Annotated in this window: 53 protein-coding genes and 1 pseudogene (1 of these 54 running past the window's edge); 33 read left to right on the forward strand and 21 right to left on the reverse strand. The window is 60.9% G+C overall.

Translation table 11 applies throughout. The annotated features are described in order from the left end of the window. The gene (locus tag N7E70_RS30415) at positions 1-324 is read left to right on the forward strand and encodes a transcriptional repressor TraM (protein WP_263008355.1); all 324 of its coding nucleotides are present in this window, start codon (positions 1-3) and stop codon (positions 322-324) included. Between the two features lie 14 nt (positions 325-338). Here N7E70_RS30415 and traR read toward each other — a convergent pair whose 3' ends face one another. Together traR and N7E70_RS30425 are read right to left on the reverse strand one after the other, a co-directional pair. Beyond that, on the reverse strand, positions 339-1,043 hold the full coding sequence (gene traR / locus N7E70_RS30420; protein ID WP_263008356.1) for an autoinducer-binding transcriptional regulator TraR: 705 nt from the start codon (positions 1,041-1,043) through the stop codon (positions 339-341). A gap of 125 nt (positions 1,044-1,168) precedes the next feature. After that, positions 1,169-1,336 (reverse strand): hypothetical protein, encoded by a 168-nt coding sequence (locus N7E70_RS30425; RefSeq protein WP_263008357.1) that lies wholly within the window; start codon positions 1,334-1,336, stop codon positions 1,169-1,171. A gap of 217 nt (positions 1,337-1,553) precedes the next feature. Between N7E70_RS30425 and N7E70_RS30430 the strand changes: the two genes are divergently transcribed. From N7E70_RS30430 to N7E70_RS30445, 4 genes are all read left to right on the forward strand, one after another. Next, positions 1,554-3,167 (forward strand): RcgA family putative transporter, encoded by a 1,614-nt coding sequence (locus N7E70_RS30430; RefSeq protein ID WP_263008358.1) that lies wholly within the window; start codon positions 1,554-1,556, stop codon positions 3,165-3,167. Continuing rightward, positions 3,157-4,182 (forward strand): alpha/beta hydrolase family protein, encoded by a 1,026-nt coding sequence (locus N7E70_RS30435; RefSeq protein ID WP_263008359.1) that lies wholly within the window; start codon positions 3,157-3,159, stop codon positions 4,180-4,182. The genes N7E70_RS30430 and N7E70_RS30435 overlap by 11 nt, the downstream gene beginning before the upstream one ends. 472 nt (positions 4,183-4,654) lie before the next feature. Continuing rightward, positions 4,655-9,658, forward strand: coding sequence for an AAA domain-containing protein (locus N7E70_RS30440; protein ID WP_263008360.1), 5,004 nt, complete (start codon positions 4,655-4,657; stop codon positions 9,656-9,658). Beyond that, positions 9,645-11,084 carry a hypothetical protein gene (locus N7E70_RS30445; RefSeq protein WP_263008361.1) on the forward strand — a complete coding sequence of 480 codons (1,440 nt, stop codon included), beginning with the start codon at positions 9,645-9,647 and terminating at the stop codon, positions 11,082-11,084. The genes N7E70_RS30440 and N7E70_RS30445 overlap by 14 nt, the downstream gene beginning before the upstream one ends. A gap of 414 nt (positions 11,085-11,498) precedes the next feature. Here the strand turns inward: N7E70_RS30445 and trbI are convergent, their stop codons facing one another. From trbI to trbB, 11 genes are read right to left on the reverse strand one after another with little or no spacing between them, the layout of a single operon-like run. Continuing rightward, positions 11,499-12,803, reverse strand: a complete 1,305-nt coding sequence (gene trbI / locus N7E70_RS30450) for an IncP-type conjugal transfer protein TrbI (RefSeq protein ID WP_263008362.1) — start codon at positions 12,801-12,803, stop codon at positions 11,499-11,501. An 11-nt stretch (positions 12,804-12,814) separates the two neighbouring features. Further along, on the reverse strand, positions 12,815-13,267 hold the full coding sequence (gene trbH / locus N7E70_RS30455; RefSeq protein WP_263008363.1) for a conjugal transfer protein TrbH: 453 nt from the start codon (positions 13,265-13,267) through the stop codon (positions 12,815-12,817). Positions 13,268-13,270: 3 nt separating this feature from the next. After that, positions 13,271-14,110 (reverse strand): P-type conjugative transfer protein TrbG, encoded by an 840-nt coding sequence (gene trbG, locus N7E70_RS30460; protein WP_263008426.1) that lies wholly within the window; start codon positions 14,108-14,110, stop codon positions 13,271-13,273. A gap of 17 nt (positions 14,111-14,127) precedes the next feature. Beyond that, positions 14,128-14,790, reverse strand: coding sequence for a conjugal transfer protein TrbF (locus N7E70_RS30465; RefSeq protein ID WP_263008364.1), 663 nt, complete (start codon positions 14,788-14,790; stop codon positions 14,128-14,130). 18 nt (positions 14,791-14,808) lie between these two features. Next, positions 14,809-15,996: a P-type conjugative transfer protein TrbL gene (trbL, locus tag N7E70_RS30470; RefSeq protein ID WP_263008365.1), complete on the reverse strand. Its 1,188-nt coding sequence runs from the start codon at positions 15,994-15,996 to the stop codon at positions 14,809-14,811. Further along, on the reverse strand, positions 15,990-16,199 hold the full coding sequence (trbK, locus tag N7E70_RS30475; RefSeq protein WP_263008366.1) for an entry exclusion protein TrbK: 210 nt from the start codon (positions 16,197-16,199) through the stop codon (positions 15,990-15,992). Before trbK ends, trbL begins: the two co-directional genes overlap by 7 nt. After that, positions 16,196-16,996, reverse strand: a complete 801-nt coding sequence (gene trbJ, locus N7E70_RS30480) for a P-type conjugative transfer protein TrbJ (RefSeq protein ID WP_263008367.1) — start codon at positions 16,994-16,996, stop codon at positions 16,196-16,198. The genes trbK and trbJ overlap by 4 nt, the downstream gene beginning before the upstream one ends. Next, positions 16,968-19,424 carry a conjugal transfer protein TrbE gene (locus N7E70_RS30485; RefSeq protein ID WP_263008368.1) on the reverse strand — a complete coding sequence of 819 codons (2,457 nt, stop codon included), beginning with the start codon at positions 19,422-19,424 and terminating at the stop codon, positions 16,968-16,970. Before N7E70_RS30485 ends, trbJ begins: the two co-directional genes overlap by 29 nt. A gap of 10 nt (positions 19,425-19,434) precedes the next feature. Further along, positions 19,435-19,746, reverse strand: coding sequence for a conjugal transfer protein TrbD (locus tag N7E70_RS30490; RefSeq protein WP_263008369.1), 312 nt, complete (start codon positions 19,744-19,746; stop codon positions 19,435-19,437). Continuing rightward, positions 19,739-20,110 (reverse strand): TrbC/VirB2 family protein, encoded by a 372-nt coding sequence (locus tag N7E70_RS30495; protein WP_263008370.1) that lies wholly within the window; start codon positions 20,108-20,110, stop codon positions 19,739-19,741. The genes N7E70_RS30490 and N7E70_RS30495 overlap by 8 nt, the downstream gene beginning before the upstream one ends. Beyond that, on the reverse strand, positions 20,100-21,068 hold the full coding sequence (gene trbB, locus N7E70_RS30500; RefSeq protein ID WP_263008371.1) for a P-type conjugative transfer ATPase TrbB: 969 nt from the start codon (positions 21,066-21,068) through the stop codon (positions 20,100-20,102). Before trbB ends, N7E70_RS30495 begins: the two co-directional genes overlap by 11 nt. A gap of 550 nt (positions 21,069-21,618) precedes the next feature. Here trbB and repA point away from each other — a divergent pair. From repA to repC, 3 genes are all read left to right on the forward strand, one after another. Beyond that, positions 21,619-22,803 carry a plasmid partitioning protein RepA gene (gene repA / locus N7E70_RS30505; protein WP_263008427.1) on the forward strand — a complete coding sequence of 395 codons (1,185 nt, stop codon included), beginning with the start codon at positions 21,619-21,621 and terminating at the stop codon, positions 22,801-22,803. 78 nt (positions 22,804-22,881) lie between these two features. Further along, positions 22,882-23,880, forward strand: coding sequence for a plasmid partitioning protein RepB (repB, locus tag N7E70_RS30510; RefSeq protein ID WP_263008372.1), 999 nt, complete (start codon positions 22,882-22,884; stop codon positions 23,878-23,880). A gap of 170 nt (positions 23,881-24,050) precedes the next feature. After that, complete coding sequence (gene repC / locus N7E70_RS30515; protein WP_263008373.1) at positions 24,051-25,394, forward strand: plasmid replication protein RepC; 1,344 nt, start codon at positions 24,051-24,053, stop codon at positions 25,392-25,394. A 202-nt stretch (positions 25,395-25,596) separates the two neighbouring features. Here repC and N7E70_RS30520 read toward each other — a convergent pair whose 3' ends face one another. Continuing rightward, on the reverse strand, positions 25,597-26,526 hold the full coding sequence (locus N7E70_RS30520) for a recombinase family protein (protein WP_263008374.1): 930 nt from the start codon (positions 26,524-26,526) through the stop codon (positions 25,597-25,599). 130 nt (positions 26,527-26,656) lie between these two features. Then, on the reverse strand, positions 26,657-27,964 hold the full coding sequence (locus tag N7E70_RS30525; protein ID WP_263008375.1) for a site-specific integrase: 1,308 nt from the start codon (positions 27,962-27,964) through the stop codon (positions 26,657-26,659). A 195-nt stretch (positions 27,965-28,159) separates the two neighbouring features. Between N7E70_RS30525 and N7E70_RS30530 the strand changes: the two genes are divergently transcribed. The 5 genes from N7E70_RS30530 to N7E70_RS30550 all read left to right on the forward strand — a co-directional run bounded on the left by N7E70_RS30530 (position 28,160) and on the right by N7E70_RS30550 (position 32,121). Next, positions 28,160-29,104 carry a DUF1403 family protein gene (locus N7E70_RS30530; protein WP_263008376.1) on the forward strand — a complete coding sequence of 315 codons (945 nt, stop codon included), beginning with the start codon at positions 28,160-28,162 and terminating at the stop codon, positions 29,102-29,104. Positions 29,105-29,108: 4 nt separating this feature from the next. Then, positions 29,109-29,828, forward strand: coding sequence for an SMC-Scp complex subunit ScpB (scpB, locus tag N7E70_RS30535; RefSeq protein ID WP_263008377.1), 720 nt, complete (start codon positions 29,109-29,111; stop codon positions 29,826-29,828). A 194-nt stretch (positions 29,829-30,022) separates the two neighbouring features. Continuing rightward, positions 30,023-30,712 carry an NAD(P)/FAD-dependent oxidoreductase gene (locus tag N7E70_RS30540; RefSeq protein ID WP_263008378.1) on the forward strand — a complete coding sequence of 230 codons (690 nt, stop codon included), beginning with the start codon at positions 30,023-30,025 and terminating at the stop codon, positions 30,710-30,712. 11 nt (positions 30,713-30,723) lie between these two features. Further along, positions 30,724-31,461, forward strand: a complete 738-nt coding sequence (locus N7E70_RS30545; protein ID WP_263008379.1) for an aspartate/glutamate racemase family protein — start codon at positions 30,724-30,726, stop codon at positions 31,459-31,461. Between the two features lie 12 nt (positions 31,462-31,473). After that, positions 31,474-32,121, forward strand: a complete 648-nt coding sequence (locus N7E70_RS30550) for a GntR family transcriptional regulator (RefSeq protein WP_263008380.1) — start codon at positions 31,474-31,476, stop codon at positions 32,119-32,121. A 527-nt stretch (positions 32,122-32,648) separates the two neighbouring features. Here N7E70_RS30550 and N7E70_RS30555 read toward each other — a convergent pair. After that, positions 32,649-33,177: pseudogene (locus N7E70_RS30555) on the reverse strand (UvrD-helicase domain-containing protein); the annotation flags it as partial. A gap of 17 nt (positions 33,178-33,194) precedes the next feature. Between N7E70_RS30555 and N7E70_RS30560 the strand changes: the two are divergent. Together N7E70_RS30560 and N7E70_RS31015 are read left to right on the forward strand one after the other, a co-directional pair. Then, positions 33,195-33,905 (forward strand): PfkB family carbohydrate kinase, encoded by a 711-nt coding sequence (locus N7E70_RS30560; protein WP_263008381.1) that lies wholly within the window; start codon positions 33,195-33,197, stop codon positions 33,903-33,905. A 54-nt stretch (positions 33,906-33,959) separates the two neighbouring features. Next, on the forward strand, positions 33,960-34,283 hold the full coding sequence (locus N7E70_RS31015) for an FCD domain-containing protein (RefSeq protein ID WP_436125455.1): 324 nt from the start codon (positions 33,960-33,962) through the stop codon (positions 34,281-34,283). A 13-nt stretch (positions 34,284-34,296) separates the two neighbouring features. On the opposite strand, the gene N7E70_RS30565 is transcribed toward N7E70_RS31015, so the two are convergent. Beyond that, positions 34,297-35,169 carry a MurR/RpiR family transcriptional regulator gene (locus N7E70_RS30565; RefSeq protein ID WP_263008382.1) on the reverse strand — a complete coding sequence of 291 codons (873 nt, stop codon included), beginning with the start codon at positions 35,167-35,169 and terminating at the stop codon, positions 34,297-34,299. A gap of 158 nt (positions 35,170-35,327) precedes the next feature. On the opposite strand from N7E70_RS30565, the gene N7E70_RS30570 reads away from it, so the two are divergent. The 4 genes from N7E70_RS30570 to N7E70_RS30585 are packed head-to-tail and all read left to right on the forward strand — an operon-like array spanning position 35,328 to position 40,078. Beyond that, a complete protein-coding gene (locus tag N7E70_RS30570; protein ID WP_263008383.1) occupies positions 35,328-36,095 on the forward strand; it encodes an N-formylglutamate amidohydrolase in 768 nt (255 codons plus the stop codon). A 45-nt stretch (positions 36,096-36,140) separates the two neighbouring features. Then, positions 36,141-37,508, forward strand: coding sequence for a glutamine synthetase family protein (locus tag N7E70_RS30575; RefSeq protein ID WP_263008384.1), 1,368 nt, complete (start codon positions 36,141-36,143; stop codon positions 37,506-37,508). 42 nt (positions 37,509-37,550) lie between these two features. After that, positions 37,551-38,936 carry an aldehyde dehydrogenase family protein gene (locus tag N7E70_RS30580; protein WP_263008385.1) on the forward strand — a complete coding sequence of 462 codons (1,386 nt, stop codon included), beginning with the start codon at positions 37,551-37,553 and terminating at the stop codon, positions 38,934-38,936. After that, positions 38,933-40,078: an iron-containing alcohol dehydrogenase gene (locus N7E70_RS30585; RefSeq protein ID WP_263008386.1), complete on the forward strand. Its 1,146-nt coding sequence runs from the start codon at positions 38,933-38,935 to the stop codon at positions 40,076-40,078. The genes N7E70_RS30580 and N7E70_RS30585 overlap by 4 nt, the downstream gene beginning before the upstream one ends. 121 nt (positions 40,079-40,199) lie before the next feature. On the opposite strand, the gene bhcR is transcribed toward N7E70_RS30585, so the two are convergent. Next, complete coding sequence (bhcR, locus tag N7E70_RS30590; RefSeq protein WP_263008387.1) at positions 40,200-41,012, reverse strand: HTH-type transcriptional regulator BhcR; 813 nt, start codon at positions 41,010-41,012, stop codon at positions 40,200-40,202. A gap of 180 nt (positions 41,013-41,192) precedes the next feature. Between bhcR and bhcA the strand changes: the two genes are divergently transcribed. Genes bhcA through bhcD form a run of 4 tightly spaced genes read left to right on the forward strand, consistent with a single transcriptional unit; the run spans position 41,193 to position 45,531 of the window. Continuing rightward, entirely contained in the window at positions 41,193-42,383 is a 1,191-nt protein-coding gene (bhcA, locus tag N7E70_RS30595) for an L-aspartate--glyoxylate aminotransferase BhcA (protein WP_263008388.1), read from the forward strand. Positions 42,384-42,397: 14 nt separating this feature from the next. Then, positions 42,398-43,345, forward strand: coding sequence for a beta-hydroxyaspartate dehydratase BhcB (gene bhcB / locus N7E70_RS30600; RefSeq protein ID WP_263008389.1), 948 nt, complete (start codon positions 42,398-42,400; stop codon positions 43,343-43,345). Between the two features lie 11 nt (positions 43,346-43,356). Continuing rightward, on the forward strand, positions 43,357-44,520 hold the full coding sequence (bhcC, locus tag N7E70_RS30605; RefSeq protein ID WP_263008390.1) for a 3-hydroxy-D-aspartate aldolase BhcC: 1,164 nt from the start codon (positions 43,357-43,359) through the stop codon (positions 44,518-44,520). Positions 44,521-44,565: 45 nt separating this feature from the next. Then, positions 44,566-45,531, forward strand: coding sequence for an iminosuccinate reductase BhcD (gene bhcD, locus N7E70_RS30610; RefSeq protein ID WP_263008391.1), 966 nt, complete (start codon positions 44,566-44,568; stop codon positions 45,529-45,531). Here the strand turns inward: bhcD and N7E70_RS30615 are convergent, their stop codons facing one another. Beyond that, positions 45,532-46,281 carry a FadR/GntR family transcriptional regulator gene (locus N7E70_RS30615; protein ID WP_263008392.1) on the reverse strand — a complete coding sequence of 250 codons (750 nt, stop codon included), beginning with the start codon at positions 46,279-46,281 and terminating at the stop codon, positions 45,532-45,534. Positions 46,282-46,399: 118 nt separating this feature from the next. On the opposite strand from N7E70_RS30615, the gene N7E70_RS30620 reads away from it, so the two are divergent. The 6 genes from N7E70_RS30620 (at position 46,400) to N7E70_RS30645 (ending at position 53,248) form a co-directional block, all read left to right on the forward strand. Next, positions 46,400-47,716, forward strand: a complete 1,317-nt coding sequence (locus N7E70_RS30620; protein ID WP_263008393.1) for an NAD(P)/FAD-dependent oxidoreductase — start codon at positions 46,400-46,402, stop codon at positions 47,714-47,716. A gap of 149 nt (positions 47,717-47,865) precedes the next feature. Then, on the forward strand, positions 47,866-48,906 hold the full coding sequence (locus tag N7E70_RS30625; RefSeq protein ID WP_263008394.1) for an ABC transporter substrate-binding protein: 1,041 nt from the start codon (positions 47,866-47,868) through the stop codon (positions 48,904-48,906). A 45-nt stretch (positions 48,907-48,951) separates the two neighbouring features. Beyond that, positions 48,952-50,037 (forward strand): ABC transporter ATP-binding protein, encoded by a 1,086-nt coding sequence (locus tag N7E70_RS30630; protein ID WP_263008395.1) that lies wholly within the window; start codon positions 48,952-48,954, stop codon positions 50,035-50,037. Continuing rightward, a complete protein-coding gene (locus N7E70_RS30635) occupies positions 50,034-50,891 on the forward strand; it encodes an ABC transporter permease (protein WP_263008396.1) in 858 nt (285 codons plus the stop codon). The genes N7E70_RS30630 and N7E70_RS30635 overlap by 4 nt, the downstream gene beginning before the upstream one ends. Further along, positions 50,875-51,693 (forward strand): ABC transporter permease, encoded by an 819-nt coding sequence (locus tag N7E70_RS30640; protein ID WP_263008397.1) that lies wholly within the window; start codon positions 50,875-50,877, stop codon positions 51,691-51,693. Before N7E70_RS30635 ends, N7E70_RS30640 begins: the two co-directional genes overlap by 17 nt. A 16-nt stretch (positions 51,694-51,709) precedes the next feature. Beyond that, positions 51,710-53,248, forward strand: coding sequence for an FAD-dependent oxidoreductase (locus N7E70_RS30645; protein WP_263008398.1), 1,539 nt, complete (start codon positions 51,710-51,712; stop codon positions 53,246-53,248). 232 nt (positions 53,249-53,480) lie between these two features. Here the strand turns inward: N7E70_RS30645 and N7E70_RS30650 are convergent, their stop codons facing one another. Further along, positions 53,481-54,329: an IS3 family transposase gene (locus N7E70_RS30650; protein ID WP_331461961.1), complete on the reverse strand. Its 849-nt coding sequence runs from the start codon at positions 54,327-54,329 to the stop codon at positions 53,481-53,483. Then, a complete protein-coding gene (locus N7E70_RS30655) occupies positions 54,278-54,628 on the reverse strand; it encodes a transposase (RefSeq protein WP_095809480.1) in 351 nt (116 codons plus the stop codon). Before N7E70_RS30655 ends, N7E70_RS30650 begins: the two co-directional genes overlap by 52 nt. On the opposite strand from N7E70_RS30655, the gene N7E70_RS30660 reads away from it, so the two are divergent. From N7E70_RS30660 to N7E70_RS30675, 4 genes are all read left to right on the forward strand, one after another. Then, positions 54,622-55,194, forward strand: a complete 573-nt coding sequence (locus N7E70_RS30660; RefSeq protein WP_263008399.1) for an acetoacetate decarboxylase family protein — start codon at positions 54,622-54,624, stop codon at positions 55,192-55,194. The genes N7E70_RS30655 and N7E70_RS30660 overlap by 7 nt on opposite strands. A 71-nt stretch (positions 55,195-55,265) precedes the next feature. After that, positions 55,266-56,987 carry a ubiquinone-dependent pyruvate dehydrogenase gene (poxB, locus tag N7E70_RS30665; RefSeq protein WP_263008400.1) on the forward strand — a complete coding sequence of 574 codons (1,722 nt, stop codon included), beginning with the start codon at positions 55,266-55,268 and terminating at the stop codon, positions 56,985-56,987. A 20-nt stretch (positions 56,988-57,007) separates the two neighbouring features. Then, on the forward strand, positions 57,008-57,376 hold the full coding sequence (locus N7E70_RS30670) for a tautomerase family protein (RefSeq protein WP_263008401.1): 369 nt from the start codon (positions 57,008-57,010) through the stop codon (positions 57,374-57,376). Positions 57,377-57,473: 97 nt separating this feature from the next. Further along, positions 57,474-57,671, forward strand: partial view of a cytochrome ubiquinol oxidase subunit I gene (locus tag N7E70_RS30675; protein WP_263008402.1) — the beginning only. The gene runs 1,230 nt beyond the window's last position; 198 of the gene's 1,428 nt are visible here — the first part of the coding sequence; it begins with the start codon at positions 57,474-57,476; the stop codon falls past the right edge of the window.

A 57,671-nucleotide genomic window follows, 5' to 3' on the forward strand; every position in this document is an offset into this window, starting at 1 on the left:
ATGCCAGATGATGAAAAAGGCTATGTGCAGCCAGAGCATAAACTCGTCCTGAGGCCGGTCGTCGGCCTGACTGAGAACCTTCCAACGTCAGATCTCGAACGGATCACAATCCGGGCGATCAAGACTCACCGGCGGCTTCGTGACCTTGCAGAAGCACGGCAAGACGAATGGCATGCGATAGAGGCTGGTGATCCCCCGGCCGAAGCGGCACGATCGGTCCATATCGCTTATATTACGGCGATGATCGACATGCACGCCCAGCAGACTGTGCTGTCGACCCTGCTCGACGTCCTCGGCTATTTTCCGTCCGTTCCCAGGGACTGAGCTCCGCCGTCCGGTTAGATCAGCTTGAGTTTGGTCGCCAGCGCGGTCGCGTGGGGCAGCGTTCCGACGTCGAGCGCCTTGCGTGCATTGTTTAGATGGAACGTCACTGTAGCAAAAGAGATGTTCTCGATCGCGGCGATATCCTTCATCGTCTTTCCTTCCGCCGACCATTTCAGGCAGAGCGCCTGCTTGGCTTTCAGGTCTACATGAAAGCTGGCCGTGGGTTCGGCGTCCTGCTGTTCTAGCTTCGCATGAAGCTGCGAGACCGCAGTGACCGCGGCGATCTGGTCGATCTCATTTTCAAGCGACAGAGACGGCTTGTGCGATGCGAGCGTGAGCATCGATATGTGCCCGAACGCTGTGCGGATGGGGATGGTGACACCCGATCGGATGCCGAAATCTCCCGCTTCGCGATAAAAGCGCCGAACCAGCTTGTCCGTTGACTGATGAGGGCTCTCGGCCGCCCAAGTGAACGCCTGCATCCGTGCTTGGGCCATCGAGACGAGGGGGTCAACCTTGATGTAATTCTGGGCGAGGTATCGCGCCTGCCATTCCGGCGGATAGTTCGACACGGCATATGTTCTGAAAGGCTGCAAGTCCCCATAGGCGTAGCAGTCGAAACCAAGCTCCTGCACCAGTTCGGCCAGCCCCTCCTTAAGCATTTGCTTCGTTCGTGCCACGGACGAGAGGTCGGTCAGCTTCTGGAAGAATGTCTTCAATGGATAGCCTCTCCTATGTGTAACTGTCTCCGCCCCGGTTCCGCCCGTTTGTTTTCCCGTACGATTACTTCGCCAGTTTTGGCGTCCCTGCTCACACTCCGGCCCCTGCCACCAGACAAAACGTTTCAGATTGTAGGCGAGATGCCGGTGCCGATGTTGCCTTTGGCGTGGACGCGACCGGCCATGGTGCGGATGAACAGTCCCATGCGGTCCTTCTGCTCGGTGAAGGGTTGCTCGACACGGGCGCCGGTTCTGAAGCGTGTCCGCTTGCCGCGCTCGATATTCTTCGACATCAGGTGCTCTTAGCTCCTTGGGTTGCACGCGGCTGATGGAGCTTCGTCTATCAACCAATACGCCGTGTTCATCGGCAAACCGCAGACCCGTTGTCCCTTCATTCGATGCTCACCCGTGCCGGTCAAAATCGATTTGATAAAAACTTTGATTTAAGGACGAGCGCACGATAGGACACGAAGCCGAGCGAAGCGGAACGAAATTAGAGCCTATAAGTCATTGTTTAGGAACGGAAAGTTATTTCTCCCTGCGCCGAGAGACGGGAGTGATTTCAAACAGTTATTCAAACGATTGGCGGCCGCGGGTGCGGGTCGGCCGTTGGGCAAAGACGGGTTTCCTGCAGGCCCATGGACGCCCGAGCTTCTTGCAGAAGCGATTTCACAGATTGATTCCAACCGGGTTGGGGTCGATCTGCGAACGGTGCAGCTTTGGTTTCAAGAGAACGAGAAGGGAATTAGCACTGCCAACATTCGTTGGCTGGCGAGGATCTTTGGATGCGATGATCCGGAGGCAACCAGCGAATGGCAGATGGAGCTTAGTGCGGCGCAGTCGCGGTTATCGGCAAAGAGACGAGAATGGAAGATAGTCGGAGGCAGCGTAGCACAGGAGAGTTCGGATACGGCACTGACTGCAACCTTCGATGACGAGACAGAATCCCCGATAGATCTGACACGAGATACCGACGCCAAGAGGCCGGGGCGGCGTTTTAGCTTGGCGAGGAAATCGGAGGCGTTTTTTAGCCAGGGATCTCCCCTGAATTTACCGGCGTCGGTGTTTGCCGGCATGACCGCCCTCGGCTTTTTGTCGTACATCATGGGGATCCACAACGTCACCTTCGAGCGAGCGGACGGGCTGGTTAAGCAGGTTGGATTCCTTTGGGCCGCAAATTGGACACTAGACTTTATGGTATTCCTACCGCTGTTTTTCTTCTTCGTTATAGAGTTGCTGGTCTTCTGGAAAAGTGAGGGGCGCAGAAAGCTCGCAGCGCAGAGCGATCAGGTGGAAAGCGACGACGCCTGGTTGCGCAACGTTGACGCTTCCTCTTACACATATTGGTCTGTTTTTTTGATTTGCTTGCTGTTCGCGGGTCTTCTTCAATGGATCGGCGTGTCCTTGATCCCATTAATGAAGGGCGGTGGCAATTATGCCATGGATTGGGGAAAAATAGCTCTTGTGCGTCCTGAGGTCATATCTGTCCCCGAAACAATCGTTTTTACGGGTCTCGCTTACCTATACATGTGCATGGTGTTTTATCTTTTCTTCGCAGGTCTCATTTTGCTCTATGCGATTGTTCATGACCTTTGGAGAATTGGGGACGGATTGAAGAAGCTGCCGCATGTTGATCATCAGCAAGAGCTCAATGAAGCCGGCCTCACAGTGATGCGTGGGGTTTTTCGGTGTACTGTTTTGGGGGTTCTGGTCGCCATATGGATGAAGGTCCAGAGCTCTTATCTGGCATCCAGTGGTGAGAATATTGTGACGTGGTTGGTCGGCGATATGTCTTCAATGTTCCAAGGTCGCGACGATGTAAGCACCGGGTTCCGCTATCGTATGCCGACGCATTACAGCAGCCTCCTTATCGTTATTTCGACCTGTTTTGTATTTTTGTATGGCTCCATCCGATTGGGTGTCGGAGGTCGATTTCATGTGCCTTTGCGGAAGATGTCGGTGGCCGTGGCGTTACTTGTTGTCAGCTACTTGTTGATCGACGCGTTTGCCGGCTTTTCGACCCTTCTGGCCATTTCAGTGCTAATCGCACTATACGGCCTGTTCGATCCAGGATTAGGCCGCTGGCGAGCGAGCGAGTTAGGAAACAATCAGAGTGTTCCATAGTTGGCTCGATCGTTGGGACGAACGCCAGGCCCTTCGCGGAGAGGAAGGGAAGAAACCAACGGATTTCGTCCTTGACGCGGAACGCGCCTTTCCAAGTGCGAGGGAGACAACAAGTATCAAGGAATTTTGTGTCGTTGCGGACCAGGCCGTGGCGGACCCAACCTTTTTCGATGAGCCGAGTGTGAGCGATCAGGGTTTTGAAAGGCGAGATGGATGGCTCAAATTTCCGTCGGACGTTTCTACTGACATCGAAGACAATAATGTCGTCTGGGCGAAAATCACAGAATGCGGGTCGTTCGATCAGGCGATGGTGATTTTTCATCATTGGAATGCAAGCTCCCGAAATCGCCGGATTGCCAGCTTCTTCTCGAAGCGCGGCATCACGGTTGTCGAGATCGCGATGCCCTATCACTTCGAGCGTAGCCGACCCGGATCGCTGCACGCCGATTACATGCTTAGCGCCAACCTTGGTCGAACGATCCAATCCGTAAGGCAGGCGGTATGGGATGGGCGAAAACTCATACGTTGGTTGAAGCGCGAAGGCTATCGAGACATTTCGGTTCTCGGTATGAGCTTGGGTTCCTGGGTCGCTGGATTGATCGCAGCGCATGATCCGGCGGTGTCGAAAGCCTCGTTATTTCTGACGGCGGGGAGTCTGGCCGATATGGTTTGGACTGGTCGCGCGACACGCGCGATACGCGATAGCCTTGAGCCTAGGATTGATCTGACCGATCTCAGGCGGGTCTGGGGGACGCTTAACCTGGAGAACTACGCACATCGTCTAGCCCGGCCTGATCTCGATCTTCACGTTGTGTTGGCTAAGAGAGACAAAGTGGTGTTGCCAGATCTGTCGGAGAGGTTCATGCAGAGGCTGAAGAACGCCGGTGCTAGGCCAAATATTTTGGAATTAAACTGTGGTCACTATTCGCTCGCCATGCCGCCTTACATTTTGTTGGCGGGTTTGAGCTTGAAGCGGTTTCTTTCGTGTGGCGACAAGGCGGCCCGGCGGGCGTGAGTTTGGAGTTGGCCGTCAACTTACGCGGTTCCTCCACCACTCAAAGACGGGATCGAACCACGCCGATAGGCGTCAAATTGCTCTCGAGCCGATTTGGGAATGGTCTATCAGCAATCCAGCTCACCGGCTTCGCCGTCACCTTGGCGGGCGTTGCTATCGTGCAGAGATCGCGCTTTTCGCGAAACTCCTAAATTCGCCCAAAAATTGGGGCCACTGATTTTTGCGAAGGCTCCGGATGAACGGAATCGACCCCTGTGTCGCCGTTCGGAGTGCTTTCGCCGCCGCCCGAAACCTGCCGTTCGTTCAGTTCCGCCAAACGGCGGGGCCGGGGCCGGAAGCCGCTTGTCCGCTTTGGCGGCAGAAATTGCGATGAGCTGCCATTCTGCCAAACCTCCAGTGCATTGATGGAAAGATGTTCCGTGATGGAGAACACCTGTTTATATTCCCGCCTGTTAAACAGGGGCGAGGGTAGATGCAGGTCACAAACTGCGGCCGTGGCGTTCATTCGCGTGAGGTAAAAGGCCTTGAGCGGCTCAAAAAGGAGCTGCCGTCAAATTGGTATGCCTTCACGAATCTCGATCTGACGCTGGGTCTTGGGAAATCACGCGAGATCGACGTCATCATCGTCTCCGATCACCGCATATTCCTGGTCGACATCAAGGACTGGAACGGCAAGATCGAGAACAGGGACGGGCGCTGGTACAACAATGGCAGGGACTGCGGCCCTTCCCCGGTCCAGAAGATTGGCGACATCGGGCGCGAGGTTCTTGGCCCCCTGGCCAGCCACCTGAAAAGCAGGACTGAGACCCGCCGCGAGCCAGTGCCGTTCATCGTTGGTCTTGTCGTACTCACGGGACTAGCGACCAACGCCCATCTCGATGGCCTGGAGAAAGAAAAAGTTCTTGCCGTTGATGACTTTATCAAGCTCGCAACGAATACGCGCAAGCTAGGCGAGGCCTTCGGCGACCCTCTCGCCACATTCCTCCACAGGCCGCTCACAGACGGTTTTTGGAAGGATAAGCTAAGCAGGTTCTTTAACGTTGGTCCCAATTCACCGTTCAAACCTGGGCGGCGTCGATTCCAGAGGTATCTTGCCGAGGATATTTTCAGCTACGCACATCCCAGTGACATCTACCGGGAATATGAAGCGACGGACGAGGGCAACAAGAACAATCTCGGAATCTTGAGATTGTGGGACTTCACCAAGTGCAACGATGGCCGCTTCCAGACGGAGGAGGGCCGGCTGGAAATCGCCGGGCGCGAGCAGCAGGTTTACCACTGGCTCCGCGACCGGGATCAGGAGCTTGAGCGAACTCTTCTCACGCCGCGGCTGGATGATCCCGACCGTGGAGTCAACTACTGGGAAATTTACGATCGCAGGCGCCGCATGCGACGCCTCAATGACTTTTCCATCAGTGAGGCTTCCACGACTCTTCCCGGTCAGAAGATCGAGCTGGCGCGACAGATCGTATCGTCCGTTGCGGCGCTGCATCGTCAGAATGCGTCACATCTTGATATCGGCGGCCACAGCATCTGGCTGGAGCTGCCAACATCGGTCAGGCTGTCTCATTTGCTGGCGGCGCGTATTCCGGAAGGAAAATCCCTCGGGCCTTCCCGTTATCAATTTCTTTCTGGAGTTACGGTGCCTGAGGACGTGCTGGGAGTGGATGGCGGTCCGAAGCGCCGGGACGTCTTTCTGCTTGGCGTCACGGTGCACAAACTGCTTTTCGGTCAACTGCCATCAGGCGAGCCGGCGGAATGGAAGGCCACAGTTGATGGCGCAAACGAGTATGCCGCACTCCATGACTGGTTCGCGGAGGCTCTGGAAATCAGCCCTGATCAGAGATTCGGGGACGCGGCCATTGCCCTCGAATCTTTCAACCGTGCAACAGCGTCGAGGCCAACACCTGACGAAATAATCGCGGGGCTCGAATCGTTCAGAACGACGATCCGCTCACAACGCCAGTTATTCACGACTTTCCCCGTTGAAGGGGAGATGATCATTGAAAGCGACCGTATGGACGCATGGCGCAGTGCCGAGGATGACATCCCGGTCCTGGTCAAGCAGTGGAAACAGTCGGCTTGGGGCGACGTTCAGAAGGAGGGAGGAAGCCTTCTTTCCTTCCTTCGCAGGGCTGCCGACATGAAGGCCGACAAACCGACAGGGATTGCTCCTGTCCGCAGCGTGTACTGGCTGGGTGACAGTCTTGTTCTTGTCCAAGCGTGGATCGAGGGCGCTGCCCTAGATACCGTTCTCGCCAATGAGCATGAGTTTAGCGACGCCGCCAAAGCCCTATCTTTGTGTAGCAACCTCGTCTCCATCATGGATGCCCTGCACGATCAAGGAATCGGGCACGGTGATTTGAAACCGGCCAACATAGTGGTCAGTGCGGAAGGTCAACCGACCCTCATCGATGTGCTCGACTATTCGCCGCGTGTCGACGGCGAAGTCGTAAGTTCCGCCTACGCGCCCGATAGCGGGAACCGCATGGAGCGCGACCGGTTCGCACTTACAAAAATCACCGAAGAAATCTTGGCCGCGTCTGATCTTGATCCCGCGGACGGGGCCGACATTGCCTCCGCGATCAGGGACTGCCGCGAGAAACCGCCCGCACTAACCACCCTCCTTCCGTTACAAGAATCATTGGCTAAGACAATCGAACGGCTTCAGTCGAAGGGTCAAAAGGAAGCAATCGACGACAAAGCAATTTCGGTCTCCCTCGCGGGCCAGCAGACAGGCCCGATCGATTCTGACGAAGGCTTCCTCTTTCTTCGCGTCCGTCGTCACCCTCATCGTGGCTATCTGGCCCTCCACATTCGCGGGGCCTTCGAAGAACTCGAAGTTCGTCTCGACCAAGGGGGGCGAGCAACCGTTGCAACGAGGCGCAAGCTTGAACAGTGGCTTCTTGCCCTTGCGGCCAAACAGGAATTCCACAGGATCGGAGAAACCCTGAACGTCACGAGGTCTGATGTCACGGACCTATCGGCGCTCGAACCCATCTTGAATGATCCCTTGGTCAAGGCGAGGATCGAAAAAGAAATATCCGGGGCTGCTTCGCCAGCCGCCTCCGAGACACCGGAAAGCGCCGATCTCGTGCCGCAAGAGGACGAGGCCGAAGACGCCCTTGCCGAAGAGATCGCCGAAAGCGATATACCGACCACCGATGTCGACGTGCCGGAGCTGTGGCGTGTGCTTATGGAGGTTGAGAATGAACTCACCACCGAAGGCGTCGCCCAGCTTGATAGCGCCTACGATCGCGGCATTGGCCGCCACAAGGTCGTCATGGAGCTGGAAAGCGGTGAGTTCGACTTCTCCCGCAATGATACCGTGGGCGTTCAGAAGCAGGATAAGAAAGGAATCTGGCGGCGCATCGGTGATCTCGATCTGAACCGGTCGAAGCCAGACCTTGCTGTCATCGACGCACAGGGCGGATGGTCCTTCGGCTCACGGCTCGTTGAAGCTGGACAGCGCCTGCGCTTTCTCAGTCACTTCGAGGGCACCAGCCTCAAGCGGCGGACCGACGCCGTTGGCCGCATTCTGGCTGGCAACGGTCGCGCCACCGGCCTGTTGTCGGTCTTTGATACGCGCTCCGATGCGGCCCCGGACATGGCGGGGCAGCAAGCGAGCGACGAGGCATTGGCGCTGTACGGCCTCAATGACGACCAAACGCAAGCCTTTCGAAAAATCATCAATACCCGGCCGGTGGGGCTTCTCCAGGGGCCGCCCGGGACAGGAAAAACGAAGTTCATTGCCGCTCTTGCCCACTATGCGATTACCAAAGGGCTCGTTCGGAACGTCCTCCTGTCCAGTCAGTCGCATGAGGCGGTAAACAATGCGGCAGAATCGGTCCTGGCTCTATTCCGCAAGACCGGAGAGTTACCTAGTCTGCTCCGCGTCGGCATGGATGATGGACAAGTTTCCCCACCCCTACGCCCTTATCACACCTCCCGCGTCGAGCAGTCCTACAAGGATCGCTTCGGCGCCACATTCGGCGAGCGCATGGCCGTGGTGGGTAAGACTTTGGGAGTTCCGCCCGACATCATTTCGCAAGTCGTTGTTCTCGAAACAACGGTAAGGCCCGTCGTCCAAAAAATCTACGAGCTGAACCGCGATGCTGAAGCGCAGGTGCAGCGGATCAACGGTCTAAAGGATACGCTTCAACAGCACTTGTCGCTGCTCGATATCGAGATTTCGCTGCCAGAATCCGGCTTCGAGGATGATTGGCGCGATTTTATGGACGAAGCGGCCGCCGCCATAGCACGACGCGCGGCGCGGCAACATGCAGTCGGTGCGGATAGGATCAACCGTTTGAGATCCATAGCGGGACTGGGCCGGGATTTTATCGGCAGTGTGTCTCGCGCCGAGCGGAGTTTCGATACGTTCCTCGCCGGCACACGCCAGATCGTTGTCGGAACATGCGTGGGACTCGGTCGATCATCGCTGGGCTTAACGGCCACCGCTTTTGACCTGGTGATTGTCGACGAAGCCGCCCGCTGTACGTCCGGCGAACTGCTGGTCCCGCTACAGGCTGCGCGCTGGGCCGTCTTGGTCGGCGACCATGCGCAGCTACAGCCGCAACATAAGCCCGAGGTCATCAATCTCGTCGCGGAACGCACGTCAATTGCGAAAAAGGAAATCAAGCGAAGCGATTTCGAGCGCACGTTCAAGACGGGTTACGGCCTCGCCGCCGGCTCGCGGCTGAAAACCCAGTACCGGATGCTTTCTCCCATAGGTCAGCTCGTGTCCGAGGTATTTTACCCCGACCTCACGCTGCTCGCCGGTCGCACGGGACCTGTTGTCGATCCCCAGGTATTGCCTGATGACCTGAAGTATCCGCTGACATGGGTTGAGACCGATGGTCTAGGCCCGATGGGCTACGAGCGGAGAGAAGCCAAGAGCAAGATCAATCCGGCAGAGGCCGATGCGGTCGTCCATTTGCTTGACCGGTGGTACGCGGATGACAGGTTTCGCGAATGGCTGCTTACCCAGCAGGACCACCCGGTCGGCATCGGCGTGATCTGTATGTACGCTGCGCAGCGCAATCTAATCGAACGAAAGCTGAGACAGTCCGCGTTGGCTTCTCTGTTAGAGAAGAACGTGAAGGTCGGTACGGTCGACAGCTATCAAGGGAAAGAAAATCCCATCGTCATTCTGTCGCTTGTCCGCAACAACGAGTTGGGCGGAATCGAATCTGGCGTCAAAACCATAAAGGATGGCTTTCTCGTTACACCAAACCGCATCAATGTCGCTGTGAGCCGCGCGATGGACAGACTTGTGATCGTTGGGTCGCGCCATAGATGGAAGGCCAACAGACCCATGGGGCAATTATCGGCAGGCTTTGGACGACGTACGGACGAAAGCGTTGCTTCGGTCATCGCCGCGGAGGATTTGCTGGAAGCTCGGGCAGACAGAGAAACGGAAAACTCATCCCAGAGCAGCTCAATGAAAAAGCGAGGCGCCCATGGGAAAGCTTAGTCGGCCGCTGTTGCGACTAAAGGGCCACGAACTAGTGCCGCCGGAGGAAGATCGCCGCGTTGACCTCGACATTTTCGATGTGCTGTTACCCTGCCGCATTTACGAGGTCAGTTACAAGGTGGCCTCATTGGGGCAGGTAAGCCCGACACTTGAGTTCTTGCTGCGCCTCGTCAAAGCGGCCCCTGGGATCGCTGACGAAGAGGCAGCCGCCTTCTTCGGCTACAGCCAGACCGAAATGGCGTATGTTCTGGAGGAGGCCATTGGTCCGGGATATCTGGAGCGCAGGGCCGGAAAGCTCTGGTTGACGATTTCAGGTGAAGGCCTTTTCAAGGCAGACGACGAACAGCCGTCCATCTACACCGTCGAGGCACGACGCCGTTCGTTCGGTTTCGACCTCATGGCGATAGCTCCCCAGGTCAAACGCTTCCTTGATGAGCTTGAGCGGCTTCTGCCCGAGCTGCCCTCAGAAGACCCGGCTGGCACAGGCCGAGTAGCGGAGCGCGTCCCGGCTCGTTTCAAGCAATTCTTCAGGGAACTCGCAGATCAAGCGGATCGCGGCAAGACCGAGCGCCGTGACATCTATTCGATCGATCCGGTGGTTACGCCGGGCGAAAGATACCAGATGCCTCTTCGCTTCGTGACGTTCGCCCAAGCATCCAATCCCAGTGCCGCTGATATCGACTTGTCTCCGTGGAGGATGGATCACGAGATCGCTGACCGACCTGAGATCGAGCGCGCCGTAGCTCTGTTTGTGAATGATCAACAGACGTCAGCCGCTCACCTCGACGCTGCCGCCGGGTATCAAACGCTGATCGATATGGCCCCGGAGTTTCTGAAAGAGTTTACGACTCGGAATGGTCTTTCCGAAATCCGTTACTGGAGGGAAGCGGTCAGCCGTGCAGGTGAACCCAGAACCGACCGAAAGACCATTCCTATCGTAGGCTCGTTACTTTTGCCGGGCAACATCGAGCGCGTGCAGGCGGTGCTCGACTACGGTCTGCGCAACGTAACGGAAGCGCCGGTCAACATATACGCGGTCGCGCCGCAGACCCGCAGGTGGGGAGCCACGACCCAGCAGCGAGACCTTCTGACGTTGATACAGGAGAAGACCGCGCGTACTTTGCCCGGTGAAAAGCCGGATATGAAATCCGTCTGCCTCTATGCATGGGATAAGCCTGCACAGTACACAGCAAAAACGTTCGATGAAATTCAGGTTGTCCGTGTCGGGGACTTCCCGAAATCACTAGAGCTCTTGCTGGTGCCCGGAGTCATGGTGGCGGGGATCGTTCACGCTCCGCTCGGTGCATCCACCGGCAATCCAGTGCCGCTCGGACTGGCCTCCTTTGACCCGCTAGTCATCGACCGGGCGTATGCCTACTTTCTGGAACGCTATCAGTTTTATCAAAGCAAAAGCAGTCCCGACTAACACCTAAGAAGCTTCAATACTTGGGATTTTGACGCCTCCCAACCTCGTTCCAGCACCAGAAAAGACATGTTGGCCGCCTAGATCGGCGCAAGGGCGGCGACTATGTCCGCTTTTGGTGGAGGGACGCCGATGTGCGAATGACCACCTTGAGGGCGCGTTGCTGACGAAGCGCAGCGACCACCTGAATGGCCGCTTTCCCAACTCCGCCGCCCAGAAGCGGTCGGGCAGAAATCCACCCCTTTGCGGCCGGTCCGTCAGGCGAGGGCAAATTCGTTTGCCGAAATGGTCAGATAGCTGACGCAGGCGGAAACTATGGCATTTCCAATAAGATGCGCCTTGTCCGTATAACGACGATGGCGGAACGCTCGTTCGTCTCATTAAGCAGCATTGCCAGTAAAACCTCTGATCCGTCCATCAGCTCCGATAAGCGCCGGGGAAGGTGACGTCCTGGTCGACGAGGACGTTGAATTTGTATCCTGGGCGCATCTCCAGTGTCGGTTGAACGTCGAGATTCTTGTTGATCGTGCGTTCGGCGACGCGGCCGAACGTCTCCGCGAAATTCCTCCTCGCGGCGTCGGACGCCGTGTCCTGGGTGGCGAGCGTCGAGCTCTCCGGCAACGCCATGTCCATGCCCGTACCGATAATGGCGAGCAGAATCGCCGAGCCGAAGGTCTTCAAATAGTGGTTGTCGACCTTGTCCTTGAAGCCCCCGTAACCCTTGGCGTCGGTGCCGGCCATCCCGCCGATCTGAAGGGTGGAGCCGTTCGGGAAAATGATGTCGGTCCAGACCACCAACACCTTGGACTGGCCGAACGAGACTTTGCTGTCGTAACGGCCGAACAGCTTGGTACCCTGCGGGATCAAAAGCCGGTGGCCGGTGGCGCTGTCGTAGACATTCTGGCTGACCTGCGCGGTGATGCGACCGGGAAGATCGGAGTTGATGCCGGTGATCAGCGTCGCTGGGATCACCGATCCGCGCTTCAGCTCGTAGAGCGACTGCTGCGGGACGACCCGGTTCGGGAGATAGCCAAGCTCCTTGATGTCGGCGTTGAAGAAATCCTCCTTGGTACGCTGGGCGTTTGGATCGAGATGCTGCCTACCCAGTCCGGCCTGCAGCGCCGCTGCGTAAAGGTCGGCGGCCGAGCCGGCCTGGCCCATTCCGGAGGCACTACCTTTGGCACCCGGATCGCTTCCTGCATCTGTCTGCCCCTGAAGCTTGCCGGTGCTCACCGCGACCGGTGAATCATAAGCAGCATCGTTTGCCTGCAGACGGGCCATGCGCTGGCGGTGGCGTTCGCGCAGATACTGCTCCTCGGCTTCGCGCTCCAGACGTGCCCTCCAGATCGCCTCCGGCTCAAACTGCGGTTCCTGTCGCTCGACAGTTTCGCGCGCCGCCGGCTGCGGCGTGAACGGATTGACGCTTTCCTCGCGTTGCACGGGCGTCGGCTGAAAGACCGGAGTCTCGGCCGGTTCGCCGATGATGCCGTCGGAGACGCCACGTTTTAGCTGATCGGCATAGGTTGAGGCGGGGTTGCCGGAACTCTCTCCGATTCCGGGATCGCCCCTAAAATATAACCCCCGAGAAGACAGCCCGTACATAATGACGGCAAGGAAGGTGATGACGAGGCCGATCGCGATGATGATCGGCAGCCGGTTCACCCTGCGGATCTTCGGCTCCGCACCCGCGGGTGCGCCGCCGAGCTTGAGGGACTGCACCATGTTCCCCTCCCCTATCCGCGCCGCATGATGGAAAGCGGGCTCACCGGCACGGCGCCGGCGGCGGTCGCGTCATAGGCGCGGCCGAGATCGATCGTATTCGTCGAGAGGCGCACCAGGACCTGCCCCTCGAAACTGTCTATGACATAGGCGAGTGGAATCAGCTTCTCCTTGTCGGTCTTCTGGTCGCTCACCACTGCGTAGCCTCCGACCTTGAGCGAGGCCTCGAGCACGCTCCCGAACGGCGAACCGTCCGGCTTCAACAGGATCGTGCCGGTTCTGGGCCCGACTTGCTCTGCAAGGCGGCTCACCATGTCGCCGGCGATGGCGCTGGCGGCAGGACCGGAAAGCTCCTGCGGCGCGGAGCTCGCGACCAGGCCGTCCGTACCGAGGGACTGACAGCCGGCAAGCAATGCGGCGACAGCGGCGATACCCACAAGCCGGGAAAGGGAACTGTAGGTCTGCATCCCCTACCCTCCCCGCCGGATCGTGATCTTCTCCTGTTTCCAGCCGACGCCGGAGACGAGGACGGCGCGGTCGACATGGTAGTCGACCACCATCATGTGGCCCTTCATGCGATAATTGACGATGCGGTTCTCGCCGCCGGAGACGACGAACAGAACCGGGGCATCCTGTCCGGACAGCGAGCGCGGGAACTGGATGTAGGTCTTCTGCCCGTCCGAGTAGACCCGCGTCGGCCGCCAGCCGGCGCGGCCGCTGACGCTGTACTGGAAATTGAGCTGTTCGGCCGGCACACCGGCGCCGGGGATCGTGCTTGCTTCCAGCCGCGCATTGATGTCGGCAAGCTTGGTCGAGACGTCCTCGGGATATTCAAACCCGACACGCGCCATGTACTGGCTCTGATGGGACTTGAGCTGGATGTGATAGGTCCGCCGCGATGTGGTGACGACCATGGATGTCACGAGCCCCGGCTCTGAGGGCTTGACAATCAGATGGATCGCCTGCCCGCCAACCGCCCCCGACGTTGCCGGCTCGACCTTCCATCGCACCGTGTCGCCGACCAGCACGTCACGAACCACCTCGCCAGCCTGAAGCTCAATGTCGCACACCTGCAAAGGCGAGCAGACCACCGATGGCTGCACCTCGCCGAACAGAAAAATGACCTTGCCGTCCGGCCCCTTGGTCACGAGGCCGCGCGAGCCACGCCATTGCCCGGAAATCCCGGCGCCCTTCTCTTCGTTGGCGCTCATCCCCTGAGCCATGGCAGGCGCAGTGGCGGTGATAGTGCCGGTCGCGATCAGGGAGACCGACATCAGCGCGGCCCAAATTCTTGTCTTCGTGATGGTCATCGGCGTGCGCGGGCCTTTCACAGCTGGGCGGTCCATTCGAAGTCCCGCATGTACAGACCGATCGGATTGAGGCGGATTACGCCTTCATCCTGCGGCGGGGTCAACGTAACTGTCGCGACACCGCGAAAGCGGCGTACGGCCGTCTCCTTACCCTTCCGGTCGCGCTCATATTCGGTCCAGTCGATCTGGTAGCTCTGGTTCGAGAGCGGCACTACGTTGTTCACCTCGATGGCGACCGTGGCGTTCCTTGCCTTGTCGAAAGGCGAGTTGCCGCGGAACCAGGCGTTGATCTTCTCGGTTGCCGGGTCGGAGGTGCGCAGCAGCGCATAGGTGCGGTCGATATACTGCTTTTGAACGACGGCATCAGGCGTCACCGACCGGAAGTTCGAGACGAAGCTGCCCAGCGTGGCACGCACCACGCGCGGGTCCGCATATTCGATCTGCTGCGGGAAGCCGGTGCTCGCGGCCGTGCCAAGCTTGTCGACCTCGACGATATAGGGGACGAGCTTGACCTGCGTACTTTGATAAAGCGCGTAGGAGGTGCTGATAACCGCCAGCAGCATCCCGACGATGCCGACGATGCGCCAAGCGGCGGCAGCCTTTACATAGGAGCCATAGCGGTCGTTCCACTCCTGGCGTGCAGCGACATAGGGGTTTTCGGGCGGGGTCTGCGCGGCCATGCTTCAGCTTTCTCCGGCTCACTTGTCCTGCAGCGGCGGCGGCGGAGGGGGAGGCGGAGCCTTCTGCCGGGTCTGGTCGAGCTTGGCGTTGGCAAGCCCGAGCAACGAGCCGGCATAGGCGCCGGGCGAAGCGATGGCCTTTTCCTTGGCGGCGGAGCCGGCCGCCCAGCTGGCATTGCCGATGCCCGATGCCATGCCGCGCAGGGCAGCACCTGCCATCGAGGAGCCGCCGGCGCGTGCCGAACTCGCCGTGGCCGCGCCTGATCTCGCCGCGCTCGCTCCGAGAAATGCCCCGCCTGCGGCCATCGTCGCGGCCTGCCCGCCATGTCGGAGCGCCTCCATGCCGCCGGCGATCGACGCGCCCTGCACGACGCCCTGGATAATGGGCGGCACGTACATGGCGATGATGAACACGACGACCGAAATCCCGGCGATGGCCAGCGTCGTCATGAACTGGTCGGACGTCGCCGTCGGCGCCTCAGCCAGCCCGAGCAGAATGTCGGAGCCGATGCGCGCGATCATCACCAGCCCCATCAGCTTCATGCCGACGCTGAAGGCGTAGATCAGATAGCGGATGGCAAAATCCTTGGTGTAGGACGATCCGCCGAGACCGAGCATGATCATGCCGGCGAGGAGCCCGACATACATCTCGACCATAACGGCAACGAAGATCGCCGCGACAAGACTGAAACAGACCACGACGACGATCATCGCGAACACCGCGGCGATCGCCAACGCATTGTCTTCGAACAGCCCGAACTGAGCCTGCTCGGACATCTTCGATGCGACGCGGAGGCCGGCGTCGAAGATGTTGGCGGGCGAGGCCGACCCGCCGTTTGCTCCGATCTGGAACAGGCTGTCGACCACGGCCTTGGCGAAAGCTGGACCTTGATCAAGGATGAAGGCGAAGAGACCAATGAACATGATGCGCCGCACCAGTTCCGCGAACCACGAGTCCAGCGAGGCGGCGTTGATGGCGAGCCAGACGGCGGCAATGCCGATCTCGATCCCGGCAAGAATCCAGAACAGCGAGCGTGCCGCGTTCATGACGGTCGTTTCCCAGCCCCTGGCGGCCGTCACCACCTGGTTCTCCAGAGTGGTCAGCACGCTGCCTTGCTGGGCGAGTGCCGGTACGCTCGCCAACATAACGAGCGCGATGGCGACGAAGGTCAACTCGAGCGCGCGGGATGGGTGGGTCCTCACCAACGTGGCTTCATCTCCTGCCCGCCGCGGACATCGCGATCCGGATCGCCACCGAGGAAATCATGCGCCTTCTGACGACGGTTCTCCGTTTCGGCCGGCGTCGGCGCCGCTGGCTCCGAATCTGGCGCGACGATGACCCATGCGATCGTCAGGACGACGACGACCAACGCGGCGGCGCCCAGCGCCATGACGACGGGGCGGCTCACCAGCGTGGCTCCATGCTCTGGCCGCCCCGCACGTTCGGCGGCGTCGTGTTGAAGAATTTTTCTCGCCGCGCCTGGGCGAGGTCCTTGTCTGTTTGTTCGGACTGGAACCAGGTCCCCATCATCGTCGTCTGCTGCGAGACGAGCCCGCGCAGCTTCTGGAACTGCGCGACCTGCTGGGCAGCGATCTCGTGACCGACCTGCAAGGCCTTCATCTGGCCGTCCGCACTCTCCGACATGGAGCGGAGAGAGGTCATCGTAGACTCCTCGGAGGTGAACTGATCGGCCGTCAGCCCCGCCGCCTTCAGTGTTCCGGCGATGGTATCGCGGTTCGTTGTCGACCAGTTCTGATAGCTTGATGAGAAGCTCTCGCCGTTGGCGAGGCCTGTCTTGAAATCGGCGAAGCTCTGGAAGCGTTGCTTCAGTACGTCGTCGGCATTGGCCATCGAGAAGGCGATCCCCTGCCCTTGCGCGGCGATGTCGCGGAGGCGGTTGAGGTCGCTCTCGACCTGACCCCAAATGTGGCTGGGCAACTGCATCGTGTTCTGCAGCATGTTTTCGTAGATGCGGATCTGGTTCTGAATCTGCTCAGCGAGCTGCGAAATCTGCGTGACCTGATTGTTGATCTGCTCTGTCGACTTGCCGACCATCGTGATCAGCTCGCCATTGTTCAGGAGCTGCGTCCATTCCGTCGCCTGCCCGGTTACGCCGCCCGACAGCGCGGGTGAAACATTGAATATGCCGGCGACAACCAACGCCGTGGCTGCGGTCCTAGCCGCGTTCAAGGATGGTTTCGGCATCGCCTATTCCTCTCTGCTGGAGCCAACGAACCGGCCAGTCGCAGCCAAGCTCTGCACTGAGCGCCTGGATACGCTTCAGGTCTTCTTTGCCGGAGGCGCCGGCGAAGGCCAGCGCGACGGGACCGAGCGCCATGTCGAACAGGCGGCGTCCGTCCGGCGAGACGACGTAGTATTCGCGCTTCGGCAGGGCAGTCGCGACGATCTCGATCTGGCGCTCGTTGAAGCCGATACGCTCGTAGAACTCCCGCGTGCCCGGTTCGCGTGCTGCGCCGTTCGGCAGGCAGATCTTGGTCGGGCAGCTTTCCTTCAGCACGTCGATGATGCCGGAGCGCTCGGCGTCCGAGATCGACTGCGTGGCCAGAACCACAGCGCAATTGGCCTTCCGCAGCACCTTCAGCCATTCCCGGATCTTGTCGCGGAAAGTAGCGTGACCGAGCATCAGCCATGCCTCGTCGAGAATGATCAGGCTGGGCGCTCCCCTCAGGCGCTTCTCGATGCGCCGGAACAAATAGAGCAGGACCGGAACGAGGCTCCGCTCTCCCATGTTCATCAGCTGCTCGATTTCGAAGGTCTGGAAGGAGCCCAGCGACAGGCCGTCGTTCTCGGCGTCGAGAAGCTGCCCCATGGGTCCGTCGACCGTGTAGTGATGCAGCGCCTCCTTGATCTCGCGCAGTTGGACGCCGGAGACGAAGTCCGACAGCGACCTGCCGCTGGAATCCGCCATCAGCGCGACCTGCCGCGAGATCGCATTGCGGTGATCGGGCGTGATGGGCACGCCCTGCAGCACGACCAGCGTCTCGATCCATTCCGAGGCCCATGCCCGGTCTCCGTCCGTCGCGAGATCGGAAAGCGGACAGAACGCCAGGCGAGGACCGCCCTCCCCTTCGGTCTCGCCGATCTCGTAATGGTCGCCGCCGGCGGCCAGCGTGAGCGGCAGCATCGAGCGACCCTTGTCGAAGGCGAAGATCTGCGCCGAGGCGTAGCGACGGAACTGCGCCGCAATCAGCGAAAGCAATGTCGATTTGCCCGATCCGGTCGGACCGAAGATCAGCGTGTGGCCGACATCGTCGACATGCAGATTCAGCCGGAAGGGAGTGGAGCCGCTGGCGACCAGCATCAGCGGCGGCGAGGCCGGCGGATAGAACGGACATGGTGCTGCCGCGGCGCCGGACCAGACAGAGTTGAGCGGGATCAGGTCCGCGAGGTTGCGCGTGTTGATCAGCGGCTCGCGGATATTGGCGTACCAGTTGCCCGGCAGGCTGCCGAGGAAGGCCTCGGTCGCGTTGACCGTCTCGATCCGCGCCCCAAAACCCTCGGCCTGGATCAGCCGGCGCACGGCCTCAGCTTTCTCGCGCAAGCGGGCTTCATCATCATCGAACAGGACTATGACCGGCGTGTAGTAGCCATAAGCGACGAGTTGCGAGGACGCCTGCGCAATCGCGTCTTCCGTCTCGGCCACCATCATCATCGCATCCTGGTCGACCGAGCGTGATTGCGTCTGGAAGAGCTGGTCGAAGAAGGGCCTGACCTTCTGCTGCCATTTCTTCCGGGTGCGTTCGAGCTTCTGGCGGGCTTCCTGATCGTCGAGGAAGATGAAGCGGCTCGACCAGCGATAGGTCAGCGGCATCAGGTCGAGCGAATTGAGGATGCCGGGCCAGCTTGCGGCCGGGAAGCCGTCGATTGCCACTACCGCGAGGTAGTGGTTCTCGATCATCGGCGACAGGCCGTGATGGAACTCCGCCGTTGCCAGCCAGTCGAGATACATCGGGATCTCTGGCAACCGGATCGGATGGTTCTCGCCGGTGATGCAGAAGCGGATGAACTGGAATAACTCGTCGTAGCGCGCGATCTGGAAGCCGCCGCGCTCCTCGACCGATTGGGTCACCATTCGCCTGATCGACAGCACGTTGCCGAGATACTGCTCGACCTCGCGGATCGATGTCTGGAAACTGTCGAGTACGGTGTCGGCATAGCGCGCGGCACGGCTTGTCGTGTCGGAGTAGACATAGCGGGCGAGTCCGGAGCGCGTCTTTTCCGGGGGTCTCCAGGTCAGGATCAGTGCGTGCCGGCTCTCATAATGCCCCCTCTCCTTCTGGAAATGCGCCCGCCGCTCGCCGTCGATCGCCAGCGTTACCGGATCGGGAAAATGGCATTGTTCGTGCGCCGGGTAGTCGGATGTCCCGACGCGCACTGCCTCGACCTGGATCATCCAGCCGGAGCCGAGCCGCGACAGAACGGTGTTGATCTGACGCGAGACCTCGTTGCGCTCGGCATCCGTCGAGCTCTCCGAATCCGGGCCGGCGAAGTACCAGCCCGCCATCAGCGATCCATCCTTGAGCAGGATCACGCCGTTGGCAACAAGTGCGGCGTAGGGGACCAGGTCCGAGAAGGACGGACCTGAATGGCGGAAAGAGCGCAGTGCAGCCATGTCGTCGCCCTCAGAACTTGCGCCAGGGCGTCGACGTCGGCCGGTAGTGCCGCCGGTAGGTGACGTGGCGTGCGTAGACACGGCGCATCATCGGATCGGCCTTGGCCATCATCCGTAGCGCAGCAATGACGACGATCCAGACCGCGATGCCGAACAGCGCCGAATAGGGCGTCAGCACCACAAAGATCAGGATGATGGCCGCGAGGCCTGTCAGCAGGACCAGCTCGCGATCCGCGCCGATCAGGAGGTTCGGTCGCGACAACGCCCGATGGATGCGCGATCGGTCGAGGCCGGAGCCGGGAACAGAGCCGGGCTCAGACACGAGCGCCCTCCCCTGCCCTTTCGACTTTTGGTGCGAGCGCTACATTGCCGATGGATGCGCCGCTCGCACCGAACAGAGCGACGATCTGGGTGGCGCCGAGCAGGATGCCTGCGACGAGCACGACGTATATCAGTCGTCGCGCGAAATCGTTCAACTCGCCGCCGAAGATCAGCATTCCGCCGGCGATCGCAACGGCGGCGAGCGCGATGAACCCCGCGACCGGCCCGGTGATCGATTGCTGGATCTGCTGCAGTGGACCCTCCCATGGCAAGCCACCACCGCCCGCGGCAAGAGCCGGTTCCGCAACGAGAAGGCCAAGAGCAAAGGTCGAGATCGTGAGCGCGCAAATCCGTTCAGGCGACATGGCGTTCCGTCTTTCGTGAGTAGGATTCGGTCTGGTAGCGCCCGTTGGCGAAGCCCTCCACGTGGAGGATGTCGCGAACGATGCGGCCCTTCGGTGCGCGCTCGATCGAGACGATCAGGTCGACCGCCTCGCCGATCACCTCGCGCATCGGCTGCTGGCTTGCCTCGGCAGTGAGCTGCTCAAGGCGGCGCAGTCCCGACTCGGCCGTATTGGAGTGGATCGTCGTTATGCCGCCCGGATGGCCGGTATTCCACGCTTTCAGGAGGGTCAGCGCCGCCCCATCGCGGACCTCGCCGACGATGATGCGATCCGGACGAAGCCGCATCGTGCTCTTCAGAAGGCGCGCCATGTCGATCGTGTCACTGGTATGCAGCGCCACTGCATTCTCGGCTGCACACTGGATTTCTGCGGTGTCCTCGAGGATCAGCAGCCGATCGTCCGGCGCCGTCTCGACGATCTCGGCAATCACGGCATTAGCGAGCGTCGTCTTTCCCGACCCTGTGCCGCCCGAGATAACGATGTTGAGGCGCGACGCGACGGCGTTGCGGATGACGCAAACCTGTTCCTCTGTCATCACCTTGCTGGCGACATAGTCATCCAGGGGAATCAACCGCGACGCGCGGCGCCGGATGGTGAAGGTCGGAGACGCGACAACGGGCGGAAGCAATCCTTCGAAGCGATGCCCGCCAATCGGCATCTCGCCCGAGATGATAGGCCGGTCGTCGTCGGCTTCCGAATGGAGCGCATGCGCCACGCTGCCAATGACGATCTCGGCAGTCGCCGCATTCATCTCGCCGGCGGGCGCCACGCCGTGGCCGAGCCGCTCGATGAACAACCTGCCATCCGGGTTGAGCATGATCTCGACGACTGTCGGATCGTCGAGGGCGACGCAGAGCTGGTCGCCGAGCGCTTCCTGTAGTTTGCGGATCAGGCGCGGATGAGAACGAAGCTGGGCCATGGGTTCGGTCCTCGTCGCTCACTCGGACTGTGTGCGGCAAGCGCCGAAGGCCAAGCCGTATCCGGCCGGACGAGCGAAGCTGGGCCTGTCGGCTGGCAGAAAGCCAGCGACGGTGGCGGGGTCGGGCATCTCAGCGTGATTTCGTGCAACAAGGGCCAGGGCCTGCATCAGTATTGCTCCGATTCGATTGCTTTCGGAGACAACTGGCCACGATGCGGGACATGCCGCGACTAGCGAAAGTGTGAGTGCGATTCTTGCTGCGGAGTGTGTTGAGTCGGGTCCGCAGGATAATATTGCCGGCTCACCCCGCTGAAAGGGTCGAAACACACTAGTAAATGTATTAGTCCTCCTTGGGCCGCAGCGTTCGCGAGCCAGCGCCGTATGGCATTGGATTATAACGAGAAAAAGCTCGTTTCAGAAGGGGCTGGCAACCGTTCACAGCCGTCTCGTTAAGGTCTCGTTAACCCTATTCCGCTTGCGCAGAATCGGGATACAAGCGATGGTCACGATAATTTCCGGATTTCTGGAAAATATCGACACTAGGATGACTATGACCGCGAACCTGCCCGACTCGAAGCCGGAGGCATCCTTTGCTGATACCATTCTTCAGCAGAGCAACGAGATTTCTCGTCGTCTGGACATGCTCCGGATTGAGAACTTTCCGCCCGATGCACAAAAGAAGCTCCGGCGCTTCTCGCTCGCTGAAGTCGCAGATTTTGTCGGTGTTTCGCAGAGCTATCTTAAGAAGCTTCACCTTCAGGGGAAAGGCGTCGAACCGCAGGTGACGCCGAGCGGCAGGCGCCACTACACTGCTGCGCAGATAGAGGAGTTGCGCACTCTCCTCGACCGCTCCCCGCGTCGTCGGGAGAACGACAAGTTGCAGGTCATCGCTGTCGTCAATTTCAAGGGTGGCAGCGGCAAGACGACCACCGCTGCTCACCTTTCGCAGCATCTCGCGTTGAAAGGTTTCAGGGTTCTGGCGATCGACCTCGACCCTCAAGCGTCGCTCACTGCGCTGTTCGGCATTCAGCCGGAGATCGATGGCAATCTCTCCCTGTATGAATCACTTCGCTATGACGAGGATCGCAAACCGATCTCCGAGGTTATTCGTTCGACCAGTTTTCCGTCCTTGGATATCGCTCCTGCGAATCTTGAGCTGCAGGAATACGAGTACGAGACGCCGATTGCGATGCACGCCCAAGATTCGGTCGCTGGACGAACCTTCTACACTCGTATCGGCGGAGCCCTCTCTGAGGTGGATGATCGATACGATGTCGTGGTGATCGATTGTCCTCCGCAGTTGGGTTACCTGACGCTCACGGCCCTTGCCGCTGCAACGTCGGTACTCATCACCGTTCATCCTCAGATGCTCGATATCATGTCGATGAGCCAGTTCCTGCTTATGCTTGGTGGAATTCTGAAGAGCATAGAAACGGCAAACGTCAAGGTCTCCTTGGACTGGTTCCGATACCTGGTCACGCGGTACGAGCCAGGAGACATACCGCAGCAGGAAATGGTTGGGCTGATGCAGTCGATGTTCGCTCGTCAGATGCTCCGAAATCCGATGGTGAAATCAACTGCGATTTCCGATGCGGGATTGACCAAACAAAGCCTCTACGAGGTTGAGCGATCGTCTTTCGTTCCCTCGACTTACGACCGCGCACGGGAATCCTTGGACGCGGTCAACTCTGAGATTATCGGTCTCATCCTATCCGCATGGGGCAGAACGCCATGATCCATGAATTGTCAGCCGTACACGCGGGCGATTTCTGGCGTCTAAACAGCATCTTAAAGAGAATCTGGAGGCCGTAAGATGGCCCGTCGCGATATCTTTCGGAACATCAAGGGTGCGGACTCCGATTCGCCGCAGGAGCGCACGCCGGCGCCGGGCTACGCTGCACGCGGCGCTTCACGAAACATGCTCGCCTCAATTGGGGAGCTAGCCGAGAAAGCGGCGAAAGCCGAGCAGTATCTTCAGGGTGCATCCGTTGTCGAGCTTGATGCCGCCCTCGTCGATTCATCCTTCGTGTCTGATCGTATGGAAGACGACGACGACGGGTCGTTCCAAGAGCTCGTGAATGCGATCCGTGACCATGGGCAAGAAACCCCAATTCTCGCACGGCCTCATCCGAAGCAGGAGGGCCGCTACGAGGCCGTCTTCGGGCATCGCCGTCTCCGAGCGGCGCGGTTTCTCGGCCGCCCCGTAAAAGCTGTCGTCAAGGCGGTCACCGACGTCGACCATGTGATCGCCCAAGGGCAGGAGAACTCTGCCCGCGAGAACCTGTCCTTCATCGAGCGTGCCGCGTTTGCTCAGCAGCTTTTGGATCGGAGCTATGAACGCTCGACCATTCAGGCAGCCCTAACGATCGACGCTCCGATGTTGACGAGAATGCTATCGGTGACAAGTCGTGTGCCGGAAGCCCTCATAAGAGCGATCGGTCCATGTAAGGGAATTGGCCGAGATCGTTGGCTCGACTTCGCCCAAACGATCGAGAAGCCATCAAACCGGACGGCCGCGGAGATGTTCGTGACCTCGCAACCCTTCGTCGAAGCAAAATCAGACGCCCGCTTTGATCTGCTGCTGGCAGAGTTGAAGCGCACCGACCGGCCACGTCGGGACGGAAGTGTCAAACCGGCAAAGACCAGATGGCAACCTGAGGACAAAACCTTGTCCGCCGAGTTGACGGATTCCGGCAAGATGTTCGCGGTTTCCTTCAAATCGAAGGATGCCAGTCGCTTTGGCCGGTATCTCGCCGCGAACCTCGACCGGCTCTACGGCGAATTCAAGCAGCGTGAGAACGAGGAAAGATAGACGGAAATGTAGCGCGCAAAAGAAAAAGGCCCCCGAAACAGTGTCCCGGAAGCCCTTCTCATGAGTGGTATCTAGAGAATCGCATTTCCGAGAATCACCGTCAAGAGCCGATGAGGCTCAGCGCCGTTTCGGCGAGCAGATTTCTTTTGCCTGAACACAGGTGAAGGACAATGGAAGCGCATATCTCCACGACGCCCTTTGGGCGGCGATCGATGACACTTGGCATGATTTCAAGCCAGGTCACGGCCAGAGCCATGCCTGCGGACGCAGCGGTCCATAAGTGGCATGTCTTCCAGAACATTAAGGAAGCCCGGATGGCTCTGGGCGCAACTGATCGCGCTCTGGCAATCCTGGATGCGCTGCTGTCATTCCATCCGGATACAGCGCTCTATGGTGATAGCGCGCTGATCGTCTGGCCATCCAATGAGCAGCTGATCCGGCGGGCTAACGGTATGTCACCGGCGACGCTGCGCCGGCACCTGGCCAATCTGGTTGATTGCGGCCTGGTCATCCGTCGCGACAGCCCCAACGGCAAGCGCTTTGCCCGCAAGGGGCAGGGCGGTGAGGTCGAGCAGGCCTATGGCTTCGACCTTTCGCCGATCGTCGCGCGGGCCGAAGAGTTCAAGGATCTGGCCGAGGCGGTTCGTGCCGAGGTTAAGGCCTATCGTCTGGTTAGGGAACGGTTAACCATATGCCGCCGCGACATCGTCAAGATGATCGAGACAGGCATTGAGGAAGGTGTCCCAGCCAACTGGGGGAGGGTGCAGCAGACCTATCAGTCGATCGTTAGCCAAATTCCTCGTACGGCGCCCAGGCAGGTTCTGGAAGCGATTGCGGCCGACCTTGACGATTTGTGGGCGCAGGTGCGCGATGCATTGGAATCATTCGTAAAAACAACGAATCCGAACGCCAATGAGTCTCAAGTTGAGCGCCACATACAGAATTCAAAACCAGACTCTAAATTTGAATCTGAAAACGGCTTCCGAGAAAAGAAAGAAGCGAGCGGCAACGCTGCGGAAACCGACAACGTACGGAGCCTGCCGAAGCGGGAGCTGCCTTTGAGCATGGTGATGGATGCCTGCCCGAACCTAGCCTGGCTGCTGAAAGGCGGCGGCGAAATCCGGCACTGGCGCGATTTCCTGGCTGCCGCTGAAGTTGCCCGGCCGACATTGGGGATCAGCCCCAGCGCCTGGGAGGAAGCGCGCATCGCCATGGGCGAAACCCAGGCGGCGATTACCATTGCCGCCATTTACCAGCGGGTCGATCAGATCAACAGCGCCGGCGGCTATCTGCGTAATCTGACGGACAAGGCGAAAGCCGGGAAATTCTCGGTCTGGCCGATGGTCATGGCGCTGCTGCGCGTGAAATTCGATGCCTCGAAGGCTACCGGAGGCGGGGCAGGGGCGGGCGTCGTCGAACTCGAAACGGCTGCAAAAGTGGTTCGGACGGAACAGCGCCTGGAAATCAGCGATGCGCTACGGCGCAGCCTCGACAAGACGGACCGTGAACGGTGACGCGTTTGAACAGCCTAACGATCAAGCTCGATTTTTGTGGGCAGCGGCTTCAGGTGGAGGCGGTTGTTTTGGAGACTCGTCGCTATGATTGTGAATCGGCATGCAATTTTTGCGCGCCGATTGACACTATGATCGACACTTTGGGCAATCATGTCGATAAAACCTCCAAAAAACGACAGATACTCTCAAGATCAAGGGACGGTCACGTGGCATCAGTCGGTAACAACCCGGATCGTACCGCCCGATCCAGCAGGTTCTTTACCGAAGAAGGCGACCATTTAGAGCCACCGCGCGGGGTTCGCTCATGCAGGCGCTCGAGCTGGCCAGCGATCTCCCGGAGGCTGAGAGCAGGGTTTGACGAGTGTATGCCCGCAACCAGCGTCATCAAACGGTCCTCCGGCAAGCGGGGAGGGGATTTCTTCAGCAATTCGGCCTCCGCCATGCCCTCGGCAACCATCCATTTGACCGCCCGGCGAAGCCGCTCCGGTGTCAGATCGACTCCCCGCTGTTTCAGCACTCGCGCGATGTCGTCCCAGGTGTGGTCGGGGCGCAGACGCCGTACGGTCGAAAGCCATTGATTGGCAGTGGCCTGGACGCGCGCGCCATAGGCCGCCTTCTGAGCCGCCGTCATCTTGGCCAAGGCTTCCGGTCGGTGTTCGCGGATGCCTGGATTGCCCGGTTTCTTCCCTTTTGCCTTGGCGGCGCGTATGCCGGCCTTGGTGCGTTCCGAGATCAAAGCGCGTTCAAGCTGGGCGACGGCGCCGAGCACCTGGAGGGAAAACATGCCCTGCGGTGTTGACGTGTCGATCGGATCCCGCAGCGATCGGAAATGCGCCCCTTTTGCAGTCAGATCCTCGATCATCTCGAGCAGATGGCTGACGGAGCGAGCCAAGCGGTCAAGGCGCACGACAACGAGGGTGTCGCCGGCGCCGATCTCGCGAAGCAGCTTCGATAGAGCAGGGCGGCCGCGTGACGCTCCAGAGCCGTGCTCCTCGACGATCTCATCGCAACCGGCCGCGTGGAGTTCTATTTCCTGCGCCTGGGTGTCCTGTTCGTCGGTAGAGACGCGAGCGTAGCCGATTTGTCGGCCCTGTGGTCGACGGGAAGCGCGATTTTGCGTGTCAGCGGCCATTTGGAGCGCCTGAGAGAGGAGGGGAGGGCAGATTTCCAAACGCAGAAGATACGGATAACCGATCGTTTGGTGGCTTCTGTCGCAATTGTCGCGATCCGAAGATGCCAACGGGGTAGGGGAGGGGGCTTTTTTACAGTCCCGATGCCCTGGTGAGATTGACTCGAAACCGATCGCGCCGGCGTTGGTACTTTCGCGTCATCTCGGCGCTCGCATGTCCAAGCTGCTTCTGAACATAGCGTTCGTCGACCTCGGCGGAGGAGGCGAGGCCAGAGCGCAACGAGTGTCCGGCGAACAGCTTACCGCGCTGGCCCTCCGGCAGATCGCCGCGGACGCCAGCCTCCAGCGCAGTCCGCTTAACGAGGCGAGCGACCTCCTGGTCATTGAGACGCTCCGATCCGACTGACTTGCCCTGGCCCGTCACACGGCGGAACAGGGGGCCGTGCACGATCCGCGCAAACTTGAGCCAGGTCTGGAGCGCCACGACAGGGCAGGTTGCATCGGATGAGCCGCGTCCGACCTCGACTTCGCGCCATCCGGTTTTGCCGCGCAATGTGAGCAGAATTCCTTTGTCCAGAATCTCCACCCAGCCGGACGAATCCTCGGTCTGATCGCGGCCGACGTCGAGGCCAACGACCTCGGAGCGGCGCAGGCCGCCGGCGAAGCCGAGCAGCAGCATGGCGCGGTCGCGCAAGCCGCGCAGGGCGCCGCGATCGAGCGTCTCCAGCATGGCGATCAGGTCCTCGGGCAAAACCGCTTCCTTCTGGCGAGGTGGGGCGGCGTGCTTGTTGCGGATGCCCGCCATGACCGTGGCGATATGGCGGTCTTTCCGGTTCAGCGGCTGACCGCGCTGCGCAAAATTCCAGGTCAGCGAGGAGAGCCTGCGCTCAATCGTTGACACCGAGTTTGGCTTCTTATCGCCTGTTGAAGTGCCGGAAGCGCAGGCGGTGATATAGAGCCCAACGGTCTCGGGGTCGGCTGGGAACATCCCGAGGCCTTGCCGGCGGCACCAACTGGCGAAATGTTTCCAATCGGACGCGTATGCGCGGCGCGTGTTGGCAGAGCTCGCCGCCTCGACATAGTCGCGCGCGCGATCGGCCAGCGCGCCGAGATGCGCCGGAAGGCGTGGGCTTTGGGTGACCGGAAGGGTTGGGGGTGAGGAGTGGTCGGCATCGCCGGCGGAAAGCCAACGATTTGGCTTTCCGAACTCCGAACGCCCGGAGCCATAGCGGAGGGTCTGGGCATCCGTCGGCGGCACTTCCGGGACGCGGCCCATCTCCATGACGAGGTCGACGATATCGGGCAGGTCTTCCGCACAGGCCCCTTTAGTGTCGGCCGACAGCCGCGCGCGCGAAACATCTTCCACCGTCCCCGTGCTGTGGGACGGTCCGGAGGGTCGCGCGAGGTGATTTTCGGGCTTCTGCTCGACATTTTGGGCCATTCTTCATATAAAGAGCATAACGAACGATAATGCAACATTATCGTTCGTTATTTGTCCACGACAAGCGCGGCGGTTTTCGTCATATCCGCTTGCAGAAAGCGCCGCCTTGATTCATCCTCTTGCGTGATGATTCTCCGACCCAAATCCTCTTTGGCTCGACACCTGACGCTGCCCGGCGCGCCTTCGGCTGTGCCGATGGCGACAGTGCCCGCTTGGCTGCGCCGCGCCGTCCCCGACGCGCAAAGCCTTGCGGCCAAAGACGTTGAGGACGTCGCGCTCGCCGCCGGCGCCGCTGTCGGCGCCCTCGATACGGTGGTCCGCCGCCAGGACCGTTGGGCCGGCGCCTGGCGGCAGCGCCTGGCGCTTTCGGCCGCCGCGGTAACGGCGAAGCAGGCTGGCCGCGCCGAGGATGAGGCCCCATTGCGCGATGCGGTGCTGCTTACACGATCGGGAGATGATGTCGGCCCAGCAGGCCGGATGCTGTTGGCGTGGCGTCGGCAGTCAGCGCGACCTGCGGAAGAACTGCTGATGGAGAAAAGCCTCGCCGCAGTGTTGGAAGGATTCGGCTACGCCCGCGATGATGAGGCGGTCAGCAACCTGGCGGAGGAGTTGCGGCAGCTCAGCGTCGGTGCTGCGCCGGTCGGAATGCTGGTCGGGGTGTTCATAGCAGCCGAGCGCCACGGCTTCGGCCGCACTCTTGGAGCCTGGCTCGCCGACGCCCTGCTGGCGCAGCGGCTAGGGTGGGTACATGCTATGCCGTTGCTGGGCACCGAAGGGGATTTAGGTGTGGGCACGGGCCGGCCGCGGCGAGCGGGGATAGCCGCGGCGATTGCAGAGACGGATACCGAGCGTGCGAAAGGTCTGCTTGCCGCGCAGGCGCGCGCGGCGCTCCGCGCCATCGATCTTTCGGCCGAACTCGGCCGCCGCGCGGACCGACTGCTTGCCGTGGCGCCAAAACTCAGAGCCAAGGCAGCGGACATCGTCGTCGAACGGCTGTTGTCCGACGACGCGATCGTCGCATCGGAAAAGATCGCTGGGATAAGCGACCGGGGATTGCGCCGCCTGTTCGATCGGCTGGTCGAGCTTGGCGCCGTTCGCGAACTGTCTGGGCGTCCGACCTTCCGCATTTACGGGCTTTGACGCAATGGTAGAGGCGGTGCGCACAAAAAGAGGCAAAGGCCGGTCAGACGATAGTCGATCAAATGACTATTTGTTCGACCGCGAGCTGGATCATCTGCCGCCGGAGGTGCGGTGGCGAGAGTGGATGAACCGCGTCGAAGCAACAATCTTCGCTGCGAGCGAACCGGTCGCGCGTGAGACGCTGGCGAAGATCGTGGGCAAGAATTGCAGTATCGACCTGCTGATCGACGACATCCGGGAAGAACTGCGCGGCCGGCCCTATGACCTGGTCGCCGTCGCCGGTGGCTGGAAACATCTGACCCGGCCAGCCTATGCCGATGCCATCCGTACGGCGGTCGGCGGCGGTGAGAAGGCCACCAACCTGACGCAGTCGGAAGTGCTGGCGCTGATGTGCATCGCCTACTTCCAGCCTATCACCCGCGGGGAACTTTCGTCCTTCTTCGGCAAGGAAGTGTCGCGCGACCTGATCGGCCATCTGCGCGGCGCAAAGCTGATCACTTCAGGGCCGCGCAGCCCGACACTGGGTGCGCCTTACACCTATGTGACGACAAAAGAGTTCCTGCTCGAGTTCGGGCTCGACACGCTGCGCGACCTGCCGGATTTCGAGGCGCTTGAAGACGCCGGACTGCTATTTAAGGAAAAGCTGCTCGCGGGCGATATTCCGGTCAGCCTGATAGGCGGAGAAGGTGATAAGGCCGAAGACGGCGAAGACAAGAGGCTTTGAATATGTTGGCTGTGCTCTCGCCTTATCTGCGTCCATACACGGCCCCCATAGCTGCCCGTCCGCAATGCGCCCCATGCACGAACCCGCTTCGCGGGAGCTCGCCTTGCCCCGAGATGGCTTAGTATACGTAGCCATTGAACAGGTAGCGGCGGGAGAGCCGACCATGGAGTTCCCTTCAACGAGAGGAAGTCGCCATGGCTACCCCGTCGACCGATGCACCCGTTTCACCACTTCGCCAGCGCATGCAGTACGACATGCTCATGCGGGGTCTCGCCGATGCCATTGCCGCTCGGGGCGGTCGCTTCATAAGGGGCGAGGCCCGCCTTATAGGCGGGGGGTCACGCGTCGCGGTCGCCCTGGATGAAACCATGCTGCATCCCGATCGCGTCGTCGTTGCCGGCGGCGCCTGGTCGGCGGAACTGGCGGCGCAGATTGGCGAGCGGATACGCCTCGAGACGGAACGCGGCTACCATGTCGAGTTCGCGACCGAGCGTTCCCTGCTGCATTCGCCGACCTGCTATCCATCGGCGGGCTTCTACATGGTTCCGCTTTCCCACGGCCTGCGTGCCGCTGGAACGGTCGAACTCGGTGGACTGGACAAGCCTTTCCGCAACGTGCGCGCCGCCGTGATCGAGCGGACCGCGCGGTTCTTTCTGCCTGCGCTCGGGCACAAGACCTCTGACTGGCTCGGCTTTCGGCCCTCGATGCCCGATTCCATACCTGTCATTGGCAAGTCCATCACGCGACCGGACGTCGTCTATGCCTTTGGGCACGGTCATATCGGGCTGACGCTGGCCGGCATTACGGGAAGGATCGTGTGCGATCTGGTGAACGGCGATACGCCGCCGATTGATCCAGGCCCTCTACGACCAAATCGATATTAAGGGAGAGTTGCATGCCGATCTATAAAGTGCGTCGCGAGGCCGAGTGCTATGGCCACGATATCGGGATTTTGCTTATCGACTGCCGGACGCCTTTCATTCCCGGCGACGTCGGCAACGCCTACACCTATGACTATCCGGTGCTCTATAAAACGGTACCGGACGTCACGCTCACGCGTCTCATCGACGAGGGCGACCTGTCGCTGACAGACAGGGTGGTCGAGACGGCACGGGCCTTGGAGGCGTCGGGCGTCGCAGCGATCACAAGCGATTGCGGCTACATGATGCACTTTCAGGAACTCGTCGCTGAAGCCGTATCCATCCCGGTCATGCTGTCCAGCCTGCTACAGCTTCCGTTCATAGGATCGCTGCTGGGACCGAAGCAGTCGATCGGACTGCTTTGCGCCAACAAGGAACGGCTGACCGAAGACTTGCTTGCCCGCGCCTATCCAAATCAGCCGGTGAAAATCCATGTCGCGGGCATGGAGCGGATGCCCAACTTCCGTGGGCCTATGCTGGACGAGACCGATACGCTGGACAGCGACGCGATCGAACGAGAAATGTTGGCGACCGTGGACCATATGCTTGCCGGTCATCCAGACATCGGTGCATTTCTTCTGGAGTGTTCCAATATGCCGCCGTACGCGGCTGCAATTCATCGCCACACCGGTAGACCGGTTTTCGATTTTGTGACGATGATAAATCACGTCGCTGCCGCGGTGATGCCGAAGATATACAGCGGTCGTTACTGACTCGGGGGTGAAATGGACCAGGAAGCGTCGAACGCGAAAAAGGATACTGCCTATCACGCGTTCAAAAGGAACATCATCGACTTCACCTTTCCGCCCGGCGCGCTCCTGACCGAGGAATTCCTCGCGGAGAAATTCAAGATCAGCCGCACCCCGATACGCGACGCGATCCTGAAGCTGCAACAGGATGGCCTTGTCGAACGCGCGAGCAAAGGGGTCCAGGTCAAGCGCTTCACGCTCGCCGAGGTGATCGATACCTATCTGGTGCGTGAGGCTCTCGAGAAATGTGCCGTGCGCTTATGCGTCGAACGCGCTGACGCTGCGGACCTCGTTAGTATTCGTGAGAGTGTTGAAAGCTATGTACATATAGATACAAATGCAGAAAGTTACTTTTCTTTAAATGAAAAATTTATAGACTTTCATTCTCAACTGGTTAAATATTCAAATAACAATTTGCTGTTGAGCCAATATGGTGGTATAGTGGATAGAATAAGAATAATAAACAGAATGCATATGAATCAAAGTTTATCCATAAATGACGTAATGATTAGGCATCTGAATATAATCGATGCCGTTATAGATAGAAACGCTTTTCTGGCTGAGGCATTGATTAACTCGTCTTTTAAACGAATTATCAAGCATCTTGAGGTATCAATAGAATAAGCCTTGGGGAGGGGTGTGAGCGTATTTCGTCCAATCCCCAAAGTGGAACACTTCTATGAAGCGCAGATGACCAACCATTTCGGGCTCATCATAAGTCCCGCGCGCCGAGATTTTGATAAGGTATGTTTCGGCTGCCTGACTGTGCTCGACCAGTGTAGCGAGTGTCCTGCGGGTCACTATACGCGCGGCTTGCGGAAGAGCTGGCTCGTCTCCAGCAGCCCTACGAGGTCTTTCATCCGGTCGCGGGTGGCCATTGCAAAGAAGAGATGGACCAGAGCCGGGAACGTCGAACGATGACGACGCCAGCAAGCGTGCTGGACCGGAGATGCTCCGAATGCTGCGTGGTCACATGATGGGTGACAACAAGGTCCGGTTCACTGACGCCGCAGAAAGCATGATAGGTCGAACTCGTAAGTGGAAAGCTTCATCGCAGATGCACTTAATTTGAGAATCTTGCAGCAAGGATTCTCGCAATTAGATGCCAATCCTGAACAAAACCGGCGCATTCTTGCAATTAAAGGCCAAACGACAGGATCATAGAGGTTGCGGTAGTGCGCGAGGCTCAGCCGCGGAAACTCCTCCTCGAGGAGCTCGACCGCCTCGGTCCTATCCATCATCCGCGGGTCTTTCGACAGGCCGAGCTCCGCATGGAAGCGACGGATGATATCGAGGCCGAAGGCATGGAACGTGCCGATCCACATCGCGGCCGCCGCCTCGGGCCGCTTGCGCGATCCTTTCGGCCATCTCACCCGCCGCCTTGTTCGAGAAGGTTAGGAGCAAGATACGCCTGGGATCGATACCCTCTTCCAGAAGGCCTCCGACACGCGCGATCAACGTCTGGGTCTTTCGGGTGCCAGGACCCGCTTCGAGCAGATAGGCTTCCCCGCGATGCTCCGACGCCGCTGCTTGCAGCGGATTGAGCGGCCGCCCGACATGCGTTGCCGCCGGTGTGGGCGGCACCGGTGGCAACAGCAAGGCATCGAACAACTGCTGCGCCACGACCTCGAACGGCGCCCCGAGTCTCGCAGCGATCTCAGAAGCGGAAAGGCCTCCATCGTGTGAACCGGCGTGCAATGTTTGCACGCCGATTGACAGCGGTCGGCGACGACGACTTCGGCAGGTTCCTGCTTGCGATGCTCAAAGGCAACGACGTGAATATTAGCCACATTGCGGTATTACCTGAGACGCGCTCGGGGATGAGCGTAGCAATCTCCGATGATGAAGGCGACTATGGCGCTGTCATCGTCTCCGGCGCCAATCTCCATGCGGACCAGTCACAACTTACGGATGCCGCCCTCTGGAAGGATTCGCGTATACTGGTCCTGCAGAACGAAATGCCGGAGGCGATGAATATTGCCGCCGCACGCGCGGCAAGGTCGGTTGGCGCAAAGGTTTGTCTTAATGCGGCTCCGTTTAGGCCGTTGTCGGCGGAATTCAAAGCGCTGATTGACGTGCTGGTAGTGAACGCAATCGAGGCGGAGCAGCTCAGCGGTTTGTCGGTAAGCGACCTAGCGTCTGCCCGCGACGCAGCCGAGCTTCTCGCCAAACAATTTGAGACGGTTGTGGCTACTGTAGGGGGTGACGGCGTGGTCGGAGTAACCGAGGGCGCGCCTGCAATTTTGATACCGGCACTTCCCGTGACACTTGTTAGCACACACGGTGCGGGAGACGTGTTCGTTGGAACACTTGCTTACGCTTTAGCCGGCGACGCGGCGTTCTGCGAAAGCCTTAAAATTGCGAACCGCGCAGCGGCTGCTCATGTCGCTGCGCCCAAGGTAGCGTAATCCCACGCACATTTCGCAACCGACCTAGCCTGGCTGCGGTTTACCCGTGCCGAGGTGATCGATACCTATCTGATTCGCAAGGCTCTTGAAAAATGTGCCGTACGTCTTTGCGTCGAACGAGCCACGGATGAGGAGCTGAACCTCATTCAGGAGAGCGTCGAAAACTATTCCCGAATCGACGTGGCACTAGAGAGCTACTTTTCGTTGAACGAGCGTTTCATAGATTTTCATGTGCAGATTGTTAGGGCCGCAAATAACGATATCTCAAGAAGTCAGTACGCAAGCATAATTGACAGGATTTGCATAATCAATCGCATGCATATGAATTGGACGCTCTCGATCGCGGATGTCCAGGTCAGGCAAATTGACCGACGGTGAGCGCCATTTGAGGTTATATGCGCGGCTTGCGAAACAACTGGCTTGTTTCCAGCAGCCCTTCGAGATCTTTCATTCGGCCGCGAGTGGTCTTCCACGCCGAACTCTGGATGGCCTCGATAAGTGCCTCGACGACGAACATCGTGACGACCGACGAATCCCATGCGGAAGGGACTTCGGTCTCGACGCGGAAAACAACCGTTGCAGTCTTGGCGATCGGGGACTTCCACCTGTCGGTGAAGAGCAACGTACGCACGCCTCGTTCGGCCGCGATACGGTTTAGCGTCTCGCTCTCGCGCTCGTAGCGGCGGATGTCGAAGATCACCAGCACGTCGCCCGCCTTCATGTTCAGCGCGTAGTGCGGCCATGTGCTCGGCGTCGGCGCGATCAGCGTCACGTTCGGGCGGATCACTTGGCAGTGGGTGAAGAGATATTCCGCGAGCGACTTCGTGATGCGCCCGCCGACGATGTAGACATGGTTGCGTTGGTCCTTCAGCAGGTCGCGTGCGCGGTCGAAATCGCTGGTCCTGATGCCCGACAGGGTCTCGCGGAGGTTGGCGATCGTGGCTTCGGCGAAGCGGTTGAGGATATGGGCATCCGGCGCGTCGTTGGCCCAGCGGTCGTGCTTGGTGATCGGGTTGGAAAGGGTGCTTTCCAGCTCGTCGTGGATATGCGCCTGAAAATCCGGAAAGCCCTTGAAGCCGAGCTTGCGCACCATGCGCACTACGGTCGGCGTCGAAACGCCGGCCTGCCCGGCGATGGCCGTGATCGACCCCAGGGCCGACATCGGATAGTGCGAGGTGAGCGCGGTCGCCAGTTGCCGCTCGGACGGCGTCAGTTGCTCGAAGCTCGACCGGATGATGTCTTGGACTGTCGTATATGTGCTCAAGCGCGCGTCATCCTCCCGTATCCACCAGCCACCTTACCACCAACCACGCGCGGCATGTAACGCGTCGGATGACGACTGAAGAGAAATTTTCAAAAGGCGTTTGACAGCGTCCAAATTCTGAACGATTAATTTCAGAGAGAACAAAAGCAGGTGAAACTTTGAGCACGATCCTTGCCGCCGATGAGGGGAGCCCGGTCGCCATCGAGCGCCCGGAAGGTCGTTCGCCCGTCCTGATGGTCTGCGAGCATGCGTCGAAGGCGATACCGCTTGGTCTCGGCGACCTCGGCTTGTCGGAAGACCTTTTGTCCAGCCACATCGCCTGGGATCCGGGCGCGCTCGACCTGTCGCTGTTCCTGTCGGGCAAACTTAATGCCAGCCTGATCCACCAGCGCTTTTCGCGCCTCGCCTATGACTGCAACCGTTCGCCCGAATCCGACAGCGCCATACCGAAGCAGAGCGAGATCTTCGACATACCGGGCAACATTTCTGCCACCGCCGAGGAGAAGCAGGCGCGCGTCGACGGCATCTACCGACCGTTCCAGGCGACCGTGGCGCAGGAGATCGCGCGCCGCAAGGCCGCCGGCCAGCCTTGCGTGCTGGTGACGATCCACAGCTTCACCCCCGTGTTCAACGGCGTGCGGCGTGAGACGGAAATCGGCATACTCCACGACAGCGATCCACGCTTCGCCGACCGGGTGATCTCCTCGCTTGAGCGCACGTCCGGCTTCGTGGCGCGGCGCAACGATCCGTACGGGCCGGAAGACGGCGTGACCCACACGCTTGTCGAGCACGGCGTGCGCAACGGGCTGCAGAATGTCATGATCGAGGTGCGCAATGATTTGCTCGCCGACGAGACATCCCGGGCGCAAGTGGAAAAGCATCTCCTGAGCGCCCTGATTTCTTCGCTCGACGCGGAAAATCCATAGTCACAGCGATCCGTTCGCGGATCGATCAGCCAGCAAGGATAAAACATGTCCGGATATTCATTCGAAGAGCTGAAGGCCGATGTCCTCGCGGGGCGCATCGACACCGTGCTTGCCTGCCAGGTCGACATGCAGGGGCGGCTGATGGGCAAGCGCTTCCACGCCCAGTTCTTCATCGACAACGGCTACGAGGAGACCCACAGCTGCAACTACCTGCTGGCGACCGACTTCGAGATGGAGACGGTGCCAGGCTACAAGGCGACGAGCTGGGAAGCCGGCTACGGCGACTATGTCGTGAGGCCCGACCTGTCGACGCTGCGGCGCGTGCCCTGGCTCGAGGCGACCGCACTGGTGCTCTGCGACATCGTCGACCACCACACGCATGAGGAAGTCGCGCATTCGCCGCGCGCCATCCTCAAGAAGCAGGTCGCGCGGCTGGAGGCGATGGGCCTGAAGGCCTTCATGGCGACCGAGCTCGAATTCTTCCTCTTCGACCAGAGCTACGAGGAGGCGCAGCAGCTCGGCTACCGCGACCTCCGCACGTTCAGCGCCTACAACGCCGATTACCACATCTTCCAGACGACCAAGGAAGAGGATGTGATGCGCGCCATCCGCAACGGCCTGCAGGGCGCCGGCATCCCGGTCGAGAATACCAAGGGCGAGGCCTCGGCGGGGCAGGGCGAGGTCAATGTCCGCTATGCCGACGCGCTGACCATGGCCGACCGCCACGTCATCATCAAGAACGCCTGCAAGGAGATCGCCTGGTCGCGCGGCAAGTCGATCACCTTCCTGGCCAAGTGGAACGCCAAGGCTGCCGGCAGCTCGTCGCACATCCACCAGTCGCTGTGGAGCCTCGACGGCAAGACGCCGCGTTTCCTCGACCAGAACGATGAATACGGCATGTCGCCGCTGATGAAGCACTATGTCGCCGGCCTGCTCGCGCATGCTTCCGAGACCACCGCGTTCCTGGCGCCCTATATCAATTCCTACAAGCGCTTCGTCGCCGGCACCTTCGCGCCGACCAAGGCCGTGTGGAGCCGCGACAACCGCACCGCCGGCTACCGCCTCTGCGGCGAGGGCACCAAGGGCATCCGCATCGAATGCCGCGTCGGCGGCTCCGACCTCAATCCCTATCTCGCGATGGCTGCCCTGATCGCCGCCGGCATCGACGGCATAGAGCGCGAGCTGCCGCTCGAGGCGCCCTTCGTCGGCGACGCCTATGGCGGGAAGGAGGTGCGCGAGATCCCGCGCACGCTGCGCGATGCCACGGTCGCGCTCGACGAGTCGGAGATGCTGCGCAAGGCCTTCGGCGACGAGGTGGTCGACCACTATGTCCGCGCGGCGCGCTGGGAACAGGAGGTCGCCGACAAGCTGATCTCCGACTGGGAAATCGCCCGCGGCTTCGAAGGCTGCTAGGGCAGCGACAAGGCATTCCGAAATGACGGCAGGAGTAAGATCGTGACTATTCTGAGGTGTGTCTCGCCCATCGACGGATCGGTCTACGCCGAACGGCCGGCGCAGTCGTTCGATGACGCAAGCTCCGCGGTCGCCCGGTCACGCGCCGCGCAGAAGGACTGGGCGAGGCAGCCGCTCGACAGGCGCGTCAAGCTTGTGATGGCCGGCGTTGCCCGGCTGAACGAGATGGTCGACGAGGTTGTGCCCGAGCTCGCCCACATGATCGGCCGCCCGGTGAAGTACGGCGGCGAGTTCCGCGGCTTCAACGAGCGTTCCAACTATGTCGCGTCGATCGCGGCAGACGCACTGGCGCCGATCGTGGCGGAGGACAGCGCCTCCTTCACGCGCCAGATCCTGCGCGAGCCGCATGGCGTCGTGCTGGTCATCGCGCCGTGGAACTACCCCTACATGACGGCGATCAACACGGTCGCGCCGGCACTGATGGCCGGCAACACGGTGGTCATCAAGCATGCCACGCAGAGCCTGCTGGTCGGCGAGCGCATGGTGCGCGCCTTCGTCGAGGCGGGCGTGCCCGAGGATGTCTTCGTGAACCTGTTCCTCGATCACGAGACGACCTCCGCCCTGATCCAGGCGCGGAGCTTCGACTTCATCAACTTCACCGGTTCGGTCGAGGGTGGCCGCTCGATCGAGCGGGCCGCCGCCGGCACCTTCGTAGGTCTCGGTCTGGAACTCGGCGGCAAGGACCCCGGCTACGTCATGGAGGACGCCGACCTCGACGCCGCGGTCGACACGCTGATGGACGGCGCGATGTTCAACTCCGGCCAGTGCTGCTGCGGCATCGAGCGCGTCTATGTCCACGAATCCCTCTATGACGACTTCGTGGAGAAGTCCGCCGCCTGGGTGGCGAACCTCAAGCTCGGCAATCCGCTCGACCCGGAGACGACGCTCGGGCCCATGGCCAACAAGCGCTTCGCTGCCGAGGTGCGCGCGCAGGTCGGCGAGGCGATCGCCGCCGGCGCCAACGCGGTCGTCGATGCGGCGAAGTTCCCGCAGGATGATGGCGGCGCCTATCTCGCGCCGCAGATTCTCACCAATGTCGACCACTCGATGCGGGTGATGCGCGACGAATCCTTCGGCCCGGTCGTCGGCATCATGAAGGTCTCGGGCGACGAGCAGGCGCTCGAGCTGATGAACGACAGCGAGTTCGGCCTCACCGCGTCGCTCTGGACGAAGGACCCGGAACGCGCCGCCCGTATCGGCGCCGAGGTCGAGACAGGCACCGTCTTCATGAACCGTGCCGACTATCTCGATCCCGCGCTCTGCTGGACCGGCGTCAAGAGCACGGGACGCGGCGGCTCCCTGTCGGTCATCGGCTTCCAGAACCTGACGCGCCCCAAATCCTACCATCTCAAGAAGGTCACAGCATGAGCATCACCGCCAACTGGAGCTATCCGACCGCCGTCAAGTTCGGCGCCGGCCGCGTCAAGGAACTCGCCGACCACTGCAAGGCGGTCGGCATGAAGCGGCCGCTGCTGGTGACGGATCGCGGCCTGGCGCCCATGCCGATCACCCAGAACGCGCTCGACATCCTCGATGCAGCCGGCCTCGGCCGCGCGATCTTCGCCGATGTCGACCCCAACCCGAACGAGAAGAACCTCGACGCTGGTGTGAAGGCGTTCCGCGACGGCGGCCATGACGGCGTCGTGGCGTTCGGCGGCGGCTCGGGCCTCGACCTCGGCAAGGCGGTCGCCTTCATGGTCGGCCAGAGGCGGCCGGTCTGGGACTTCGAGGACATCGGCGACTGGTGGACGCGCGCGTCGGTCCAGGGCATCGCGCCGATCGTCGCCGTGCCGACCACTGCGGGAACCGGCTCGGAAGTCGGCCGCGCCTCGGTGATCACCAACTCGGACACCCACACCAAGAAGGTGATTTTCCATCCGAAGTTCCTGCCTGCGGTCACCATCTGCGACCCAGAGCTGACGGTCGGCATGCCGAAGGCCATCACGGTCGGCACCGGCATGGACGCCTTCGCGCACTGCCTGGAGGCCTACTCGTCGCCCTTCTACCATCCAATGAGCCAAGGCATCGCGCTCGAAGGCATGCGGCTGGTGAAGGAGAACCTGCCCAGGGCCGTCAAGGACGGCTTCGACATCGAGGCGCGCTCGCACATGATGTCGGCAGCGGCCATGGGCGCGGTCGCCTTCCAGAAGGGCCTCGGCGCGATCCACTCGCTGTCGCACCCGGTCGGCGCGATCTACAACACCCACCACGGCATGACCAACGCCGTGGTGATGCCGCCAGTGCTGCGCTTCAACCGACCCGCTGTCGAGGCGAAGCTCGCCCAGGCGGCCGCTTATCTCGGCATCGCCGGCGGCTTCGACGGCTTCTACGACTTCGTGCTGGAATTGCGTTCAGAGCTCGGCGTGCCGAACAAGCTCGCGCAGCTTGGCGTCGGCGCCGACCGCATCGAGGAGATGGCGGCGATGGCGATCGTCGACCCGACGGCGGGCGGCAATCCGGTCGAACTCACGCTGGATGCGGCAAAGAAGCTGTTCGCCGAGTGCATCTGAAGCCTGCCGCGACGGCGTAAGCCGGATATCGCACCAAGGGCACTTCCGGGGGGCAGTGGTTCCCCGCAAGTGCTTCATCCCGTGTTCTGCGCATATCGAACGACCGGAGTACAGCGGCGGGTCAACTTGCGCCCAGGCGCCTTGATATCTCGCGGGCCGCCTCGGTGACGAGCAGGCCGATTTCGCGGATGCGCGCGTCCGGCATCCTCGGGGTGGGTCCGGAGATGGAAATGCCGGCGACCGCCTCGGAGTAGCCGTTCAGGATGCAGGCCGCGACGCAGCGCATGCCGATCGTCCTTTCCTCGTCGTCGAACGAATAACCCCGCTGGCGGGTAGCGTGCATTTCCTCGCGCAGCCTGTCGGCAGTCGCGATCGTCTTGTCGGTGAAACGCGTAAAATTCGCCCCCTTGATGAAGGCTTCGAGCCTGTCTTCATCGAATGTGGCCAGCAGAGCCTTGCCGATGCCCGAGGCGTGCAGCGGTGACCGGGCGCCGGGCGGAAAATAGGCGCGGATGGTCTCGTTCGATTCCACCTGGCTGACGAACAGCACATGGCCTTCGCGTTCGATGCCGAGGTTTGATGTCTCGCCTGTCCTCGACATCAGGTCGCGCATAACCGATCGGCTGCGTTCGACGATGTTGGTGCGGCGCACGAAGGCCGAGCCGAGCCTGAACGCTTCCGGCCCCACGAACCATTCCTGGCGCTCCGGGCTCGCCTCGACGTAGCGGCGTTGCTCAAGCGTCGCCAGAACGCGATACATCGTGGCCGATGACTGGCCGAGATGCGCCGACAGCTCGGTCAGGGTGATGCCGTCATGGGTCGCAAGCGCCTCGAGCACATCGAGGCCGCGATCCAAGGCTTGGATGCCTGTGGCCGGGGAGGGCGATTGGGACCCCTTTGGCCGTCCGCGCCTTCTGCCAGCCTGTTCTGTCATCGCTCATTTCCAGTTTGAGATGTCATAGCGATGAAATCAAATTTCTCAAAGTGAAAAAATATAAGTATCTGATTTATCATGATATATTGACAACATTCCTTAAAATGAAAAACCATTTCAAAAAAATTTACGCGAGTTTGGCCGTGTGCTAGAGGTTTTGGCGAGCAAGGATCAGTCGTCGTGACCAGCCAGAATCCTATTTTCATTCCCGGCCCGACCAACATCCCGGAAATCTTGCGGAAGGCCGTCGACATGCCGACGGTCGACCACCGCGGTCCGCTGTTCGCCAGGATATTGCGACCCGCCTTGGACGGGGTGAAGAGGGTCCTGAAGTCGGAGCACGCGGAAATCATCGTCTTCCCGTCGACGGGTACGGGTGGCTGGGAGGCGGCGATCACCAACACGCTGTCGCCCGGCGACAAGCTGCTGGCGACCCGCAACGGCGTGTTCAGCCACCGCTGGATCGACATGTGCCGGCGGCACGGGCTCGATGTTGACGTGGTGGACCAAAAATGGGGTGACGGCATTCCGGCCGACCGCCTCGCGGAAATCCTCGCCGCCGACACGTCGCACGAGATCAGGGCCGTCCTCGCCACGCACAACGAGACGGCGACCGGCGTCCGCTCCGACATCGCCGCCGTGCGCGGCGCGCTCGACGTCGCCGGGCATCCCGCCATGCTGTTCGTCGATGGCGTGAGCTCGATCGGATCGATGGATTTCCGCATGGACGAGTGGGGCGTCGATGTCGCCGTAACAGGCTCGCAGAAGGGGTTCATGCTTCCGCCGGGCCTGGCGATCCTCGGCCTTTCGCCGAAGGCGATGGATGCGGTCGGCGAGGCGAAGCTGCCGCGCAGCTTCTTCGACGTGCACGTCATGCTCGGCAGCTATCACGCAGGGGGATTCCCCTACACGCCTCCCGTCGGTTTGCTGAACGGTTTGAAGACCGCCACCGAGATGCTGCTCGATGAGGGGCTCGAAAATGTCTTCGCCCGCCACCGTCGCATGGCGGAAGGTGTCCGCCGCGCGGTCGATGCCTGGGGGCTGAACCTCTGTGCGATGCGGCCGGAGCTTTATTCCGATACGGTCAGCGCTATCCGTGTTCCCGACGGTTTCGATGCGAACAGGATCGTCGCGCACGCCCTCAGTGCCTACGGCCTCTCGTTCGGAACGGGCCTCGGCGAGCTGGCGGGCAAGGTGTTCCGCATCGGCCACCTCGGCAGCCTGACCGAGGTTATGGCGCTGTCCGGTATCGCTGCCGCCGAGATGGCCATGGCCGACCTCGGTTTGCCGATCAGGCTCGGTTCCGGCGTCGCTGCGGCGCAGCAGCATTTTCTTCTCGGAGCCGGCGATGTCCGGCAGAAGGCTGCATGATGGAGGACGCGTCCATGTATATCCCCACGCTGGAAGACATGCGCGCCGCGCGCAGCCGCATCGCCCCGCATATCCATGTCACCCCGGTGCTAACCTCGCGCATGCTGGACGAGCTTTCCGGCGCGCAACTGTTCTTCAAGTGCGAGAATTTCCAGAAGGCCGGCGCCTTCAAGGCCCGCGGGGCCAGCAATGCCGTGTTCGGCCTGTCGGACGAACAGGCGGCGCGGGGTGTCGCGACGCATTCCAGCGGCAACCACGGCACCTGCCTGTCCTATGCGGCCAAGCAGCGCGGCATCCCCTGCACGGTCGTCATGCCGCGCACCGCGCCGCAGGCCAAGAAGGACGCCGTCATGGGCTATGGCGGCCGCGTCGTGGAATGCGAGCCGTCGACCTCCAGCCGCGAGGCGGTGTTTGCCGAGGTGGTGGCCGAGACCGGCGCGGAGTTCGTGCACCCCTACAACGACCACCGCGTCGTTGCGGGGCAGGCGACCTGCTCGGCTGAACTGATAGACCAGGTCGATGGGCTCGATGCCGTGGTCGCTCCCATCGGCGGCGGCGGCATGGTGTCGGGAACCTGCCTGACGCTATCCAGCCTGGCGCCGCGGATAAGCATCTACGCGGCCGAGCCGGAGCAGGCCGACGATGCCTACCGCAGCTTCAAGGCCGGGCACATCATCGCGGACGATGCACCGAACACGGTTGCCGACGGGCTCAAGGTGCCGCTGAAGGAGCTGACCTGGCATTTCGTCCAGAAGCATGTGACCGACATCCTGACCGTCTCCGAAGAGGAGATCGTCGAGGCCATGAAGCTGATCTGGAAACGCCTGAAGATCGTCATGGAACCGTCCAGCGCCGTGCCGCTGGCGACGATCCTGAAGAACCCGAAAACCTTCGTCGGCAAGCGCGTCGGCGTCGTCATCACCGGCGGCAATGTCGATCTCGACAAACTGCCGTGGAACTGAGGAGAATCTCAATGAACGCACCGACGAATTTTGCCAGCTACGAGGTTGGTTTTGATGTCCCGGCGCTGCCCGGCATGGACGAGGCCGATATCCAGACGCCCTGTCTGATCCTCGATCTCGACGCGCTGGAGCGTAACGTCAGGAAGATGGGCGACTACGCCAAGGCGCACGGCATGCGCCATCGCGCCCACGGCAAGATGCACAAGTCGGTCGACGTGCTGAAGCTGCAGATGGAATTGGGCGGCGCCACCGGCGTCTGCTGCCAGAAGGTGTCCGAGGCCGAGGTCTTCGCCCGCGCCGGCATCAAGGACATCCTCGTCTCCAACCAGGTGCGCGACGCCGCGAAGATCGATCGTCTCGCCCGCATGCCAAAACTCGGCGCGCGCGTCATCGTCTGCGTCGACGACCTTGCCAATGTCGCCGACCTGTCGGCTGCGGCGCGCAAACACGGCACGACGCTTGAATGCTTTGTCGAGATCGACTGCGGTGCCGGTCGCTGCGGCGTGAAGACCACCGAGGATGTGGTGACGATCGCCAAGGCGATCGCTGCCGCGCCGAACCTCAAGTTCAGCGGCATCCAGGCCTATCAGGGCGCCATGCAGCACATAGACGGCTATGAGGATCGCAAAGCCAAGCTCGACGCTGCCGTGGCGCAGGTGAAGGATGCCGTTGCCGGTCTGAAAGCAGCGGGCCTCGAGCCCGAGCTGGTCTCGGGCGGCGGAACCGGCTCCTACTATTTCGAGGCGGAGTCAGGCGTTTACAACGAGCTGCAATGCGGCTCCTACGCTTTCATGGATGCCGACTACGGTCGCATCATGGACAAAGAGGGCAAGCGCATCGACCAAGGCGAGTGGGAAAACGCGCTCTTCATCCTGACGTCGGTGATGAGCCATGCCAAGGCCGACAAGGCGATCTGCGATGCCGGGCTCAAGGCGCAGTCGGTCGATAGCGGACTGCCCTTCGTCTACGGCCGCGACGATGTGAAATACATCAAGTGCAGCGACGAGCACGGGGTCATCGAGGACACGACCGGCACCTTGAAGATCAACGAGAAGCTGCGCCTCGTTCCCGGCCACTGCGACCCGACCTGCAACGTGCACGACTGGTATGTCGGCGTCCGCAACGGCAAAGTCGAGACCCTCTGGCCGGTATCAGCCCGCGGCAAAGCATATTGATCATATGCAGGGCCAATCCCTGGCATCCTTTGCAGCAGAGGCGTCATGATCATCATCCCCGAACGCGACATCGCAGGACTTGTGTCGGCCGCCGATTGCTTCATGGCGGTGGAACAGACGTTTGAGTCCATGGCGAGGAAGTCGGCCCGCAACTTCCCGGTGATACGCGAGGCGATTGGCCATGCCGATGCGCTCTATGGCTTCAAGTCAGGATTCGATCGCGAGAGTCTGGCGCTCGGCCTGAAGTCGGGCGGGTACTGGCCGCACAACGCACAGAAGGGGCTGACCAACCATCAGTCCACGATCTTCCTGTTCGACGCCGATACCGGTCGCTGCCGTGCCATTGTCGGCGGCAATCTGCTGACGGCATTGCGCACGGCCGCAGCTTCGGCCGTCTCGATCGAGCACCTGGCGCGACAGAATTCCAAAGTACTCGGTATCGTCGGCGCCGGCCACCAGTCGGCGTTCCAGTTGCGCGCGGCGCTTGACCAAAGACCGTTCGAAAAGGTGCTCGGCTGGAACAAGACACCCGAAAAGCTCGAGCGCCTTGCAAGCGTGGCGCGGGAGAAGGGTTTGCCGTTCCAGTCCGTGAGCCTAGAGCAGCTTTGCGGGGAGGCCGATGTCATCATCACCATCACCTCCTCGTTCGCCCCAGTGCTCGCGGAAGGGATGATACGGCCCGGCACGCACTTGGCCTGCATGGGCACCGATACCAGGGGGAAGCAGGAGCTCGCTGCGGAGATCGTCGCGGCATCGACGGTCTTCACGGACGAGGTCGAGCAGTCGACATCCATCGGCGAGGCCCAGCACGCGTTCAGGCTGGGCATGATCGAGACGGCGGCGATAGTGCCGATCGGCGACGTCATCGCCGGTGGTCATCCTGGGCGTCGCGATGCGCAGGAGATAACGCTGTTCGACGGCACGGGCGTGGGACTTCAGGACCTAGCCGTGGCGTCCGCGGCCGTCGAGCTTGCGCTGGCTCGCGGCACGGCCATCGAAGTCGACGCGTAGCTACTCGCCGGCCAACGCCGCCTGATGTTCGAGATTGAGCCTGTCGAGCGCGTTCTGCGTCCAGATGACGTTGTCGCGGGCTGCGCGCTCGGCCTCCGGGTGATCGCCCCGGGAAATGGCCTTGGCCATTTGCTGGTGCAGCGGCACCGCATCACGGAAGACGCCGGGCGTGGACGTCGTCACGGCGATCTGTTGGCGCATGATGTGGCCGATCAGCGTCCCGGTATAGACGAGCAGGCGGTTTCGCGACGCGCGAAAGACGGCAAGGTGAAACTGCAGGTCGGCATCCTGGGCGCGTTCGTCGGAGCTCCTGTCGGAGATACGGTCGCTTTCTTCCGCCAGGATGGTGTAGAGATCGAGGATCTCCTTGCGATCGGCCTCGGTGGCGTTCCTGGCCGCCGCGCTGGCGGCCGCCGGCTCGAAGATCAGCCGGAACTCGAGAAATTCCCGGATGTAGCTGGTCCGCGGGCCGAACTCCCAGAGCCAGTTGAGAACGTCGAGATCCATGACGTTCCAATTGCGTTCGGGCTCGACGCGTATACCGACTTTCGGTTGCGCCGAAATCAGGCCCTTCTGGCTGAGCACGCGCAGGACTTCGCGCAAGACGCCGCGGCTGGCGCCGAGCTGCTCGCATAGTCTTGGCTCCGGCGGGATCATTCCGCTCTCGCCGTAGTGCCCGCTGACGATCTGTCGGCCGAGCTGGTTGAGCGTGTGTGAAAATAGGGAGGGCCTGCGGGCGAGCTCCGGCATTTCGAGACTCCGACGTGCTGCGTGAACAATCTCCTACACATCAAATTTGCGGTTGACACAAGCTCTAATCATATGAGTAATGGATCTACTCATATGATTAGAGGAAAGACAGTCCCGCGTGCCTTCGCCGACCTATCCAATTGTCCCGGAACTTGCAGCCATCAAGCCGTTGCCGCAGTCCGAGCGCGTCTCCGTGGTTCTCGTCGGCGCGGGCGTGGTAGGGCTGTCGTCTGCTTTGTGGCTGCAGAGAGCCGGGCATGCGGTCACGATTCTCGATCCGGAACCGCCGCTTGCCGGCAACGGCTACCTGGGTGCGGCAAGCTTCGGCAACGCCTGCACCGTGGCGCTTGGGGCGTGCATCCCCGTCGGTACGCCCGGGATCTTGAGCGACGTGCCAAGAATGCTCGTGAAGCGTGCGAGCCCGCTGTCGATTTTCTGGGGCGACCTGCCGCGGCTCTTGCCTTGGCTCGTCGATTTCCTTCGGGCGTCCAGCCATCGCGAATTTCAGCGCATAGTCGGCGTGCTTGGCCAGTTGATAAGGCTGGCGGAGGCGGGCCATAACCCTCTTTTCGAAGAGGCGCGGGCGACGCACCTGAAGCGGCCAGACGGCTGTCTTTATCTCTACCGGTCCGAGCGCAGTTTTGCGCGGGCGCAGCGCGATATCGACCTGCGGCGGCGAGAAGGCGTGCGCATGGAGATGCTGGACCGGAAGGCCGTCATGGAGCGCGAGCCGAATCTGGCTCCGCTCTATAGCAACGGGCTCCTGTTCAACGACGCGTACAGGATCGACGATGCACTGCGATACGTGCAGGCGCTTGCCTCCTTGTTCCAAAGCAAGGGCGGCAGGTTCGTCCGCAGTATTTCGCGCGCAATCGAGTCACGCGACGGCGGCCTCACCGTAAGGTGCCAGGATGGGCGGGCGGTGGAGGCGGATCGCGTCGTCGTTGCCGCCGGTGCGTGGTCCCGCCAGTTGGCACGGACGGTCGGCGACAGGATACGGCTCGATGCCGAGCGTGGATATCACGTCCTTTTTCCGCGCGACGGAAATCTCCTGAGCGCGCCGACCTGCTATCCCGAGCATGGCTTCTACATGACGCCGCTCGGCGAAGGGCTGCGGTCGGCGGGCACGGTGGAACTGGGCGGGCTTGGGAAGCCGGCGCGCCCGGCGCGCACGGACGTCATCGAAAAGATGAGCCGCGTCCTGCTGCCGGGGCTTGGCGAGGCTGGAAGGACGTGGCTGGGCTTCCGGCCGTCCATGCCGGATTCGCTGCCGGTGATCTCGCGTTCGCCGACGGATTCCAGGATCGCCTATGCCTTCGGTCACGGTCATATAGGGCTGACGCTCGCTGGAATCACCGGCCGGTTGGTATGCGACCTGATCAGCGGCGACACCCCGGCGATCGACCTTCATCCGCTGCGTGCCAACAGGTTCTAGCGCGCCGGGCTGATTGAAGATTCAAGCGGGAGAAACAAAAAAAGAAAGACGTCTAACAATAATAATAAAAATTCTGCCAGATAAACTTGAGAAGATTCGAGACGTTATTTCGAGTTATTGATATCTTAACCTGAAATGGGAGTTAGAAAGTGAAATATCTTAGAAGTGCAGTCGCCGCCGTTGCGGCCATGATGCTTGGGGCGTCGCCGTCGATGTCTCAGGAAAAGCCGGCGAGCATCGTCGTCAATACGTCGGGCGGCGAGAACGGCCCGATGCTGAGAGAGGCCTATTTCAACGATTTCGAAGCCACTACCGGCGTCAAGATCGTCGACTCCAGCCCGGCCGATTTCGGCCGCCTGCGCGCAATGGTCGAGAGCGGTAACGTTGAATATACCGTCACCGAGGTGGAGTCCGAGGACGCCTGGCGCGCGATCGAGATGAACCTGCTCGAGCCGATCGACGACAAGATCGTCGACCGTTCGAAATTCCCGCCGCAGACGCTCAACCCGTACCTCTATCCGATTTCCAGCTATTCGACGGTGATCGGCTATTCGACCGAGGCCTTCCCTGATGGCGGCCCCACGAACTGGAAAGAGTTCTGGGACGTCAAGGCGTTCCCCGGTCCGCGTTCCATGCGCAACCATCCGATCGACAATCTCGAAGCCGCATTGCTTGCCGATGGCGTAGCGCCGGACGAGCTCTACCCGCTCGACCTCGATCGAGCCTTTAAAAAGCTTGACGAGATCTATCCGCATGTCGCGGTCTGGTGGACGACAGGTGCGCAGCAGGCGCAGCAGTTGATCGACGGCGAGGCCGTGATGACCACGGGCTGGAATTCGCGTCTCTACGCGGCCATCCGTAAGGGCGCTCCCATCAAGATGGAATTCGGCGGCGGAGTCCTCAAGGCAGCGGCCTACGCGATCCCGCGGGGCGCGCCGAACGCGGAATGGGGCCAGAAATTCTTTGCCACGATGGCGAAGCCGGAGAACCAGGGCAAATACGCGCTGGCGTTTGGCCTCTCCGGTCCGGATCCGGACCATGTGAAATATGTTCCCGAAGACGTGCGCCTGTTGCTTCCGCTGCATCCCGACAACCTCAAGAAGCAGATTTGGATGGACCAGGAGTGGTGGCTGAAGAACGGCCAGGCCGTCACTGAACGCTGGACCGAGTGGATGCTGAGCCACAACTGATACCGAACGCAGACCCCTCTATCGGTCAATTTTTCAGGACGTTCTATGCCCGACCTTCGAAACACTTCAGCACTCAAGCTTGAGAATATCAGGAAGACCTTCGGCCGCGTCGATGCCCTCACCTCGATCAATCTGGAGGTCAGCGCGGGCGAGTTTCTCACGATCCTCGGGCCGAGCGGATCGGGCAAGACGACCCTCCTCAGACTGATAGCGGGGTTCGTGACCACGGATTCCGGTCGCCTGGCCATCTTTGGCCGGGACATGACCATGGCTTCGGCCGGGAAGCGCGAGATCGGCATGGTGTTCCAGCACTATGCGCTGTTCCCGCATCTGACGGTGCTGGAAAACGTCATGTTCCCTCTGGAGATGCGCAAGCATTCCCGCCGGGAAGCCGCCGACAAGGCGTCGGCAGCGCTCGCAGCCGTGCGTCTGGACTCTTTCGGGGACCGATACCCCAAACAACTCTCGGGCGGCCAGCAGCAGCGCGTTGCGCTGGCCCGCGCCGTTGTCTTCGAGCCGAAGCTGTTGCTTCTGGACGAGCCCTTCAGCGCGCTCGACAGGCGCTTGCGCGAATCCATGCAGAGGGAGGTCAAGCAGCTGCAGGCCTCGCTCAACCTGACGACCATCTTCATCACGCACGACCAGGAAGAAGCCCTCGTCATGAGCGACCGTATCGCGGTCATCGATCGTGGCACGATACAGCAGCTCGGGACGCCGAACGAGATTTATTACCATCCCCAATCGATCACCGTGGCGCAGTTCATCGGCGAGTCGAACATCCTGGAGGGGACGGAAACGCCTGAAGGCCTGCGCACGCCGTCGGGCATGCTGCTGCGGCGGGCATCGCCCTCGAACAGCGGCCGCGTTCTCATTCGTCCGGAAGCGGTCAGGATCACACGTGAGCCTGCCGCAGGCGGTGCGGCGAACCAGTTCACGGGCAAGATAGCCAGCCGGACCTTCGTCGGAGGCTTCACCATCTACCAGGTCGACGTGAATGGCGGCGACACGCTGACGGTGCGCTGCCTGGCAGACGAAGAGACCATGTTCGAGGCTTTCCAGGAAGTCTATCTCAGCATTCGCGAGGCGGACTGCCGCCCCGTGCCGCTGGACGCGACGGAGGCCCGGGCATGAACGCGCGCTTCCAGGCGATCAAAGCCCGGACAAGCTCGCTGGCGCTGGTAAGTCCAGCCCTCGTGCTGCTCGGTCTCCTGTTCTTCTATCCGATCCTCCTGCTGTTCTTTACCACGCTCGAGGGGGAGAACATCGGCAACTATGCGCAGGTCGTGAACAGCGGGACATCCATGCAGGTGTTCCTCAACACGCTGCGCATCGCCGTCATCGTCACGGTCGTCGACCTTGTCCTTGCCTATCCGCTCGCGATCTACATTTCGCGGCTTTCGCCGGCCGGAAAGGCGATTGCGCTCTTCTTGGTGCTCATTCCATTGTGGACGAGCCAACTGGTCCGAACCTACGCCTGGATGGTCCTTCTCGGACGACAGGGGCCGGTCAACAATATGTTGATCTGGCTTGGCATCATAGATGCCCCAATCAGGCTTGCGAATAGCGAGTTCGCGGTCGTAGCCGGCATGACGCACATCCTGCTGCCCTACATGCTGCTGCCGATCTACAACTCCGTTTCCAAGATCGACAATTCACTCTTTGACGCAGCCAAGGGGCTGGGAGCAGGGGCCTTCTCGACCTTCACGCGGGTGCTGGTGCCGCTGAGCATCCAAGGCGTCCTGGCAGGCGTCAGCCTGGTGCTCGTGCTTTCGCTCGGCGTATTCATCATGCCCGCCTTGCTGGGCGGTGGACGGGTACCCGTGATCGCGCTGCTCATCGAGCAGCAGGCCGGATCGTTCCTTAACTGGGCGATGGCCGGAACGCTGTCCGCGATCCTGATGGTCATCGTCATGATCACGTTCCTGATCATCAAGTTCGCCACGCGGATGTTTGTCAGGGGGCGCATCGATGTCGCATCCGCTTAGCAGGCTGAAGGCCTCGGAGTGGCTGAGCAGAGGGCTCCTCAGTGCATTCTCGTGGCTCGTGTTTCTCTTTCTCGTCGCGCCGCTTCTCGTCGTCGTGCCGATATCGTTCAGTGGCGGCTCCTACCTGCGCTTTCCCCCGGACAGCTATTCGGTTCGCTGGTACGAGACCTATTTCCGTTCGCAGAGCTGGATAGATGCGACCCTGCTGAGCATACTGGTCGGAACGGTGGCGACGATCCTGTCCGTCGCCCTCGGCTTCCTGTTCGCGCTGGGTATCACACGTGGACTGAAAGGGTGGTCCGGTGCGCTCGAGAAGGTGGCGCTTGCGCCGATGATCGTGCCGTCGATAGTCTATTCCGTGTCCATGTACTCGCTGTTCTCCAGCCTCGGGCTGGTAGGCACCTGGTACGGCATCGCGCTGGCCCACACTGTGCTCTGCCTGCCCTTCGTGATCATTGTGCTCACCGCCGGGCTGAAGGAATACGACATCGACCAGGAAACGGCGGCCATCGGCCTGGGCGCAAGCCGGCTGGTGGCGATCAGGCGGATCACCATCCCGCAGATACGCTCGAGCCTTTTGTCGGCGGCGTTCCTCGCCTTCATCACATCCTTCGATGAGCTGGTGGTGGCGATGTTCCTGTCGAGCACCTTCGGCACTCTGCCCAAGAAGATGTTCGACAACATCCGCCTGCAGATCGATCCCACGATCGCCGCCGTGTCGGTGCTCGAGATCGTGATGATCGTGATCGTCATGTTCGTGCTGCTGCGCATGAACAAAGGAAAAGCAAGCCGCCTGGCTTGAAGCATTGGAATCAGAGATGGAAAACCTGCGCTCGGCCCTAACGCAATTTCATGGGCAATCCTTCGACGTGGCGATCATCGGAGGTGGCATAAACGGATGCTCCGCCGCCCAGCACCTCGCAGCTTCGGGCTACAAGGTGCTGCTGGTTGAGAAGCGCGATTTCGCCAGCGGTGCAACCAGCCGTTCGGGACGCATCCTGCATTGCGGCTTGCGGTTCCTCGCACCGAAAAAATCGGTCTCGGAATTCCTTTTCGCGCCGGGAACCCTTTTGATGAAGCTGCGCACCGCAAGCGACATGGCGGTTGCGCAGGGCGAGCTCTACAACACGATCCGCGCCTATCTGCGGCCGATGGACATCGCGCTGCCGATCTACAAGCATGCTGGCTACAGCGGCTGGCATGTCGACATCGGCGCAGCCCTCGTGCGGCTCATGAACCGCGGGCGCAGCCCGATCAACTATCGGCGCTGGAAAGGCGCGGCGTCGCCGCATCCCTTCATCAAGCATCTCGTCAACCAGGGCGACATCCGTTCGGTCGTGGCCTTCACCGACCAGCAGTTCAGGTGGCCGGAGCGCATCGCGCTCGACGCGTGCCTCAACGCAGAAGACATGGGCGCGGTGATCCGCAACTATACCGAGGTAGTCAAGCTGGAGAAATCCGGCAAGACAAGCTGGAAGCTCACGCTTGCCGATAGTGAGCACAAGGCATCGATCGACGCCCGCTACGTGCTGAACCTCGCCGGCATCGAGATCGATCGCACCAACCGCATGGTCCCGGGCCTGGACAACATCCCGCCGCGCGTCCGCGCGATGAAGGGCGTCCATGTGCTCATTCGCCTTCCCGAGGAATTCCGCGGCCATGGCATCGCCGGTGAGAATTCGGAAGGCGAGCACATCTTCTGCCTGCCATGGGGCGAGTACCACTATTTGGGGCCGACCGAGACATTCTATGATGGGCACCCCGACGAAGTGACTCCCCTGGACGAAGACATCGATTTCATCATCCGCGAGGCGCAGGCCCTTCTTCCCGGCTTGCCGATCAAGGATGCCAAGGTCGAGATGGCCTGGGCAGGCGCGCGTCCGATCACCTTCGATCCCAACCGTGCGAAGGGCAAGCGGCTGCCGTTCAGCATCTTTCACGACATGGTGGACCAGGGCGCACGCAACCTCTTGGCCGTGACCTGGGGCATCATCGTCAACCACCGCCAGACCGCCCGGAGGGTCACGCAGAAGATCAAAGGCGTCTTGGGAGCCGCCGGTCCCGCCAAGACGATTAACTATTCTCCGCGCGAGGCTCCGGCCCTGACGCCGGCATCGTCGACCGCCGACATCGAGCGCGCCGTTAGCTATTTCCTGACAGCAGAGCACGCTACGAGCGCCGTCGATATCCTTTGCCGACGCACACCTCTGTTCTGGGACAAGGCCGTGACGCCGGAGTTCCTGGACAAGATTGTCGATGCGATGGGCAGGGTCCTGCATTGGTCCGACCAGAGACGGCAAGCAGAAGTGGACAGCTTCGCCGACTATGTATGGCGCAACCACCGTGTGGAGATTTGATAAATAGGGGCTAGTCGAGAGATTGGAAAAGCATCATTAGCTCCGCCTGCTGGCATCGGTGGAGGAGAACATTCAGTGATTGGTAACGCTCGTGATGCTGGCGTAAGAACCGCAATCGTGGCGACGCAGAAAGCGGCTGTCTAACTCGTACGCAACTTCTACAGCCACCGCTACGGGCAGCTCCGTAAAAATGTGTCAGACCATGGAGTGCGCCCCTGAGGGTGGACAGATATCAGGCTGCTGATTTGCCAGTCTGCCGGATGTGTTGATCCTCGAACTGCTGCGGGCTCAGATATCCGAGCGCCGAATGGAGCCTGCGTTTGTTGTAGACGTCCTCGATGAAGCGGGGAAGGTGATCAATGACGTCGTCGAAGGTTTCGAAGGCCATCGGGTAGACCGCCTCGACCTTCAGCGTCTTCATGAAGCTCTCCGCCTCGGCGTTGTCGTAAGGATTGCCTCTGCGGCCCATCGAGCCCGTCAGGCCGTTTGTTTCCAGCGCTTCGCGGTAAATTTGCGCAGCGTATTGGGAACCCCGATCGGAATGATGAATGCAGCCGGACGGCGGCTGGCGCCGTTCAATGGCCGCCTTCAAGGCTGCCATCGTCAGCCGCGCATCGATCGATCGGCCAATTGCGTAGCCGACGATCATGCGCGACCAGGCGTCGAGAATGACTGCGACGTAGACGAAGCGGGTCGGCAGCGCGACATAGGTTATGTCGGAGACCCAGAGCTGGTTCGGGCCGGTCGGAACGATTTCCTTCGCCAGGTTGGGGAAGAACGGGCCATCATGATCGCTGTCGGTGGTGGCTACGAAGCGCCGCCTGATCCTGGGCTGCAGATCATGCTCGCGCATCAGGCGCCGGATCTTCTTGTGGTTCACGACGAGGCCTTGCTGACGCAGCGCAGCGCCGACGCGGCGATAACCGTAGAACTCGAACTCGTCGCTGATCGCGAACATTGTCTCGACGATCGCGGTGTCGTCGGCTGGCTTCTCCGAGCGGTCGTAGTAGGTGGAGCGCGCGATTCCCATCAACCGGCATCCTTCGGCAACGCTGATGCCGCGGGGCCGGTGATGACGGATGTAGTCCCGCTTCTCGGTCGCGGTGCGTTTCTGAGAGCCCCCTTTAGAAACTCCAGTTCCAGAGCCTGCTTACCGACCAACCGTTCGAGCGCTGCGATCCGGGCTTCGTATTCCTGGATCAGATCGGCGGCCTGTGCATCATCGTCGAACGCGCCTTGCTCATATTTGCGGACCCAGATGCGGATCAGGTTGCGCGAGACATCGTGATGCTTCGCGAGGCCGTGCAGCGTCTCGCCGGCGATGAACTCCTGAGCCACCTGGCGTTTGAACTCGATGCTGTGACTGCGGTGCTTTGCCATGGGTTCTCTCTCCGAAAACCCGGAAGGCTGGTCAATCCACACATCCCGATCTGTCCACCCTCAGGGGCGCACTCCATATCTTCGTCGACAATGACGCGGCACTGGCCCGCGGCTGGATCCAGGGCTACCCCAAGAAGCTGGGTAGCATCTTTCAGACGCGCAGCTTTACCGCCCCAAACCCGGCGGCCGCCCCCGTCGCAAAAGGAAGCCGCTTTGGTGCGAGCGTTTCGGCTCACGGCGAGCGCATGGCGACTGCCCGCATCCAGCTGGAAGGTGCTGTCCCGGATCCCACCAAGGTATTCAATCGTCCGACCATCATCCGTCGGTATTTCCCCCAGCTTACCGCGGGTCGCCAGGACAAGCCGGCCGTCAACGAGCTGACCTTGTCGAAGATGGACGATCTTACTTTCAGCGACGTCTGGTCCGGGAGCGCCGAACTGACGATCCCTGAAGTCGCAGGGGAGGACATGCACCGGATCGCTCCGCAGCGTGTCGGAAGGGGCTTTCGGTTCAGCATGTCCTATTCGGTCACCGACCTACCAATCCTGCGAGACTATCTGGCCTAGCCAACCGAAGCCCGATGCCGGGCTTCGATCGCAACCGAGCACACGAGCCCAACAGAAATGGAACCGAATCCATGAGCATGACTGCTGCGGAATACATGGCACGCACTCTCGCCCGGGCCGGTGTGGAACGCATCTATGGAGTTGTCGGGGATTCCTTGAACGGATTCACCGATGCGCTTGATCACCTGGAGACCATCGAGTGGATTCATATGCGTCACGAAGAGGGAGCGGCATTCGCGGCCTGCGCCGAGGCGCACCTCACCGGCAAGCTGGCTGTCTGCGCAGGCAGCTGCGGGCCGGGCAACCTGCACCTGATCAATGGGCTCTATGATGCGCAGCGCAGCAGGGTGCCCGTTCTCGCCATCGCCGCGCATATTCCGAGCAGCGAGATCGGCATCGACTTTTTCCAAGCAACTCATCCCGAGAACCTCTTCCGGGAATGCAGCCACTACGTCGAACTGGTGAGCCATCCGGACCAGCTGCCACAGGTGCTCGCCCGTGCGATGCGCGTCGCCCTCGCGCGCAAGGGTGTGGCCGTTGTCGTGCTGCCTGGTGACGTCGCGCTGCAGCACATCGAGAGACGAGTCTCGGCATGGGTGTTGCCGGCGGATCCATGCGTCCGCCCGAAGGGCAACGAACTGATGGGGCTTGCCCGCCTGCTGAACGAGGGCCGGCGCGTCACACTGTTTTGCGGAGCGGGTTGCGCCGGCGCTCACGACCAGGTCGTGGCGCTTGCCAGGAAGTTAAAGGCTCCGATCGTGCACGCTCTGCGAGGTAAGGAGCACCTTGAATACGACAATCCGTTCGATGTCGGCATGACTGGCCTGCTCGGTTTTGCGTCCGGCTATTGGGCGATGAAGAACTGCGACACGCTGCTAATGCTGGGAACCGATTTTCCCTACCGCCAATTCCTTCCCGACAACGCGAGGATAGCCCAGGTGGATATCCGGCCCGAGGCGCTCGGTAACCGTTGCGCGCTCGATGTTGGCGTTATTGGGGATGTGACGGACACGCTGGGCGCACTCCTTCCCCTCGTGCAGGAGAAGTCCGACACTTTCCATCTGGATGAGGCTCTCGCTGACTACCGCAAAGCCCGGGAAAGGCTTGACGGTCTGGCAGAAGGCCGGGTTGGAACGAAACTGATCCACCCCCAATACGTCAACAAGCTTGTCAGCGAACTGGCGGACGAGGATGCCATCTTCACCTGCGATGTTGGCACCCCGGTTGCCTGGGCGGCGCGATATCTCAAGATGAACGGGCGCCGGCGGCTGATCGGTTCCTTCAACCACGGCTCAATGGCCAATGCGATGCTGCATGCCATCGGGGCGCAGGCAACGTTCCCGAAGCGGCAGGTCGTCTCACTCTCAGGCGACGGCGGCTTCACCATGATGATGGGCGAGTTTGTGACGCTCATCCAGCACAAGCTGCCGGTCAAGGTCGTCGTGCTGAACAATGGCACTCTTGGGTTCGTTGAAATCGAGATGAAGGCGTCGGGGTTCCTCAACGTCGGCTGCGATCTCACCAATCCCAATTTCGCGGCGATGGCGGAAGCCATGGGCATCAAGGGTGTCCGGGTGGAGACGCCCCAAGATCTGGAAGCCGGCATTCGCGAGGTCCTCAGCCACGATGGTCCCGCGCTTTTGGATGTTGTCAGCGCCCGCCAGGAATTGGTGATGCCGCCGACCAAGACGTTCGACGAAGCGCAAAAATTCGGAATGTTCATGCTCAAGGCCGTCCTGGACGGCAGGGCCGGTGAACTTATCCACCTTGCCGAGGAAAACATTCGGCTCTAGCCGGCCCATGGAGATAGCCGATGCCGCTATACACTGTTGCTACGCAGGCCGGAGTGCTCAGCAGCGAAGCCAAGAGCGATCTGGCGGCCAAACTGACTGAGTTCCATTCGGAATATGCCGCCCTTCCGACGAACTGGGTGCACATCATCTTCCAGGAATACCCGCAGGGGAACGGATTCACGGCGGGCGAAGCTGCGGCGACGGCGGCGCTTACACTCGTCATACGAACCGGCAGGTCGGATGACTACAAGCGCAAGATGCTCGCGCGGCTCTGGGAACTGCTCCAGAGCGCAACTGGCGCAAAGAACGATCAAATCGTCATCGGGATTCAGGAGGTACCGGCTAGCCAAGCAATGGAGATGGGCAAGATCATGCCGGACGTCTCCTAAGAGCCGCGAGACGATCGCCTAGCTCGGCGAGGCGGCCCTTCGCTTCGCCTGAATGGCCGAGATCCGTCACACCTTCTTCTACCACGAGGATCGGACCATGGACCTTACCGCCCTCATGCTTTCGCGCATACAGTTCGCGGTTACCGTCTCGTTCCACATCATCTTTCCGGCTTTCACGGTCGGGCTCGCCGCGTGGCTTTGCGTGCTGGAAGCCATGTGGATGGCTACGGGCAAGCCAGTGTACCGAAGCCTCTCGGATTTCTGGCGCACTATATTTGCGGTCGCCTTCGGCTTG

The organism is Aminobacter sp. NyZ550 (assembly GCF_025628925.2).
Lineage (GTDB): Bacteria > Pseudomonadota > Alphaproteobacteria > Rhizobiales > Rhizobiaceae > Aminobacter > Aminobacter ciceronei.

Bases quoted from the DNA above. Each gene is read 5' to 3' on its own strand.
- repB (WP_263008372.1), top strand. From the start codon at position 22,882: ATGGCCCGTCGCGATATCTTTCGGAACATCAAGGGTGCGGACTCCGAT.
- N7E70_RS30485 (WP_263008368.1), bottom strand. From the start codon at position 19,424: ATGGCTGCACTGCGCTCTTTCCGCCATTCAGGTCCGTCCTTCTCGGAC.
- N7E70_RS30615 (WP_263008392.1), bottom strand. From the start codon at position 46,281: ATGCCGGAGCTCGCCCGCAGGCCCTCCCTATTTTCACACACGCTCAAC.
- N7E70_RS30560 (WP_263008381.1), top strand. From the start codon at position 33,195: ATGTTTGCACGCCGATTGACAGCGGTCGGCGACGACGACTTCGGCAGG.
- trbB (WP_263008371.1), bottom strand. From the start codon at position 21,068: ATGGCCCAGCTTCGTTCTCATCCGCGCCTGATCCGCAAACTACAGGAA.
- N7E70_RS30545 (WP_263008379.1), top strand. From the start codon at position 30,724: ATGCCGATCTATAAAGTGCGTCGCGAGGCCGAGTGCTATGGCCACGAT.
- N7E70_RS30425 (WP_263008357.1), bottom strand. From the start codon at position 1,336: ATGTCGAAGAATATCGAGCGCGGCAAGCGGACACGCTTCAGAACCGGC.
- N7E70_RS30575 (WP_263008384.1), top strand. From the start codon at position 36,141: ATGTCCGGATATTCATTCGAAGAGCTGAAGGCCGATGTCCTCGCGGGG.
- N7E70_RS30550 (WP_263008380.1), top strand. From the start codon at position 31,474: ATGGACCAGGAAGCGTCGAACGCGAAAAAGGATACTGCCTATCACGCG.
- N7E70_RS30440 (WP_263008360.1), top strand. From the start codon at position 4,655: ATGCAGGTCACAAACTGCGGCCGTGGCGTTCATTCGCGTGAGGTAAAA.
- N7E70_RS30495 (WP_263008370.1), bottom strand. From the start codon at position 20,110: ATGTCGCCTGAACGGATTTGCGCGCTCACGATCTCGACCTTTGCTCTT.
- trbJ (WP_263008367.1), bottom strand. From the start codon at position 16,996: ATGCCGAAACCATCCTTGAACGCGGCTAGGACCGCAGCCACGGCGTTG.
- poxB (WP_263008400.1), top strand. From the start codon at position 55,266: ATGAGCATGACTGCTGCGGAATACATGGCACGCACTCTCGCCCGGGCC.
- bhcR (WP_263008387.1), bottom strand. From the start codon at position 41,012: ATGACAGAACAGGCTGGCAGAAGGCGCGGACGGCCAAAGGGGTCCCAA.
- scpB (WP_263008377.1), top strand. From the start codon at position 29,109: ATGGTAGAGGCGGTGCGCACAAAAAGAGGCAAAGGCCGGTCAGACGAT.
- bhcC (WP_263008390.1), top strand. From the start codon at position 43,357: ATGAACGCACCGACGAATTTTGCCAGCTACGAGGTTGGTTTTGATGTC.
- N7E70_RS30520 (WP_263008374.1), bottom strand. From the start codon at position 26,526: ATGGCCGCTGACACGCAAAATCGCGCTTCCCGTCGACCACAGGGCCGA.
- repC (WP_263008373.1), top strand. From the start codon at position 24,051: ATGGAAGCGCATATCTCCACGACGCCCTTTGGGCGGCGATCGATGACA.
- N7E70_RS30585 (WP_263008386.1), top strand. From the start codon at position 38,933: ATGAGCATCACCGCCAACTGGAGCTATCCGACCGCCGTCAAGTTCGGC.
- bhcD (WP_263008391.1), top strand. From the start codon at position 44,566: ATGATCATCATCCCCGAACGCGACATCGCAGGACTTGTGTCGGCCGCC.
- N7E70_RS30445 (WP_263008361.1), top strand. From the start codon at position 9,645: ATGGGAAAGCTTAGTCGGCCGCTGTTGCGACTAAAGGGCCACGAACTA.
- N7E70_RS30645 (WP_263008398.1), top strand. From the start codon at position 51,710: ATGGAAAACCTGCGCTCGGCCCTAACGCAATTTCATGGGCAATCCTTC.
- repA (WP_263008427.1), top strand. From the start codon at position 21,619: ATGACCGCGAACCTGCCCGACTCGAAGCCGGAGGCATCCTTTGCTGAT.
- N7E70_RS30465 (WP_263008364.1), bottom strand. From the start codon at position 14,790: ATGGCCGCGCAGACCCCGCCCGAAAACCCCTATGTCGCTGCACGCCAG.
- N7E70_RS30540 (WP_263008378.1), top strand. From the start codon at position 30,023: ATGGCTACCCCGTCGACCGATGCACCCGTTTCACCACTTCGCCAGCGC.
- trbI (WP_263008362.1), bottom strand. From the start codon at position 12,803: ATGGTGCAGTCCCTCAAGCTCGGCGGCGCACCCGCGGGTGCGGAGCCG.
- N7E70_RS30530 (WP_263008376.1), top strand. From the start codon at position 28,160: ATGGCGACAGTGCCCGCTTGGCTGCGCCGCGCCGTCCCCGACGCGCAA.
- N7E70_RS30670 (WP_263008401.1), top strand. From the start codon at position 57,008: ATGCCGCTATACACTGTTGCTACGCAGGCCGGAGTGCTCAGCAGCGAA.
- N7E70_RS30635 (WP_263008396.1), top strand. From the start codon at position 50,034: ATGAACGCGCGCTTCCAGGCGATCAAAGCCCGGACAAGCTCGCTGGCG.
- N7E70_RS30655 (WP_095809480.1), bottom strand. From the start codon at position 54,628: ATGGCAAAGCACCGCAGTCACAGCATCGAGTTCAAACGCCAGGTGGCT.
- N7E70_RS30630 (WP_263008395.1), top strand. From the start codon at position 48,952: ATGCCCGACCTTCGAAACACTTCAGCACTCAAGCTTGAGAATATCAGG.
- N7E70_RS30415 (WP_263008355.1), top strand. From the start codon at position 1: ATGCCAGATGATGAAAAAGGCTATGTGCAGCCAGAGCATAAACTCGTC.
- N7E70_RS30640 (WP_263008397.1), top strand. From the start codon at position 50,875: ATGTCGCATCCGCTTAGCAGGCTGAAGGCCTCGGAGTGGCTGAGCAGA.
- trbH (WP_263008363.1), bottom strand. From the start codon at position 13,267: ATGCAGACCTACAGTTCCCTTTCCCGGCTTGTGGGTATCGCCGCTGTC.
- N7E70_RS30525 (WP_263008375.1), bottom strand. From the start codon at position 27,964: ATGGCCCAAAATGTCGAGCAGAAGCCCGAAAATCACCTCGCGCGACCC.
- bhcB (WP_263008389.1), top strand. From the start codon at position 42,398: ATGTATATCCCCACGCTGGAAGACATGCGCGCCGCGCGCAGCCGCATC.
- trbG (WP_263008426.1), bottom strand. From the start codon at position 14,110: ATGACCATCACGAAGACAAGAATTTGGGCCGCGCTGATGTCGGTCTCC.